This is a genomic window from Pseudonocardia hispaniensis, assembly GCF_042658695.1.
GTDB lineage: Bacteria > Actinomycetota > Actinomycetes > Mycobacteriales > Pseudonocardiaceae > Pseudonocardia > Pseudonocardia hispaniensis.
Map to the genome: position 1 here is coordinate 23479 of NZ_JBHSQW010000018.1, position 53007 is coordinate 76485.

Here is a 53007-nt window from a genome sequence, read left to right on the forward strand (position 1 = left end):
TTCCGAGGGTCGCGGCAGCCTCAGCCGCTTGAGCAGCAGGGCGTTGACCGCCACCAGGAAGCTGGATCCCGACATCGACAGGGCCGCGATCTCCGGCCGCAGCACCAGCCCGAAGGCCGGGGCGAACACACCCGCGGCGATGGGCAGGGCGATCGCGTTGTACCCCACGGCCCAGGCGAGGTTCTGGCGCATCTTGCGGACGGTGCCACGGCCGATCGTCAGCGCGGTGGCCACGTCGAGCGGGTCGGAGCGCATCAGCACCAGGTCCGCGGTCTCGATCGCGACGTCCGTGCCTGCTCCGATCGCGATTCCCACGTCGGCCTGGGCCAGCGCCGGGGCGTCGTTCACCCCGTCCCCGACCATCGCCACCCGCTTGCCGGCCCGCTGCAGCTCGGCGATCGTGGCGGCCTTCTCCCCCGGCAGCACCTCGGCGATCACATGATCGATCCCCAGTTGCCCCGCGATCCGGCGGGCCGTGGCCTCGTTGTCCCCGCTGAGCATGACGACCTCGACGCCGGCCGCGCGCAGCCGGGCGACCGCCGGGGCGGCCGTCTCCCGGGGGGCGTCGGCCAGGGCGACCACCCCGGCCGCGCGCCCGTCCACCGCGACCAGCACCGCGGTGCGTCCGGCTGCGGCGAACTCGTCGCGGCGCGACAGGAGCGCGTCGAACGCGACATCCTCTGCCGCCATCAGCGCGCGGTTGCCCACGACGACGCGGCGACCGTGCACCTGCGCGGACGCGCCGCGGCCGGGGACGGCGCGAAAACCGCTCGGGGTCAGCTCCGGCACGTCGCGTTCGGCGGCGTAGCGGACGATCGCCGCGGCAAGCGGGTGCTCGGACTCCCGTTCCACCGCCGCGACCAGCGCCAGGAACTCGTCCTCGGCCATCCCGTCGACCACCACGTCGGTGACCTCGGGCTCGCCCTTGGTCAGGGTGCCGGTCTTGTCCATCACGACGGTGTCGATCCGCGCCGAGGCCTCCAGCGCGGCGGCGTTCTTGAACAGCACGCCCCGCTTGGCGCCCAGCCCGGTGCCCACCATGACCGCGGTCGGGGTGGCCAGCCCGAGCGCGTCCGGGCAGGTGATCACCACGACCGTGATCGCGAACAGCAGCGCCACGGTGATCGGTTCGGCGGAGAACAGGGCCCATCCGGCGAACGTGGCGGCACCGCCCAGCAGCGCGACCAGCACCAGCCAGAACGCGGCGCGGTCGGCCAGCCGCTGCCCGGGAGCCTTGGAGTTCTGCGCCTGCTGCACCATCGCCACGATCTGGGCGAGCGCGGTGTCCGAGCCGACCTTGGTGGCCCGCGCCCGCAGCGTCCCGCTCGCGTTGAGGGAAGCCCCGATCACCTCCGATCCGGGCGACTTCGTCACCGGAAGACTCTCCCCGGTCACCATGGACTCGTCGACCTCGGACTCGCCGTCGGTCACCACGCCGTCGACCGGGACCTTCGCGCCCGGCCGGATCAGCAGCAGGTCCCCCACCTGCACCGCCGCGGTCGGCACCTCGACCTCCTGACCGTCGCGCAGCAGCACCGCCTTCGGCGGCGCCAACTCCAGCAAGGTCCGGATGGCCTCGTTCGCCCCGCCCCGCGCGCGCATCTCGAACCAGTGCCCGAGCAGGACGAACGCGCTCAGCACCACCGCGGCCTCGTAGAACACCTCGCCGCCGCCGGTGAGCGTGACCCCGAGGCTGTACAACCAGCCGGCCCCGATCGCCACCGCCACCAGCACCATCATGTCCAGCGTGCGGGCCCGCAGCGCCCGATACGCGCCGTCGAAGAAGATCCACGACGAGTAGCCGATGACCGGCAGGCTCAGCAGCAGCGAGAACACGTCGTCACGCAGGCCGAACGGCGCCGCGGCGGTGAACCCCAGTACCTCGCGCCCGATCGGTGACCACAGCAGGATCGGCACGGCCAGCACCGCGGCCACCAGGAATCGGTTGCGCATGTCGCGGACCATCGCGTCCATCGACATGCCGGCGTGATGGCCGCCGTGCCCCATCTCCTCGTGGGGCTGCAGCGCGGGATCGCACACGTGCTCCGGGACCGACCGGCCCACGCAGTGGTAGCCGCAGTCGCGGACCCACCCGGAGAGGTCGGCCACCGAGGTCCGCGCGGGGACGTAGGTGACGGTGGCGGTCTGAGCGACCGGGTTCATCTCGACCGCCACGACGCCGGGCCGGCGCGCCAGCGCGGCCTCCACGGCGCCCTTCGAGGAGCTTCGAAGCATGCCGGAGACCTCGATGACAGTGGTCGCGGTGATCGCATTCACTGTGCCCTCCCTGCGCTCGCCGAAGGCACAGATACTATACCCTCCCACGGTATAGGCAACCCCGGATCGGGCCGCGCCGTGACGGCACGGGTCGGCTCAGAGCCAGCGCGGGGCGACGGGAAGCGGACCGGGATCGGCGCTCACGCCCGCGCCGTCGGTGCGCCCGAGAAGCCAGCCGAGCAGGTCGGCCGCGGTCCCGCGCAGCACGGCGCCCCCGCCCTGCCCCAGCGTCCAGGCACGATCCCGGTCGGCCGCGTCCAGCCGCACCGACAGCGTGTCCTCGCGCGCCGACATGGTGCCCGTCGCATCGTCGAGCAGTGCGTCGACGACCCCGGGCGGCAGGTCGGCGACGGTGGCACCGGCATCCAGGTCGACCCCGTGCAGCCACACCTCGCGCACCCGCATCCACGGGATCTCGGTGGCCGGGATCGGACGGCCGAGGGCGCTGCGCACCTCGGCCTGCCAGGTCGTCTCGTCGAGCGCGTCGAGTGCGGCCTCCAGCGCCGCGGCGGTGGAGTGCAGCTCGCCGCGCAGCGTGCCGGCCGGTGCCTGCGCGGACGCCTCGATCGCGGCGTTGCGCTGCTGCGGGCTCGGGTACATCGGGGTCTGCACGCCCGTGCGCGCCCACCTCGCGAGCCGATGCAACGCCTCGGCGTTGCGGGCGAGGTGCCCGACGACGTGGGCGCGGCTCCATCCGGGCAGCGCACTGGGGGCGCGCAGCTCGTCCTCGGACAGCCTGTCGACGAGCTGCGCGACGAACGCCTCGCCGGCCCGCATCCAGGGGCGGGTGACCGCGAGCTCGCGGCGGTCCGGGCCGCTCATCGACGTGGTGCCGGAACCGGCGCACGCATCAGCACTCCGGCATCGTGCATCGGTCCGACCGACCCGTCCAGCCCGGACTCGGTCAGGACGGACGCTCTCCGGCCACCGGCTCCAGGCAGCCGGGCGGGGGCGCGTCGCCGGGCCGGTGGCCCCAGCTGCTGGGGCTGTTCAGGTGGGTCACCACCCACTGGTCCTCGTCGACGGTGTCCGCACCCCAGCCGTACTCGATCTCGAACCCGCTCGGGGAGCGGAGATAGAAGCTCAACATCCGGTCGTTCGTGTGCCTGCCGAGCGTCATGGAGATCGGAATCTTCCGATCCAGGCACAGGTCGTAGGCCACACCCACGTCGTCGATGGAACCGACCTGCAGCATCAGGTGGTGTAGGCCCCGTATGCCCACCACACCCGCGAGCGCGAGGGTGTGGTGGCGGGGGTTGACGTGGAGGAAGACCAGCCGCTCGCCGCCCATGTCGATCTCGTCGCTGATCCTGAAGCCCAGCACGGTGCGGTAGAACTCCAGGGATTCGGCGAGGTCGGGGACCATGAGCACGATATGGCCAAGGCCCTGGGCGCCGGTGACGAAACCCGACATGGCCCGGCCCGGCCGAAACGACCCGGGCACGACCAGCTGGCCGTAGAACACCTCGTGGGTGAACCCGGCGGGATCGGTGAAGCTGACCAGGTCGCGCACCCGGGCCGCCGCGCACTGCTCGGCGGTCGCTCGGCGGACGGCCACCCCGGCCCGTTCCAGCTCCTCCACGGCCCGGGCGAGCTCGTCCGGGCCGGGCACCTCCCAGCCCACGCACGTGAGCCGGTCGTGGCGCCCCTCGCTGATGACGATCCGGCCGGGCCGGTCGTCGTTGGTCAGCGTGACGATGTCGTCGCGGCCGAGCGGGTCCTGCGAGACCGCCAGCCCGAGCACCTCGGGGCCGAACGTCGCCCACTCCTTCGCCGCCGGGGATTCCAGCCGGAGATATCCCAGTGATGTGATCTTCATGGTCGCTCCGCTCCGATGCGCCGCCACCCGTAGGTCAGAAGAAGTTGGAGAGGTTCTGCGACAGCAGGACCGTCTGCTCGAGCAGGATGTGCCGCCGGGCGATCAGGAACGAGCCCTCGTGCCGGCGCAGCAGGTCGCGGCGTGAGCCGACCCAGGACGTCTCCTCCGACTTCAGCCGGGTCCGGTAGAGGACGAAGTTGGACGACACCTCCAGCTCGTCGCCCCGGTCCTCCTCGATCCGCACGTTGGTGACGAGATGCCGGGTGCGCGACGGCGGGTCCTCCGCCCACGCCGTGCCGGTCGCGATCTTGGCGACCCTGCCGAGCAGGACCTGCTTGGTGTCGTCGAAGAACGCGATCTCCCCCGGCTTGGTGAACTCCTCGTCCAGTTCGCGACGCAGCCGGGTGCGCCGGACCGGCATGAAGTAGTGCGTGTCGTCGCTGAACAGTTGCACCCACTCGTGGTAGCGGTGGGCGTCGAGCAGGGCCGCCTCGTCGGTGTAGAAGCGCTCCACCTCGAACTGCCGCAGCGCGGCCGCGAGCGTGTCGGTGTCGGCTCGGATGCTGTGGTCGACGGTCATGATCGTCCTGTTCTCGCTCGGGTCGGCGGTCAGATCACATCGGGCGGGGTGGTGCGCTCGCGCAGCTCGTCCCAGCCGCAGCCGGACAGCCACGCCGCCCACGAGGCGAACGTCCACAGCTGCCCGTGCTCGTTGATGCCGCACCGGATGTAGGGCGGGTCCTGGCCGTCGTCATCGACGATCTTGCCGCGACCGAGGTTCATCTTGAGCGCGTGCGGGATCGCACGGCTGGCCTGGCCACGGGCCTGCATGGTGCCCTGCGCCCAGTTCTCGCCGTCCTCCTGCTCCAGCGCCCCGGCCGGCCCGAAGACGTGGATGGCGGCCTGGATCGTCATGGCCCGCTCCTGTGGGCCGGCCTCGCGCGGCACGAACGTGAACCACCAGATCTCGGTCAGCTCCGGCCCCCGGGGCACCCGCAGCGAGACCTGCCGGATCTCGGGGGCGATCCACAACGTCGGGAAGATGTTGGTGTGGCCGACCGCCCGCCGCGCCATCGGCCCCAGCGCCTCGCGCGCCCGCGGGGAGTCGCGCCAGGAGTGGTCGACCGCCCCGTCGAGGTCTCCCATCGCCTCCACGGTCGGCCCGGCGAGGGCGTGGCCGAAGGCGTCGAGGAACACGATCTGGTCGGGGTCGTCCTCGTTCGCCACGCCGCCCATCAGTTCCAGCTCGGAACCGTCAGGGCCCGCGACGCCGGTGGCCGACATCTGCCTACCCCGCGGATCGGTCGGCGCCGGGACGAGCCCGGCCTGCAGGGCGGACAGATGTGTGATCTGCGGGTGGTACCAGTCGAACAGGTTGTCGACGGCGAACTTCCAGTTGCACGGGATGACGAACTTCTGGATCCCCGGGACCACCTCCATCTCGCCCTGGCCCGCGATCATCTCGAGCCCGGCGCGTCCGGTGCGGCCGAGGAAGTCCGCGAGTGGCGGAGCGTCCGGATCCGCGGTCGCGAAGACGAAGCCGCGGTAGATGTCCAGCTGCGCGACCTCGCGCAGCCCGTTGGCCGCGAGGTCGAGTTCGTTGTGGTACAGCTCCTGCAGGCCCGGGACCCCGATCAGCTTCCCCGCAAGGTCGTAGGTCCAGCCGTGGTAGGTGCACATGAAGTTCTTGACGTTGCCCTCTTCGGCCCGGCAGACCGCGTTTCCGCGGTGCGCGCAGGTGTTGAGCAGCCCCTTGATACCGCCGTCCTTCTGGCGCACCACCAGAACGTTGTCGCGACCCATCGGGGCCTCGAAGAAGTCGCCCGCCTCGGGGATCTGGCTTTCATGGCACAGGAACAACCAGCCGCGACCGAAGATCGATGTGATCTCCTGTTCGAAGATCTCCGAGTCGCTGAAAATACTGCGATCGATCTCGCCTCGGTCGAGAGAGACGAGTTGCTGCAACTTCTCGGCCGCGATGGCCATGGTTTCCTCCTGATCTGGCTCGCGACGCCGGCGCAGGCCCAAAATATGATCGCCACGCCCGCCCGACCGAGTGACTCGTTCCATCGTGCGGAACCGATCTGCCGCCGCAAATCGGTTCCGGCTCGTGGAACGAGCCCGTACCGATGGCTGCGTCGAATGGGCTTTGCTGCCGGTCATGGAGGCCCTGACGCTGTCGAAGACGGTCGTGTGCAAGCCGCTCACCGAGTGGAAGTCGGTCGCGACCGAGCTGCTCGGCACCCAGACCAGATTCGTCCAGGGGAAACGCTGGCGACATCGTGTCATCGAATGCGGCGACGGCGAGCCGCTGATCTTGATCCACGGTATCGGCGGTCACGCCGAGACGTACGCCCGCAACCTGCACAACCTTGCCGCCAACGGCTTCCACGTCTACGCGGTCGACGCCCTGTACCACGGCTTCACCGACAAACAGCCCTACAGCGACGAGCGGCGGTGGGACCTCCAGGTCGACGCCCTCGCGGATCTGATCGAAGGACTGGGGTATTCGTGGGCCCATATCGAGGGTGAGTCGATGGGCGCGATGATCACCTTCGAGTTCGGCATGAGGTACCCGCAGATGTGCGGGAAGCTCATCATGAACACCGGCTTCGGGGCGGTGGACCTCAAGAAGACGGACTTTCGCACCCAACCGGGTGGCGGCGTCGCGCTGCAGGAACTGTCGGTCCAGTCGGTGGTGAACCCGACGTTCGAGACCGTCCGGAAACGCATGGAATGGCTGGTCGCAAGCCCGGACCGGATGACCGACGAAATGGTGGAGATTCGGCTTCGCCTCTACTCCTTCCCCGAGATCTACAGATCGATGCAGAACGTGTACTGGATCGGCAAGCAGTGGCGGTGGACACCACGGTGGGAGGAGGAGGACGTCGCGAAGTTCCAGCCCGAGGCGCTGGTGTTCTGGACCGAGCACAACCCCGGCCAGGGCCCGGACTACGGCGAGTACGTCGCCGGACTCATCCCGGGCGCCAAGTTCTACACCATGGCCGACGCTGCGCACTGGCCGCAGTGGGAGAAGCCCGAGGAGCACGACCAGGTTTTGATCGACTTCATCCAGGGAGGCCGGTGATGGCGTGGGTGCGGGCCTGCGGAGTCTCGGAGATCAAACCGGGTGAGGCGGTCAGGATCGACGCGGAGCCGCCGGTGGCGGTGTTCAACATCGACGGTGAGTTCTTCGCCACCGCGGACACCTGCACACACGAGGAGGCGTCGCTGGCCGACGGCTACGTCGACGGCGCGCAGGTCGAATGCGCCTGGCACTTCGCGAAGTTCTGTCTGCGCACCGGCCGGGCGCTGAGCCTGCCGGCCACCGAGGACCTGGCCACCTACCGGGTGCGGGTGGCCGACGACGCCGTCTTCATCGACATCTAGGGAGAAGCCATGGGTTGGTTGGACGGCGAGGTCGCCCTGCTCACCGGCGGAGGTTCGGGGCTGGGCCGCTGTATCGTCGATCGCTTCCTCGCCGAGGGGGCGCGGGTCGCCGTGCTGGAGATTGACCCCGCCAAGGCGACGGCGCTCGCCGCGCACGTCGACGAGCGGGTTGTCGTGATCGAGGGTGACGCGACGAGTCTCGCCGACAACGAACGGGCCGTCGCCGCGACACTCGCCGAGTTCGGCCGGCTCGACACCTTCATCGGCAACGCCGGCCTCTGGGACTTCAACACCCCGCTCGAGGCGCTGCCGGGCGAGACGCTCCCGGCCGCCTTCGACCAGATCTTCGGGCTCAACGTCAAGGGCTATCTGCTCGGCGCCAGGGCCGCGCTGCCCGCACTGCGCGAGAGCAAGGGCAGCATGATCTTCACCGTGTCGAACGCGGGGTTCTGGCCGGGTGGCGGCGGCCCGCTGTACACCGCGTCGAAACACGCGGTGGTGGGTCTGATCAAGCAACTGGCCTACGAGCTGTGCCCGGACGTGCGGGTCAACGGGGTCGCGCCCGGCGCGATGCCGACCGATCTGCGCGGCCCGCGCGCCCTCGGCCTGCAGGACACGTCGTTCGGGGCGATGCCCGTCGAGGAGATGACCGAGCGGTTCTCGCCCCTGGAGATCCGGATCATGCCGTCGGACTACACGGGCCACTACGTGCTGCTGGCGTCCCGGAGCAACGCGCGGACCGCGACGGGATCGGTGCACAACTGCGACGGAGGCGTCGGGGTCAGCGGGCGTCGGGCGATGGAGGCGGCGATGGCGAGCCTGCGGGCGTGATGCAGGCCTGCAACGCGGCGCCCAACAGCCTGACGATCTCCTCGGCCTCGACCTCGGGTGCCGCCGGGAGTCGCGTATCGGGTTCGAGCAGCGTGCCGAAGGCGAACAGGCCGAACCCGATCGCCTGCGCGGCCACGAGCCGAGCCCGCAGCCATGCGTCGGGACCGGGCAGGGTGGCCGCCAACGGATCGACCAGCCGCCGGTTCACCTCCTCGACGAACAGCGTCTTGGCCTCCTCGACGTCCAGGGACCGCACCAGCGCGATCGCCGGGAAGCTGATGCCCGGGTCCAGCCAGTACGCCACGATCTGGCGCGCCAGGCGCGCACCCAGCGTCTCCAGTGGCCCCGCGAGATCGGCCGCGTCGATATCGGGACCGCCCTCGATCCTCGCCACTTCACGGAACAGGTTGTGCTTGGAGCCGAAGTAGCGAACGACGAGTGGGGCGGTCACCCCGACATCGTCCGCGATGTCCTTGAGCGTGACGGCGGCGTATCCGGCTCGGGCGAACCGGCGTCCGGCCGCGACGAGGATATCCCGCCGGGTGTGCTCGGCAGACTTTTTGCGACGCGGACGGGCAGTCTTGTCCTCAGCCTCCACATCATCGGCGAGGGTTTGCGCCATCCGAACGCCGTCCATTATTCACCTCATTCACCACCCGGCTCGTCAATCCCATTCTCGCCGACCGAGGCCGCCAGGACCCGGATACCGTACCGGCTCGTGGAACCGACTTCACGCCACACCGCCACGGCAGCCTTCTCCCAGGAAACGTTATGGAGCCATCATGTCGGTGGCGGCGAGCGCACGGACACATTATGGAGCCATGACGCTGGTAGCGGCGGGCGTGATGGGCGCTCGAACGGGGGGTCACGAGCAGGCACGCGAAAGCACGTCGGCCACCTTGCCGAGCCGAGCCGCGAGGCGCCGCTTGTCGAACCGGGCGATCGGTGCACTGATCGACAGCGCGGCCAACGCCTCACCGGTCCGGCGATCGACGATCGGCGCCGCGACGCAGGCCAGCCCCATCCGGCATTCCTCGAGGTCGACCGCGACCCCCTCGTCCCGCGCCAGGGACAGGTTCCGACGGAGCAGGTCGGGATGGGTCGTGGTGTGCGGGGTGCGGCGGGCCAGCCCATGCGCCACAACGTGTTCGACGGTTTCGGGGGCCGACCGGGACAGAATCGCCTTCCCCAGCGCCGTGCAGTGCGCGGGATTGCGGCCACCGACGGTGGTCGGGCAGGGCGGGGCGCGGTGCCCGAAGACCTTCTCCAGGTAGAGCACCTCCCGGTCGTGCAGGATAGCAAGGTGGACGGTTTCGAGGGTCGCGTGGTGTAGTTCGGCCATGAACGGAACGGCCTGCTCGCGCAGCCCACGAGGCCGGAGTGCGCGCGACCCGAGCTCGAAGACGTGTTCGCCCAGCCGGTATCGGTTACCGTCTCGTTTCACGTATCCGTGGTCGATCAGCACACCGAGTAGTCGGTGGGCGGTCGATTTCGGCATGCTGGCGCGTGAGGCCAGCTCGCTCACGCCGAACACGGACCGGGATCCATCGAAAGCACTCAACAGTGCCAGAGTGCGACTCGCCGCATTAGTGGGAGCTGGATTTTCCAGAAGCTGTTGAGGACGCCGGCACTCCGACTGGACGACGCTTCCCTCACCCATGGCGACCTCGATCGCTGTGATGTAAATCGTTATTTACATGCTACGGGTGAGCATCTCACCTGTCAACGGACGCGGTGACGGAGCCGCCGCGTGCGGCGCTCCACCTTCAGTGACACGACGGCACCGTCGATCGCCGCGTTCAGGGGGTGCCGGCGTGCGGAACGTCGACCGTGGTGGCGACCAACCTGCCCAATCGGGTGCTCGACCGCTCCTTCTCGTCGAAGTTCGGCGCGACACACAGGAAGAGGGTCCGTCCGTCCTCCCCGCCGAGCATGCAGGCGAACACCCCCTCCTCCCCCGTGCTGATCTCCTCCAGAATCTCCCCACCTTCAGCAACCCGCACCACACGCCGGTTGAGCGCGTCGGCGACCCAGAGCGCGCCCTCGGAGTCGAGGCAGTTGCCATCGGGGCCGATCGATGCGGCGGCAACGAGTTCGTCGACGCTGTCGGTGTCGGGGAGGGACCCGAAGTTCGCCCAGTCCCGCCGCGGACCGAGCGAGCCGTCGGAGCGGATGTCGAAGGCCGAGATGCGGTTGCCGAACGTCTCATCGACGATCAGCGTCCGGCCATCGGGGGTGATCACCGACCCGTTCGGGAACATGAGGCCATCGGCGGCCACGGCCGTGGTCCCGTCCGCATCCACGCGCACGACCGTCGTGGACCGGTACGGGGCACCGGCCATCAGGTCGAAGCCGAAGTTCCCGACGTACGCTCGGCCCTGGGCGTCGACGACCATGTCGTTGATGTGTCCGCCGGTGAGCGCGGACACATCGGCGTGCTCGACGAGCCGCCCCGACTCCAGCCGCAGCAGCTTGCGGTCCTTCATCGACACGATGAGCAACGTGCCGTCGGGCAGCCAGCCGAGGCCGGACGGCTGCTGCGGGACGGTCGCGATCTCCTCGACCTTTCCCTCGGGAGTCACGGCGATCACCGTGTGGGAGTAGAAGTCCGAGACCCATAAGCGACCGTCATACCAGCGTGGTCCCTCCAGGTAGGTGTATCCATCGACGATCGGCACGAGCCTTCGGGCGGTCATCATCTGCACCTTTCCGCATCGGATGGCGGGTGAGGCCGCGAATTCTCGGCGACGGCCCACCGCGGCAGCTGTCCGAAATCGCGACACGGGATCGAGGGGCCTGGTGTCGCGAATTGGGACGGTTCATTCGCCGCCGGATTGGCAGCCTCGGTATCCCGCGACGTAGGCCGATGGAGGCGACATTCGGTATGGACGGCCTGATGATGGATCAGCCGCTGCTCGTCAAGCGGCTGCTGTGGCGTGCCGAACACGTTTTCGGCACCGCAGAGGTCGTCACGCGGGTGCCGGACGGCTACGACCACTGCACCTATGCCGGCGTCGCCCATCGGGTCCGCAGGCTCGCCGGCGCGCTGCGCGGGCTGGGCGTCGCACCGGGTGACCGGGTGGCAACGCTGGCCTGGAACACCCGCCACCACCTGGAGGCCTACTTCGCGGTCCCGGGGATCGGTGCCGTGCTGCACACCGCGAACCACCGTCTCTCACCCCCGCAACTGGCCTACACGATCAACCATGCGGGCGACCGCGCCGTGCTGGTCGACCCCGACCTGGTGCCGCTCTTGGAGGCGATCTCGGACGAACTGACCACGGTGCGTGACGTCATCGTGCTCGGCCCCCTCCCCGCGGGGACCACGTTGCGCTCGGTGCACAGCTACGAGGAACTGCTCGCGGCCGCGGAACCGATCGACGAACTGCCGGAGTTCGACGAGACCACGGCCGCGGCGCTGTGCTACACATCGGGCACGACGGGTGACCCCAAGGGGGTCGTCTACAGCCACCGCAGCACGGTGCTGCATGCGCTGGTGCTGTGCGCCAAGGACTCCGTCGAGGTATCGGTCCACGAGCGGTTCCTGCTCGCCACCCCGATGTCGCACGTCAACGCGTGGGGCATGCCGTACGCCTGCGTCCTGCAGGGCGCGACGCTGCTGCTGCCCGGAGTTCATCCGACCCCCGACGACCTGGTGCAGATCGTGCACGACCAGCGGCCGACGACCGCGGTGGGAGCGGTCACCGTCGGCAGCCTGATGCGCGAAGCCTGGCAGCGGTCGGGGGGTGCGCGCCGGCTGGACTCGCTGCGCAGGTTGTGGCTCGGCGGTCAGGCCCCACCAGCGGCGGAGACGGCCTGGTGGGCGCGCACCAACGCAACGATCGTCGTCAACGGCTGGGGGATGACCGAGCTGTCCCCGCTGGGCACGTTCTGCTCCGTCGCGACCACCCCCGAGGAGTTGGCCGACCCCGCGATCCTGGAACGCCAGTCCCGGCAGGGCCCCCCGTTGCCGCTGGTGGAAATGCGCATCGTCGACGAGACCGGCACCGAGCTGCCCTGGGATGGGGAGAGCGTCGGGGAGCTGGAGGTCCGCGCCCCCTGGGCCGCGTCAGGGTATTTCCGCGACCCCCGCACCGTCGGCAGCCACCGGGACGGTTGGTTGCGCACCGGGGATGTCAGCGTGTTCCACCCGGACGGCTCGATGCACGTGAAGGACCGCTGCAAGGATCTGATCAAGAGCGGCGGGGAGTGGATCTCCTCGGTCGAGCTGGAGAACGCCCTGATGGCGCACCCCTCGGTGCGCGAGGCGGTCGTGGTGGCCGTGCCCGATCCCACCTGGGTCGAGCGGCCGCTGGCGTGCGTCGAAACCCACGTCGACGTCCCCGCCGAGGAGCTGCTGGCCCATCTCGCGGCGCGCTTTCCTCGCTTCTGGGTGCCGGACCGGGTCGTGTTCGTCCGGCAGATCCCGAAGACCTCCGTCGGCAAGTTCGACAAGAAGCGGATCAGGGCCGAGCTCGCCGCCGGCGCGCTCGACTCGCACTGACTCCTGCGGGCACGACCCCACTCGCACCGCCGTCGTCGGGTACGGGCCGCTCGACGGCCAGTCACACATCGAGAAGCACGGATCCCAGGAAGGTAATCAGCGATGAAGTCGATTTTGTTCTACCTGCCCGTCGTGGGCAGCTATGCCCAGATCACCAAGGGCATGGCGGGAATCAACGACCAGAACTACCAGAACATGCTCTACCAGCTGACCAAGCAGTCGCAGCTGGCCGATGATCTCGGCTACTGGGGTGTGGCGTTCACCGAGCACCACTTCCACATCGAGGGGTTCGAGGAGTCGAACAACCCCATTCTGCTCGACCTCTACGTCGCCATGCAGACCACGAACATCAAGGTCGGGCAGATGGCGAATGTGCTGCCGTTCCAGAACCCGATCCGGCTCGCCGAGGACATCGCGATGCTCGACCACATGTCGCGTGGCCGGGCCTTCGTCGGAATCGCGCGCGGGTACCAGAAACGGTGGGCCGACGTGCTCGGCCAGACCTACAACGTCGGGGCGACCTTCTCCGACCGCTCCGAGCGCGATCTGGCCAACCGGCAGCGGTTCAACGAGCACTGGGAGTTGCTCAAGGAGCTGTGGACCTCCGAGACCGTGAGCACCAGCACCGAGCACTGGCAGGTCCCCCCACCCGGGATCGAGTTCAACCACGCGGCGGTCGACGAGTACGGCCGCGGCCAGGACCAGAACGGTGTGATCACCGAGATCGGCATTGCGCCCAAGCCGCTGCAGAAGCCCTACCCACAGGTGTTCCAGCCGTTCAGCTTCAGCGAGGAGTCGTTCCGGTTCTGTGCGCGAGAGGGCATCGTCCCGATCGTCATGAACACCGACGACGAGATCATCTCGCGGCTGCTCGACGTCTACCAGGAGGAAGCCGAGGCCTCGGGACACGGCCAGCTCAAGCGTGGCCAGCGGATCGGCATCTTCCGCGACGTGCTCGTCTCCCGCGACGCCGAGGAGGCGCACTACTGGGCTCGGCGGGGTAACGGGTTCGTCTTCCCGAAGTGGTTCGGCCCGATGGGCTTCGGCGAGGTGCTCCGGCGCAAGGGCGAGGAGGGCGCGGTGGGCTCCGACTACGAGACGCTCAACGAGCGCGGCTTCGAGTTCGTCGGCACCCCCGACCAGATCAACCGCCAGGTCGAGGCTCTGGTGGCCAACCACAACCCCGAGTACCTGCTGCAGTGGCAGTACTCCGGTCCGGTGCCGCACGACGTGCAGATGCGCAGCATGGAGCTGTGGCAGACCGAGGTCGCCCCGAACTGGCTCTGAGCAGTGGGCGGCGGCCGAGCAGCGTCGGCCGCCGCCTCGGGGGCCCGATCGGACCAGCCGTGTTCTAGATTGGGACACCGCAGATGTGACACAACTCTCTAACCTGCCGGTCGGCGTGCGGAAGTCCTTCATCAACGGCGAGGTGGACAGTGGGACGAGCGGGTGGATCCGCACGAAAGTTGCGCGACGAGCGCGATCGGGTGCTCAGCGATCCCCGGCTCCTCGACGCCGTCGCGGAGAACCCTCTCGACCTTCGCGAGGAGATCATCTCTTCGTGGCGCCGTTGTCAGCTCGTCGGCGTCGCCCCGACCGGCGACGACGTCCCCTTCCGACCGGAGTTCGACCGCCCCAGCCGGCTCATGCGCGCCGCGGCGCCGGTGATCGACCGGCTCTCCGGCCAACTCGACGGCGGAAACGCGACCATCGTCCTGGCAGATTCCGAGGCGCAGATCATCGACCGCCGCGCGGGCGGCCGGAAACTGCTGAAGGCGCTGGACAAGGCGATGGTGTGTCCCGGTTTCCGCTACGCCGAGGAGTTCACCGGGACGAATGGGATCGGCAGCGCGCTGGAGGAGCGGCGGCCGTTCCTGGTATCCGGCGCCGAACACTTCCGGGAGAACCTGCGCGAGTTCACGTGCATCGGCTCGCCACTGCGCCATCCCATCACCGGCGCCGTCGAAGGCGTCCTCGACGTCACCTGCCGCGTCGATGACACCAACGTGCTGATGAAGCCGCTGGTGCTCGCCGCCGTGCGAGAGATCGAGTCACGGATCTACACCGACGCGTCGCTGCGCGAGCAGATGCTGCTGGAGCATTTCCTGCGAGCCAGCCGCCGCAGCACCGCGGCGGTGGTGTCGATCAACCAGGACGTGTTCATCGCCAACACCGCCGCCTCGGGGCTCCTCGACGCCTCGGACCAGGTCCTGCTGTGGGACTGGGCGTGTCAGATGCTGGGCGGGCGCGACGAATGCAGCGGGGAGATCCGACTGGCCCGGGACGTGGTGGTCCAGGCGAAGGCGACGAAGGTCGGCGACGTGAGCCGGATGGCCGGCGTACTGGTCGAGATGCGCGTCCGCCCCGCTGCTCGGCTCACCGGTGCCGCACTCCCCCACCACGGTCCGCAACCGGCGGGTCGCCGCCCGCCGGCCGGAACGGGCGACACGCTGCCCGGCCGCAGCGTCGCCGCCGACCGCCTGCGTCGCGACGTCGCGGCGGCGGGAGACACCGACCTTCCCGTGCTGATCTGTGGGGAACCGGGCACGGGAAAGCTGTTCGTCGCACGGCACCTGCACCGGCGCCACGGCCGGGGCGAGCCGTTCACCGTGTTCGACGCGTTCACCGCCCACGACGACCCGGACGACTGGATCGCCACGCTGGGCGACCGGCTGGCGCAGCCGGGAACGGTCGTGCTGCGCCATCTCGACGAGCTGCCATCGGAACTCACCGGGCGGGTGGCGGCCCTGGTCGACGGCGGCGGTCCGGCCCGCATCATCGGCACCGCGCGGGCCCGGGGCGAGCACGGTGCCGGTGGCCGGGTACTCGACCATCTGCCCGTCTCGGTGACCGTGCCGCCGCTGCGCTATCGCGCCGAGGACATCGCCGACATCGCGCCGCTCCTGCTGGCCGTCCGCACCACCCGTCGTCCGGTGCCCCGGCTGCTGCCGGGCACGCTGTGCACGTTGATGGGGCTGGACTGGCCGGGGAACGTCCGCGAACTCGAGGTCACGTTGACCACAGCCGTCGTCCGCTCGCTGGGTTCGGACATCGCCCAGGAACACCTGCCCCCCGAGTACCGCAGCGCGGGTGGGCGTTCCGGGACCTCGTCGCTGCAGCGGGCCGAACGCGACATCGTGCTCGAGGCGCTCGCCGAAACCCGCGGAAACAAACTCGCGGCGGCGGAACGGCTCGGAATCGCGCGCTCGACGCTCTATCGAAAGATTCGAGTTCTGGGTATCGACGAGAATCGGCTTCCGACAGGAACGTCCCCCCGTTAGTTCAGGCCGTGGTGTAGCGAAGACGGACACACGCCCCGGCCCTGTCCACATATGTTTCGGCCATGCACGATCTGCACCGGGATTCGGCCCCCCGCTTCCCCGATCCCGCCGACTTCCTCGGCCTCGACGCCGAACTCACCGATACCGAGCGCGACATCCGGGATGCCGTACACGACTTCGCGCAGCGGCGGCTCGCGCCGCATGTGGCGCAGTGGTACGAGGAGGGTGCGCTCCCGGCCCGGGAGCTCGCGCGCGAGTTCGGCACACTGGGCGTGTTCGGCATGCATCTGGACGGCTACGGCTGTGCCGGTGCCAACGCCACTGCCTACGGCATCGCCTGCCGCGAACTGGAGGCGGTCGACTCCGGACTGCGCAGCTACGTCTCGGTGCAGGGTTCGCTCGCGATGGCCGCCATTCACCGGTGGGGTACCGAGGAGCAGCGGCGGCAGTGGTTGCCGGGGATGGCGTCGGGCGAGTTGCTGGGCTGCTTCGGGCTGACCGAGCCCGACGCCGGGAGCGATCCCGGCGCGATGCGCACCCGGGCCCGCCGGGACGGTCCCGACTGGGTGCTCGACGGCACCAAGATGTGGATCACGAACGGGACGGTGGCGGACGTGGCCATCGTCTGGGCCCGCACCGACGACGGCATCCGCGGTTTCCTCGTGCCCACCGACACCCGCGGGTTCGCGGCCTACGAGATCCGGCACAAGCTCTCGCTGCGCGCCTCGGTGACCGCCGAACTGGTCCTCGATGGTGTCCGACTCCCCGGCGACGCGGCGTTCCCCGAGGTCCGAGGCCTTCGGGGGCCGTTGGCCTGCCTCAACGAGGCACGCTTCGGCATCCTGGCCGGAGTGGTCGGCGCCGCCCGCACCTGCTACCTGACCGCCCGCGACTACTCGCTGTCCCGCGAGCAGTTCGGCAAGCCCCTGGCGGCCTTCCAACTCACCCAGCGCAGGCTCGCCGACCTCGTGGTCGAGGTCAACAGGGCCGGGCTGGTGGCGCTGCGGATCAGCAGGCTCAAGGACGCCGGCGCCCTGCACCACCACCAGGTCAGCTTCGGCAAGCTGGCCAACGTGCGCGCCGCGCTGGAGGTCGCGCGCACCGCCCGAGCGATGCTCGGCGGCAATGGCATCTCCCTGGAATACCCGGTCATGCGGCATATGGCCAACCTCGAGACCGTGCTCACCTACGAGGGGACCGAGGAGATGCACGCACTGTCCCTCGGCCAGTCGGTGACCGGGATCCCGGCCTTCCGCTGACACCCACCCGTCCCAGGACGTCAGCCCGGCCGCGCCGGGCAGGAGAGAGGACTCGATGGTCAAGGCTGCTGTGCTGCTCGAGCACGGACGACCGCTACAGGTGTGCGAGATCGTCCTGCCCGAGCCCGGTCCGGGGCAGGTGCGGGTGCGCCTGGCCGCGGCCGGGGTCTGTCACTCCGACCTGTCGCTGGCCGAAGGCCGGCTGCGCCAGCCGGTACCCGCCGTGCTCGGGCATGAGGGGACGGGCGTGGTGGTCTCGGTCGGGGACGGTGTCTGCCGGGTCTCGGTCGGCGACATGGTCCTGCTGAACTGGTCGCCGTCCTGCGGTCGGTGCTGGTTCTGCGGTCAGGGCGAGCCGTACCTGTGCGAACGCGGAGGTGAGGCCGCCGACGAGCCCTACGCCGCGCTGGCCGACGGCACTCCCCTCTACCCGGGTCTCGGCACCGGTGCCTTCGCGGAGGAAACCGTGGTCGACGAGCGGGCGGTGGTCCCGCTGCCCGCGGGCGTCGATCCCGAGCAGGTGGCAGTGGTCGGCTGTGCCGTGCTCACCGGGGCGGGCGCGGTCTTCCGCACCGCCGACGTCCACGCCGGGCAGTCGGTGGCGGTGATCGGACTCGGCGGGATCGGGCTGTCGGTCGTGCAGGCCGCCCGCATCCGCGGGGCACACCCGATCATCGGTGTCGACACGTCGGCGGCCAAGGAGGACCTCGCCCGTGCCCACGGGGTCACCGAGTTCCTCGTCGCGGACGACGCAACGGCCGCGGCGATCCGTCAGCGCACCGGCGGGCGCGGCGCCGACCACACCTTCGACTGCGTCGGTGGTGCGGTCACCACCCGCACCGCGTGGTCGGCGGCCCGCCGCGGTGGACACGTCACCGTCGTGGGGGTCGGTGGCCGCGACAGCACGGTGGAGTTCTCGGCGCTGGAGTTGTTCTGGTTCGGTCGGACACTGCACGGCTGCGTGTACGGATCGAGCGACCCCGATGTCGACGTACCGCAGCTGCTCACGTTGGCCCGCGACGGGCGGCTCGATCTCGCGGCCCTCGCGACCTCCACAACCGACCTTTCGGGCATCAACGACGCCTTCGAGGACATGCGGCACGGGCGAGGTGCCCGCACCCTGGTGCGGCTGGGGAGCCCGCAGGCATGAGCGGCATCGACGTACCCGACACCTCCGGGCTCTACCTCGACGGGATGTGGCGCCCGGCATCGGGCGACGACCGGATCGCGGTGCGCAACCCGGCCACCGAACAGGTCATCGCCGAGATCCCGGTGGCGACCGCCGCCGACGTCGATGCCGCCTGCCGCGCCGCCGCCACGGCGCTTCCGGGCTGGGCGGCGGTCCCGCCTGCCGAGCGGGCCCGGGTCTGCCGGGCGATCTCCGAAGCTCTGGCCGGGCGGGCCGCCGAGCTCGGCGACCTCGTGGCGGCTGATCTCGGGATGCCGCGCACCCTGGCCCGCAACGTCCAGATCGGGCTCGGGGTCGCCGACTTCGCGAACCTCGCCGACACCGCCGAGCGGCACGTCTTCGAGCACACGGTCGGCAACTCGGTGGTACGCGAGGTGCCGGTCGGCGTGGTCGGCGCGATCACCCCGTGGAACTTCCCGCTGCACCAGATCGCGGCCAAGGTCGGCGGGGCGCTCGCGGCGGGCGCCACCGTGGTACTCAAGCCGAGCGAGGTCACCCCCCTCGTCGCCTTCGCCCTCGCCGGGATCATCGCCGAGCTCGATCTGCCCGCCGGGGTGTTCAACATGGTCACCGGGGACGGGCCCGGGGTAGGTGAAGCGCTGGTGCGCCACCCGGCGGTCGACATGGTCTCGTTCACCGGCTCGACCCGGGCGGGAGCCCGGGTCGCGGCGCTGGCCGGGGAACGGGTCCGGCCCGTCGCGCTGGAGCTGGGCGGCAAGTCCCCCGTGGTGCTGCTCGACGACCTCGACGACGCGACGTTCGAGACGGCCCTTCGCCGGGGCATGGCGGGCGCGTTCCTGAACTCAGGACAGGCGTGCAACGCCTTCACCCGGGTCGTCGTTCCGGCCGGCCGGCTGGCCCGCGCCGAGGAGGTCCTCGCCGACGCAGCTGCGGGCTTTCCGCCGGGCGATCCGTTCGATCCGGCGACCCGGCTCGGTCCCCTCGTCTCCGCCGTCCAACGCGACCGGGTGCGGGACCATATCGAGCAGGGGATCGCGCAGGGCGCCCGGCTGGTCTGCGGCGGCCCGAAGGCCCCGGAGGGCCTCGATACCGGCTACTTCGTGCGACCGACCGTGTTCTCCGACGTCACCCGCGACATGCGGATCGCCCGCGAAGAGATCTTCGGTCCGGTGCTCGTGCTGCAGGCCTACCGGGACGTAGCGGACGCGGTCGCGATCGCCAATGACACCGCCTACGGCCTCGCCGCCGGGGTATGGGGGCAGGACCCGCAGCGAGCCGAGTCGGTGGCCTGGCGCATCCGAGCCGGACAGGTCGACCTCAACGGGGCGCGGTACAACCCGCTCGCGCCCTTCGGCGGGTTCGGCGACTCCGGCCACGGCCGCGAGTTCGGCCGCTGGGGACTCGCCGAGTTCCTCACCACACGGTCGCTGCAGCGTTGAGACCGCGAACGGCGTCCACGGACGGGCCTCGCTGCGCCGCTCCGCGAGGTGCGACCCCAGCCGTTCGGGGAGCCGAGAACTGAGCCCGGTGCTGTCGCGTCCCGGTTCGAAAGGGGACCTCCGGCCCTGTCGAGCGGGGGACCGGCCCGCGACCATGCAGACGAGGTGAGAGAGGACCGGAGGCAACGACTTGTCCACATCAGCCAGGGACACCGAGCTCGTCGAGATCGGCCCCGACGACTGCCTCCGCCTCTTGGCCGGCGGAGCGGTCGGCCGTGTCGTGTTCACCGATTTCGCGCTGCCCGCGGCCCACCCCGTCAACTACCTGCTGGACGGCGCGGAGGTCGTCTTTCGCACCGGAGCAGGGAGCAAGCTCGCGGCGGCGACCCGCAACGCCGTCGTCGCCTTCCAGGTCGACGAGATCGACAGGCGAACCCGCACCGGATGGAGCGTCCTGGGGATCGGTGTGGCCTATGAGGTGACCGACCCGGTCAGGCTCGTCGGCCTTGCCGACCGCATGCCGATCCCCTGGGCTCCCGGCCGCATCGCGCACACCATCGCGATCCCGCTGCAGCAGCTCCGCGGGCGCAGGCTCACGGTGACCAGCGCGGTGAGCACGACCTGAGGACCTATCCGGCGGGGCCCACCTGCAGCAGGACCTGTGGGATCAGCCCCGGGCCCGCGCCGGGCAGCTCCCGGCGACGGCGGGCGAGCTCCCTCGGCCCGGCGAGCACGTCGCCGACCAGGCCGAACGCCGCCGCGCAGAGCAGGAGCCGGCGCACCGCAAGGCCCGCCCGCAGGTCGGCCGCCGGCAGGTCGTGATGGCTGCCGACCACGAGGAGCTGCGCGTCCGGCGAGGCGTCGCCGCCGACCTCCGCCAGCATCGCCTCCATCCGGGCACGGTCAGCCGGATCCAGCGAACTGCGCAGCCACGCGCCCTCGGTGTCCACGGCCCGCCGCAGCAGCGGGACGGCGGCCGCGGCGGCCATCCGGGCAGGTGCCGCCGCCGGCCGGACGAGCGCGCCGAAGAGGGCTCGTTCCGTCGGGGTCGGCTCGCCGAGGGCGCCGAGGCGCAGTACGGCGAGCAGCCCGGGCCGCCGATGATCGGGAAGCACCGTCGTGAAGGGCCGGTACCCCGCGACCGCGACCGCGAGCCGCGCCGCGAGCAGCCCCGACCCCGCCGCGACGCGGGTCGGGCGCTGCACCGATGCCGGGACCGTCCCGCTGAGCGCCGCCCGCAGCTCGATGCCTCCTTTCGTACCGGCGACCCACCAGCGGACCGCGCCGGCAAAGATCGGCACGGAGACCGCGGTGAGTGCCCTGGTCAGGGTCGCCGTCAGCGGGGGTGCTCCGGTGAACGGTTGGGTGTGGCTGAGCTGCTGAGCGGTCACGCTCCCCAGCCTGCGGGCGCGGGTCGCGCGGCTCGACGGCCGGAGGTCCCGGGGCCCCGCGCCGTCCGTCAGCTCGTCCCGGGCCGGCCCGATGACCTCCGCCCGCATCACAGGGCCATCCGCCTCTGCCGTCCCGGACGCGAAGGCCCCACGCTGGTCCGGCCGACCAGCTCGGTGGGCGCCGCCGGGTCGTGCCGGGCGACCGGGGGTGCCGAAAGTCCCTATCCAGGCCGTGAATGCCGGGTCATCCGCCCCTATCGACGCGGGGTCGGCCTGATCCAGACTGGCCCCTTGTGACCAACCCCGACTCGGATACCGCAGCACCCGCCGTCGAGCTCGTGCCGCTCGACCGTGCCGAATGCCTGAGTCTGCTGCTCAAGAGTGGGGTCGGCCGCGTCGTGTTCACCGACGCCGCGATGCCCGCCGCGCATCCGGTCAACTACGTGCTCGACGGCGAGGAGATCTTGTTCCGCACCGCCGAGGGGCGGACGCTGACCGCGACGAACCAGGCCGTCGTCGCGTTCGAGATCGACCAGCTCGACCCGGTGACGCGCACCGGGTGGAGCGTGCTGGGCGTCGGGCAGGCCTACGAGGTGACCGATCTCGACAGGCTGGCCGCACTCGACGGACGTGCGCCGGTTGCCTGGGCCCCGGCCCGCACCCCGCACCTCATCGCCGTCCCCCTGCAACGCCTGACCGGCCGCAGGCTGCGCCCGATCGCCGACGCGGAGCCGCGCCGATGAGACCCCCTGCGACCATCGCGCCGAGCAGCCCTGACGATCGCGTGGAGGAGACCACCGTGCCCATCTCTGTCTTTCTGCTCGACGACCACGAGATCGTCCGCCGCGGAATCGCCCAGCTCCTGGAGAGCGAAGAGGACATCACGGTCATCGGTGAGGCCGGGACCGCCGCGCAGGCACTGGCTCGTATCCCTGCGTTGCGTCCGGACGTCGCCATCCTCGACGTGCGACTCCCGGACGGCGAGGGAGTCTCGGTCTGCCGCGACATCCGCGCCGCGTTGGACCCGCCACCCGCCTGCCTCATGCTCACCTCGTACTCCGACGACGAGGCCCTGTTCGGTGCGATCATGGCGGGAGCGGCGGGCTACCTGCTCAAGCAGGTCGGCGGGAGCGATCTCGTCGGCGCCGTCCGGACCGTGGCCGCGGGCGGTTCCCTGCTGGATCCCAAGGCCACGGCCGTGGTGCTCGAGCGGCTGCGCAAGGGTGATGAGCCGGAGGACCCGCGTTACGCCTCGCTGAGTCCCCAGGAGCGGCGCATCCTCGGCCTCGTCGCCGACGGGCTGACCAACCGGCAGATCGGCGCCGAGCTGTTCCTGGCCGAGAAGACCGTCAAGAACTACGTGTCCTCGCTGCTGCACAAACTCGGCTTCTCCCGGCGCACCGAGGCCGCCGTGTATGCCGCGGAGCGACGCCGCTCCGGTGGCTCGGCCGGATAGCACCGCGGGTGCTTCGGGGGCGTTCGACCCCCGCAACGGATGCCGCACGACCGTGGGAACGCCTCGGCACCGCACCGACGATGGCGGCGACCAGCAACGCCGGAAAACGGAGTGGATCATGCTTGTCCGGGTGGGCATCAACGGGATGGGCCGGATCGGTCGGGGCGTCCTGCGCAGCGTCGTCGAACGCGACGACACGGGCTTCGAGGTCGTGGCCGTCAACGACGTGGCACCGGTGCAGACCGTCGCGCATCTGCTGCGCCACGACTCGGCCTACGGCCCGTGGCACCGCCGCGTCAGCGAAGGGGGCGGCTATCTCGCGGTGGACGAGCGGCAGATTCGCGCCTTCCAGCAGCCCGACCCCGCCCTGCTGGACTGGGGCGGGCTCGGCGTGGACGTGGTCGTCGAGGCCACCGGCCGATTCCGCACCCGCGACCAGGCCGCCGCTCATCTGGCCGCCGGAGCGCGGAAGGTGGTGATCACCGCACCCGGCGAGGGCGTCGATGCGACGGTGGTGATGGGCGTCAGCGACGACAGGTACGAGGCGCTGCGTCACGACGTCGTCTCCACCGGCTCGTGCACCACGAACTGCGCGGCGCCCATGGCGCAGGTGCTGCATCACGCATTCGGGATCGAGGAGGGCCTGCTGACCACCGTGCACAGCTACACCGCGGACCAGAACCTGATCGACGGGCCGCACCGCGACCTGCGCCGGGCCCGCTCGGCCGCGGTGAACATCATCCCAACCAGCACGGACGCGGCCGGCGCGATCGGGACCGTGCTGCCCGAGCTGGCGGGCCGCCTCGATGGCGTTGCGGTGCACGTGCCGGTCGTGAACGTCTCCCTCGTCGACCTGACGGTACGGCTGACCGAACCGGTGACGGTCGGTCAGGTCAACCGTGCGTTCGCGACGGCGGCCGAGGGAACACTCAAGGGCATCCTGCGCTGCACCAGCCGGCCCGTCGTCTCGACCGACGTGATCGGCGAGCCCGCGTCGTGCCTGGTGGACACGGCGCTCACCCGGACCGTGGGGCACACGGTCAAGGCCTTCGGCTGGTACGACAACGAGTGGGGCTTCGCTCAGCGGACGGTCGACCTGGTCGACCTGATCGCCCACACCCTCCCGGCGGACCCGCGCTGAGCCGTCACCGCAGCGGCACACGCCACCGCAGCCGGGTGCCGCCGCCGGGTTCCGGCCGCACCGTGAGCTCGCCGTCGCACTCCCGTGCCCGCTCGGCCAGGTTGCGCAGCCCGCTGCGGGCGGTTCCGGGCTCGATGCCGATCCCGTCGTCGACCACCTCGATCAGCAGGTTCTCCCCCGCCTCGACGGTGAGCATCACCTGGCCCGCGTCCGCGTGGCGCACCGCGTTGCTGATCGCCTCCCGCACGACGGCGACCGCGTGCACCCCCACCTGCGGCGGCACGAGCGTGTCGACCGGTCCCGAGATCCGCACCGAAGGGGACAGTTCTCGACCCTGCGTCACCTCGGCCGCGGCATCCAGCAGCTGGCGCCGCAGCCCGCCGCGGGTGTGGGCGGTCGAGGTGTGCAAGTCGAAGATCGAGGTGCGGACCTCCCGCACGGCCTCGTCGAGTTCGTCGACGGCCCGCTGGATCCTGCGCTGCAGGACCGGGTCATCGGTGCGACGCGCCGTGCTCTGCAGCTGCAGGCCGGTGGCGAACAGCCGCTGGATGACGTGGTCGTGCAGGTCGCGGGCGATGCGGTCGCGGTCGCTGAAGATGTCACGTTGACGCTGCGCCCGGTTCTTCCCGCCCAGTTCCAGCGCGAGCGCCGCCTGCTCGGCGAACGAGGTGAGCAGTGGCACCTCGGCGGGCTGGAAGCGATGCGGTGCGCGTCGGCGCACCGCGACCAGGACACCGATCACCCGCTCCTTGGACGTGAGCGGCACCGCGATCGTCGGGCCGTCGAGTGTCTCGTGCGGGTCGTCGAACAGACCGCCGGACGGGGCGGCGGCGACCGCGGTCCGGCGATCCACCACGCGGTGCAGCAGCGAGTCGCATCCGTCGATCCTGCGGCCCACCGTGTTCGGCTCGGCCAGTCCGCACTGCGCGGCGACCGTGAAGTGCCCATCGGCCGGATCCGGTCCGAGCACGATGAACGTCGCGTCCGACCCGGTGAGCTCGAGCGTGCGCAGCGCGATCAGGGCGAGCGCGTCCTGCTCGGTCGCCCCGGAGAGCAGCTCGCCTCGGATCTCCCCCGCCGCCTCCAGCCAGGACTCTCGCAGCCGGGCCTGTTCGAGGAGGTCCGCGTTGTGGATCGCGGTTCCCGCGGCCGCGGCGAGAGCCTGCAGCATCACCTCGTCGGCGGCGGTGAACTCGCCGCCGCCGGCCTTCTCCGTGAGGTAGAGAGTGCCGAACACGCCACCGCGGACCCGCACCGGAACGCCCAGGAAGCTGCGCATCGGCGGGTGGTTCGGGGGAAACCCGACCGACGCCTCGTGCGTGCTCAGGTCCGCGAGCCGCAGCGGCCGCGGGTCGAGGATCAGCTGCCCGAGCAGCCCCTTGCCCTCCGGAAGCGGACCCATCCGCGCGCGCGTGGCGTCGTCGAGTCCGATATGGATGAATTGGCAGATGCCCCCTTCGGGCGCCAGCACGGCGAGTGCCCCGTATCGTGCGTCGACGAGCTGCGCAGCGGACTGCACGATCCGCCGCAGCATGGCGTCCAGCTCGAGGTCCGACGCGACGACCAGGATGGCGTCCAGCAGGCCCTGCATCCAGTCGAGGGTCTCGACGACCCCGTCGTCGAGCCGCTCCCGCACGCCGCAGAGCAGCATGTCGAGCCGGAGCCCGTCCAGCACGTTCGGCTGGGGGCGCCCCAGGGCCGAAGCGGGAAAGTCGCTCGGCATCGGATCCCCCTGTCCTCGCACGGATCCGGCGCACGGGTGGAGCCCTCCCGCAAACGTGGCACGGACGCTGTGCGAAGGCAATCACCCCGATATCCCAGTCCGTTGGTCGTGCCGGTTCGGCCGGATGCGATCCGACGGCGCCGTCGGGTCACGTCGCGGATCAGGCACGCGGCCGGCCGACAACGCACGACTGCGCCTCGAGCCGCGCGCACTGACCGACCTGAATCGCTCCCCGGCCTCGGTTTCGGAGTGAGGCTGAAGCCGGACAGTGGGCGAGACCCCACCGTGCGGCAGCACCAGGGGTGTCCGGCGCCCACGTCGCGATAGGCGAGGTGACCGCCCGGGACCCCGACGAGGCTGCCGGCAGCGGGCCCGACACACCGGTCGGGCCAACAGCGCAGCCACGACAGGACGGCCACTCGGTCCGGGCTGCGTCAGTTCCGCCCCATCGCGGAGATGGTCTTGGTGATCCGGCGGCTCACCATGCCCAGCAGCCCGGCATATTTCTCGACGTCGGCGCGGAAGACCGGCGCGGTCACCGACAGTGCGGCCATGGTGGTGCCGGTGGCACCGGCGAGCGGGATGGCCACACTCAGGTATCCGACCCTCGTCTGCTCGCGCTCAACGGCGTAGCCCACCTCACGGGCCTTGGCGAGCTCCTGCAGCAGCAGGCCCGGGGCGCCAACGGTGTACGGGGTGACCCGTTGGAAGGGCATGGCCATGACCTCGTCGACGAGCGCGCGCGACCCGAACGCGAGCAGCACCTTGCCGGTCGCGGTGCAGTGCAACGGCATTCGGCCCGCCACTCGTGACGGGCGGGTGATCTGGCCATGCCCCGAGATCTTCTCCAGATAGAGCACCTCATGTCCATCAAGGACCGCGAGATGGATGGTCTCCTTCGTCGCCTGGTAGAGGTCCTCCATGTACGGCCGTGCCGCCTCGCGGAGAATCCGCTGCCGCGGGACGCGCTGGCCAATCTCGAACAGCCGCATCCCGAGCCAGTAGGCGGATCCGCGGCGCTCGAGCACGCCCCACTGGAGGAGTTCCTGGGCGAGGCGGTGTACGGAGGCCTTGGCCACTCCCGAGCGGCGGGCGATCTCGGTGAGGCTGAGGTGTTCATCATCGGGTCCGAACGCTTCGAGGATCAGCTGGACCTTCCCCAGCACGCTGTTCGCATCCACGACGGCCCGATGGGGCGGGTCCGCGAGCTGTGTCACCATACCCGAAGGCTCGGCCAGTGGATCAAGTTCGGTCAACGGAGCCGGTCCGCTGACCGGAACTCGGCCGGCTGACCGGACTATCCGGGGGTCAGCACACCCGGCCGCGAACCCGGCCCGCCCGCAGTTCGTCGAGCAGCCACCAAGCCGGGGCGAGCCTCACCGGTCTCGCATCAGGCCGCGGTCTTCTGCAGGAATGCCAGGCTGATCGGGTTGTAACGGGAGGCCTGCTCGTGTTGCGGCCAATGCCCGCACTCGTCGAACAGCTCCAGCTGAGAGCCCGGGATCGCTTCGTGCATGGCGGCGGCCTCGGGTACCTCACCGAACGGGTTCTGCCGGCCCCACACGATCAGGGTCGGGTGGGTGATCCGGGCCAGCTGCTCGGGGCGCAGCAGGTTGCGCTGGCGGCGCTGCATGTCCTGCAGGGACAGCAGATTGTCCACGTTGGCGACGAAATCGGGCTGGTGGTAGATCGCATGCCGGATCTCGACGAGCTCCTCGGTGGCGTCGGCGGCGTCGGCCATGAGCAGCCGCAACCGGTTGCGGGTGAGGTCGAGATCATCGGTCATGACGGCCTTCTTCGTGCTGGTGCGGATGCGCTCCATGACCTCGGGGTTGGCCACGGTGCCACCGGCGCACAGCAGCTGCAGGCTGAGCACACGCTCGGGGTGTTCGATCGCGGTTCGCGCGCCCACCCAGCCGCCGAGGGACTCCCCGATGATGTGTGCACGCTCGACGCCGACCTCGTCCAGGTAGTCGAGTAGGTGCGCCACATAGTCGGAGATCTCATACGGCCGGTCGGGCTTGCCGGTGTAGCCGTGGCCGAGCATGTCGATGGCGTGTAGGTCGTAGGCGGCGTGCGCGACGATGTTGCGGGCAAACGCCTCGAGATGCCCGCTCGTGCCGTGCAGGAAGATCACGGCCTGCGCGTCGGGGTCGCCTGCGCGCAGCGTGCGGGTGGGCACGCCGTTCGCGTCGACGTACTCGACCCTGTGGGCGATCGAGCTCAGTTCAGTCCAGATGCTCACGGTACGGCTCCGGTTCCTCGGGGTTGATCATGTCTGGTTGATGCGGTGCACCTGGGTATGGCTGCGCGCCGCGAGCCGGGGCAGCACGACTGCGATTGCGCCCAGCACGGACAGCGTGATCAGCAGCTTGCTCGTGGCTTTCTTCGGCATGGTCATGACTGGGCGGCCTCGGCGGGTGTGAGTGAGGTGGCGGTGTCGAGCGAGTTCAGGAAGCCGCTGACCACGCTGTAGTAGGCGTGCGGGCGTTCCTCCTGCAGATGGTGGGAGGCGTGGTCCATCACATGCAGATTTCCGTTGGGCACCATCCGGGCCAGCATCAGCGGGTAGTCGGGGGTGAGGAACGCATCCTGCATGCCCCAGAGGAACAGGGTGGGCGCCTGGATCTGCGCCAGCTGCTCGGTGAGATCCTGCCAGTCGCCCCGCGGCGAGTCCGACATCGCGGCGAGCTCGCGCTCCCCGGGATCGAGACTCTGCTCGTAGCGCAGGTCCAGGGTCTGTTCGGGCAGCTTGTCGCCGTCGTACCACTCCAGCCGGGTGATCAGCTCACGCATCTTCTCCCGGGTCGGACCCTCGTCGCCGTAGTAGACGTCGCGGGCGTTGCGGCCGCGGCGGCCGCCCTCGGGCAGCGGGGCCAGCGGCCCGTAGAACACCGGCATGCTGCCGGTCACCACGAGCGACCGGACCCGGTCGGGGTACTTCGCGGCGAGGTTGAGCGCGATCGTGCCGCCCCAGGAGTTGCAGATGAAATCGGCCCGGTCCACCCCGAGCGTGTCGAGCAGCGCGGTCGTCTTGGCCGCATGGTGGTCCCACATCGGCCCGGTGATCCGGGACTTCTCGGACTTCCCGTACTGGTGGATATCCACGAGCAGGCAGCGCCGATCGGCCGCGAACAGCGGTGCGACCGGCCCGAAGTCACTCCACGCGGTGCAGCCGGGACCGCCGCCGTGCAGAAACACGGTGTCCGACCCGCTGCCCAGGTCGTGGTAGTGATAGCGGATGCCGCCCCCGTCGGCGTAGTGACTTTCGGGTGCTGCGGTCATGTCAGTCCTTCCGTGGTCGAGATCGCGATCCGGGCCAGCACCTCGCAGAGGCGCCGCATGGCGCGGACGTCGACGGTGTTCATGCCGCGGGCGAAGTCGACGTCGAACTCGTCCGAGGTCACCTTCGGCATGCCGATGCGGACCGTGGGGATCCCCCGGGCGCGCAGGATGTTCGAGTCGGTAGCGCCGCTGTTGTCCGGCACCGGCTCGTGGGTCCGCCCCGCGGTGCGCTCCCAGGCGTCGATCGCGGCACGCACGATCGGGGCCTCGGGCGGGGTGTGGCTACCCGGAATCGCCAGGACGAGCTCAAGCCCGAGCTCGACGTCCAGCTCGCGTGACAGCCGCGCCACGAACGCCGCAAGTTCCCGCTTGGCCGCCAGCGGTGTCGTGCCCGGGGTGATGCGCAGGTCGAGCCGGATCCGGCAGGTCGCGGGCGTGACGGCGAGCATGCGCTCCCAGCCGCCCGCGATCGAGCCGATGACCCCCTGCGGCGCCGCGGTGGCGGTGCGGTGCCGGGCGGGGTAGTCGGCCAGCCACGCCTCGAGCCGGGTCACGACCTCGGCCGCGGTGACGATCGGGTTGCGGTAGGGCAGCCGGTGGCGACTGCCGACGTAGGTGTGGACGCCCGGGACGGTGATCTCGAACCAGGCGAGGCCCACCTCCTCGTGCGCGACGAAGTCACCGGGCTTGGCGATCACGGCGTGGTCGGTGTACCAGCCGCGTTCGAGGAGGAACGAGCACCCCACCCCGTGGCCGGTGTTGGCCCGGGCCGGGTAGCCGGGCGCCTCGATGGCGTTGGTCGGCATGCCGCCGGCCCCGAACGCGACCACGATGTCGCCGGCCAGGTCCGGCCGGACCGCGCCGAGGGCCTCGGCGAGCACCAGGATGCACGCCGCGTGCCCCTTCGGGTTGCTGGCGCCCAGACCCGAAACGAACGGTCCCTCGTCGCGCGCCTCGGGCCGCATGTCCGCCCGTAGCCGCTCCCCGATCCACGGCAGGTCGAGCTCCTCCTCGCCGGTGGTCAGGGTGTCGATCGGTGCATACAGCATCAGGTCCTCGCCACCGCCGCGGCCGCGCAGCCGACCGACCGCGTTGGCCTGGTCCTCGTCGAGGTGTTGGGCGGTCGCGGCGAATCCGGCGGCGGCGAGCCGGGCGGCCAGCAGATGCGCCAGCGGCGCCTCCCGGCCGGTCGGGCTCGGGACGGCCGCGACGGCGCGGGCCGCCTCCCGCAGCCGCTCCTCGGTGATGTGGCCGAGCACCCGCGCGATCGCCGCGTCGGTGCGCCGGTTCGCAGGCCGCGTTCCCGGTGCGGTCACGGCGTCGCCGCCGGATCGATGACCGCGACGCCCATGCCGGTGAGCCACTCCGGCATCGGCGCGTAGGCCAGGGTCCGGCCCGGCGCAAAGCTCAACGCCGCGGCCATGACCAGCCACGCCCGAAGCTCCTGTCCCCCGTTGCCGGCCATCGCCTCGATGTCCTGCGACGACATCGAGGCGTAGCGCCCGAGCGCGCCGCCCTCCAGGTCGCCGAGGAAAGCGCGATCGAACTCCTCGAAGATCGTCGGCTGCGCGGCAAGGATGATCTGGCGCCTGCGCTTGTCGTAGTGCTCCCACTCGCCGCGGCCGTTGAGCCACGCCTGCACCAGGAACTCCTCGTCATCACCCTGCGGATCGCGCCAGTCAGGGGGCCAGGGCAGCTGATGCGAGAGTCCACCGGAGGCGATGACCGCGACACGGAGATCCGCCGGCATCGCCTCGACGGCAGCGGCGATGTTGCGGCCCAGCTGCACACAGCGGTCGAGCCGCGGCAGCGGGGCCGCAAACACGTTGATCACCAGCGGTACGACCGGGACGTCCAGGCCGTGCATGAGGTACTGGATGGCATGGGTCTGGCCGTGGTCGATCTGCAGCCGGGCGGAGATCGCGACCTCGGTGCCGGCCTCGACGAGGTGCTGCGCGAGGACCTGGGCGAAGGCCGGATCGACCCGTTGTGGACCGGACGGTGTCCCGGCCTCCCCGGACGCGATGACCTCACCGACCCCGAGCGTGAACGCCGGAATCAGGTCCAGCCAGAACCCGCGGAAGTGATTCGACCCCACGATGATCGCCACATCGGGGCGGGCGGCCACGATCGCCTCCCGGGCGTCAGCCAAGGCATCCCGAAATAGCTGCGCACGGTCGGTGTGCCCGACCTGATCCCAGTGGGTGTTCATCAGCGTGGAGTGGGACGCCCCCACCCCGAGCACGACGCGCGCCATCGGTCCTTGCTCCCCTCGCCGTGTCAACGTCTCGGCGTTCGCTCGCGGTCAGTTGTCGGTCGGTCGGCCGACCGACTCGAGGCCCTCAGCCCTCAGGCGCTTGGCCCGCTCCTCGGAGACGTCCTCGGCGAGCTTGCGCCACTTGAGCAGCGAGTCATCCGGGCGATACAGCCGCTCCGGCGGCGCGTCGGTGACCTCGACCATCCAGCGGTCCTGCCCGGAGAACTGGCCGTGGAACAGCCACCGAACGAAGCCGAGATACTTTGCGTAGAAGGGCCAGGTCTTGACGCCCTTCCCGAAGCTCGCCATGACTCCTACGTAGAGATGCCGGTCCGCGTCAACGGGCACATAGAACTCGTAATGGATGAACGTTGGGTAGACGATGCGCAGCACACCGGGCATGCTGACCGACGCGAATCCGGGGAACTCCTGGGCCGCGATCACCGGGTTCACCTTCCGGTGTGTCGTGGTGTTGCCGATATTGCCGACCTCGGTCGGCGGCTTCATCTTGTACCAGGCCTGGTTGCTCCACTTTCCCAGGCCCGGGAAATCGGCGTCCCAATATTGTTTTTCCTGCACCCGGTAGATCCATCGGCCCCGCCGGACGATGCGGGTCTCGTTCCACACCGGCATCGCCTTGAACAGCCGCCACAATGCGGTGCGGTGCAGGTACTTGGCGTGACCCTCGTCATAGCCGTTCTCGCAGGCGAAACGCCAGTTCCCCGCGCGCGGCTGCATCCGCGAGCCCACGACCGCGGCATTGCCGACGAGCTCCTCGGGCAGCTGGGAGTCGATCGGCGGGGCGTCCTCGCCGTCACCGACGAAGACCCAGACCATGCCGAGCCGCTCGGTCACCTCGTAGGTCGGCTGGGTGACCTTGCCGCAGATCGGCGAGGCCGGGCCGTCGGTGATAGCCGCCTTCAACTCGCCGGTCGCGAGGTCGAACGTCCAACCGTGATAGGGGCAGGAAATGGTGCCCGGGAACTGCTGGTTGCCCTCGCTGAGCGGCACCCCCCGATGCGGACACCGGTCCTTCAACGCGAAAACCGTGCCGTTATCGCGGATCAGCACGATCTTCTCGCCGAGCAGCGTGACCTGCCGGGGTTTCGTCGTGATCTGCGAGGAGTACGTGACCGGGTACCAGTAACCGCGAAATCCCGTGGCAGCGGCCTGGTAGTGGGGCCAGCTCGACCAGTCCTGCCGGCCGGGCAGTTTTCCCGCCCGCGAGTGGCGCCGACGCGGGGTGGAATCCCCGCTCTCTTCACCCATGACACGCTCCATTCACCTCATCGATGGCCGCTGCGCAACCCGAACGTGCCAGAATTCCAGCATCAGGTTCCACCGGGTCCAAGGCGATCGGTCCGTTGATCGAACCGCGATCCACAACTCGCGGGATGTTCCGGTGAGCAGTCCGGAATACACGGCACGTCGGTGCCAATGCCCATAACGTTGGCTCGCACACCTTCTGGGCCACATCTGCCCACTTCCCACATTGACCGACGGAGGTCGGCGTGTCCGCATGCACCACCACCGACATCCTCATCGTCGGGGCCGGCCCGACCGGACTCTACGGCGCCTTTTGCGCCGGGTTCCGCGGTCTGCGCACGGTCGTCACTGATGCGCTACCTCAGCCCGGCGGTCAGATCGCCGCGTTGTACCCGGAGAAGGAGATCCGCGACGTCGCGGGCCTCCCGGGTGTGATCGGGCGCGACTTCGTGGCCGCGCTCCTCGGGCAGGCCGCGACCTACGAACCGCAATATCTGCTGGGCCTGCAAGCTGTGGCACTGGACTACTCCGAGGCGGGTCGGCCCCGGGTAACGCTCGCCGACGGGCACGTCGTCGATGCCGGCGCGGTGATCCTGGCCGCCGGCATCGGCGCCTTCACCCGCGCGCTACCGGCTGGCGAGGAGTTCCTCGGCCGGGGCCTGAGCTACTTCGTCCCGGACCCCGCGGCCCACGCCGGCCACGACGTGCTGATCGTCGGCGGCGGGGACAGCGCCGTGGACTGGGCGCTCGCCTTGCAGCCGGTCGCGCGCTCGGTGACGCTGGTGCATCGCCGGGCCACCTTCCGAGCCCACGCCGCGAGCGTCACCGCACTTACTGGGAGCGGCGCGCGGATCATCACCGATGCCGTGGTCGAAGCCCTCTCGGGCAACGGCACCGTCCAGCGGGCTCACGTCCGGGTGCGCGGTGAGCCGGACCTGCGGGTGTTTCCGGTCGACAGCGTCGTGGCCGCGCTCGGCTTCGCCAGCAACCTCGGCCCCCTCGCCGAATGGGGGCTGCGGCTGCGGCGCCGCTCGGCCGTCGTGGACAGCCGCATGCGCACCAACCTCGACCGCGTCTACGCCGCCGGGGACATCACCGACTACGAGGGCAAGGTCCGTCTGATGTCGGTCGGCTTCGGCGAGGTAGCGACTGCGGTCAACAACGCCGCGGTCATGCTCGACCCCGAACTGTCCCTCTCCCCCGGCCACTCCACCGACACCGTTTGAGCAACCCCCTGGAGGTACCGCCATGGCCTACGTCATCGGCGCCAACTGCATCGATGTCACCGATCGCGCCTGTCTGGACGTCTGCCCTGTCGACTGCATCTACGTCGGTGCGCGCAAGAGCTATATCAACGCCAACGAGTGCATCGACTGCGGCGCATGCGAACCGGAGTGCCCGGTCGACGCGATCTTCGCCGACCGCGCGGCTCGCGCCGACGAGCGCAAAGCCGTGTTCGTCAGCGACTCGATCAGCTTCTTCACCGAGCCACTGCCCGGGCGCGACGCGCCCCTCGGTGATCCGGGCGGGGCCAGCGCCGTCGGTGAACTGGGTGTCGACACCCCCCTGGTGAGCGCCTATTGACCGCTCAGGGATATCGGTCCCGCCACCTCCAAGTCGGCACCGCTCGGTCCCGCTGTTAACTGGCCCGGACGACTCCTTGACCGAGCACCAGCGCGCCCCCCGCATCGGGGCAGCTCACCTCGAAGAGGTGAGCTTCGTCCTGACGCCATACCCGCGCGGCCAGGGATTGTCCAGGAAGGACAGGATGGCGGAACCTCGCGGACACCCCGCCTAGCCGCGCGGCCTCTCCGTCGAAGATGTGCTCCACCACGCCTCGGGCGAGCATCCCGAAGGACGCCAATCCATGCAGAATCGGCCGTTCGAAACCAGCCTCCGCCGCGAACTCCGCATCCGCGTGGAGCGGGTTCATATCGCCGTTGAGGCGGTAGAGCAGTGCCTGCTGCTGCTGCGTCTGGATGGAGAACTCCACGTTCGGAGCGCGGTCGGGCCGTCGCCACGTCACCTCGGGTCCGGGGTCTCCACCGAAACCGCCGGCCCCGGCGACCCAGAGCTGAGTCTCCGCGGTCCACAACAGTTCGTCCGAACCATCATGGGCGTTCTCGGTGAGGACGACGAGGGCCGCCTTGCCCTTGTCGTAGATCTGCGTGACCGAGGATGTGAGCCATGCCTCGCCCACCGGTGGGATGGGCTGACTCACGCGCAGGTCCTGACCCGCGTGCAGGATCCGGTGTGGGTCCAGTCGCAGGCCAGCCAGTTTGTCCTCGAACCGCGGTACGGCGGGCGCAGAGACCCCCTGACCGGCCACGAGAGCGAAGGTCGGGAGCACCTGCAACTGGTGCTCCAACGTATATCGCGGCTCGGGATCGGTGGCGGCTTGGCTGCCCGCGCCCAGGGACAGGTGATAGAGCAGGACATCTCGCACGGTCCATCGCAGGTGCTGCCGCAACGGCTCGGCGGCAAGCGCTGCTCGGGGGTCGATCGACATCGTGGGCTCCTTCCAGATGAGGCGTCGCGTGAGCCACAGACCTTCCAGGCGGGAACTCCGCGGCGTTCATCAGAGCGAGCAGCTCATCCGCTGAGAATCCAAGTAGTCCAACACGTCAATGGAGCAACACCAATGACGGAACAGCATGTGGTGTTAGTCGGCCGAAAGGAACTCGGTGACGATCTGGGCGAACTCGGCGGCGGTGTGCTCAAGCGGGATCTCCCCCTCGTGGATCACCCGGACCTGGGCGTCAGCCAGCGCACCGGCCAGACGATCCTGACCGCCGAAGGCGAACCGGTCGCGCGCGTGACCGACGCACAGGACCGGCCGGCGGACCCGGTCCAGACGTTTCTCCATCTCGTAGCGCGCCACCACGCGATGCCCGTCCTCGGGGTCCTCGGTACACAGCGCGTCCCTCAGGAAGCGCTTCAGCAGCCGGTTGTTCTGCGGGTAGTACTTGGCTCGCCGCTGCCAGAGCTCGGCTAGATGGCTTCCGTCGTCGCGTTCTTCCACCTCGTCGATGCCACGTCGACCGGTGCGGATGGCCCGGGCCCCGACGTTGAGCAGGTCGGTGGAGGACAGAACCAACCGACGTACGCGGTCAGGAGCCTGGGCCGCGAGCTCGAATGCGATGTACCCGCCGGTGTGATGGCCGACCACGTCGACCCGGTCCAGACCCTCGATCTCCAGCAAGTGCGCCATCGCCGCGGCCCAGCCTTCGATCGTGGGCGGCTGCGGCAGCGGGTCGGAGGAGCCCATGCCCGGTGTGTCGACGGCGATCGCCCGGAACCGCCGACCCAGAATGGTCAGCACCTCTCGGTACTCGTCCCAGCTCCGTGGGGTTTGGTGGAAGAGGAGCACCGCCGGACCGGAACCGGCCTCCGCTAGATGCAGCTGGCCCCAGGCGCAGTCGATGTAGCGGCGACGAATGCGGACCTCACTCATGGCCGCGGCTCCTTGGGCAGGCCCAGGACGCGTTCCCCGACGATGTTCCGCATCACTTCCGAGGTCCCACCACCGATGGAATCCCCGCGGGCGAACAGGTAGTGCCGCTGGATCTCGAACTCGTCCGGCACGTGATCCTCCGGACGATGGAACGCATAGCTGCCGAACAGAAGCGCCGTACTGCCGAGGGCGTCCATGCCGAACTCGTATACGCTCTGTTTGAGCTGGGAGTAGATCAGCTTCGCGAGCGACCCCTCTGGACCTGGATTGTCGACCGCCAGGTTGCGGGCCGCCTCCTGGTTCAGCAGGTCGGCAGCACGTGTCTTGATCGCCAACTGCACGAGTCGATCGCGCATCACCGGGTCCCGGTCTTCTCGACGGCACCACACCTCGACGACCTCCGCCAGGGCTTGGGAGCCTTCTCCGGCCGACCCGCCTCCGATGGAGACCCGTTCGTTCATCATGATGGTGATGGCGACCTGCCAGCCCTGGTCCGGCGCACCGACGAGATCTCCGGCGGGAACCCTGAGGTCGTCGAAGTAGACCTCGTTCAGGTGGGCAGAACCGTCGATCTGGCGCAGTGGACGCACGTCCACGTGAGGGTCGCGCATGTCGATGACGAACGCGGCCAACCCCCGATGGCGACCTCCCGGTTCACCGGTGCGGGCCATCAGCAAGCCGCGGTCGGCGCGGTGCGCGGCGGTGGTCCAGATCTTCTGACCATTGATCACCCAGGCGTCGCCGTCGAGGACCGCGCGGGTCCGCAATGCCGCCAGATCCGAGCCGGCTCCGGGTTCGCTGAACAGCTGGCACCAGATCTCTTCTCCGCAGAACATCGGGCGCAGGTACGCGTCCCACTGATCGGGTCGCCCATGCGCCACCAGCGCCGGTGCGATCATGGCCACGCCCAGCGCATTGCCAAGATAGTGGTCCATGGTCGGCGCACCGGCCGCGGACAGCAACTCGTGGACGGTCACCTGCAGGTTTCGGGGCAGGTCCAACCCACCTCGCCCGACCGGGAAGTGGACCCACGCCAGCCCGCGATCGAACTGTTCCTTCAGGAACGCGGTCCGGCCGGTGGTAGCCGGCGGAAACTCCCGCAGCAGTTCCTCGACCAGGGTCACCACTCGGCTCGTCTGCGGGTCGGACGTCGCCGTATTCACCGTCGCCACTTTCTCTCCTCGGTCGCTTCCATCAGTAGTCCAGCAACTCGGCCAGTCGCAGCCGGTGATCGAGCGGCGAACCGAACAGAACCGCCGCAGCCGTGGCTCGCTTGTAGTAGCGATGGGCCTCGAACTCCCAGGAAAATCCCATGGCACCGTGGATCTGGATGTTCTCGGCGGCCAGATGATGGAACATCTCCGAGCAGAACGACTTCGCCATGGCCGTCGCGATGTGACGATCCGGAGAGTGGTGCAGCACCTGCTCAAGGGCCGCACGCTGCAATGCCCGACCGGACTCGAGCTCGACCAACATGTCGGCGCACTTGTGCTTGATCGCCTGGAATGAGCCGATCGGCCTGCCGAACTGGATGCGTTCGCGGGCGTGTCCCACCGACATCTCCAGGCACCGTTCGCCGCCCCCGACCTGCTCAGCGGCCAGGCAGACCAGTGCCGTGTCGACGGCGTGCTGCTGGCTCCTCGGAGCTTCCTCCGGCGCGGCGACCAGTACCGCCGGCACCGCATCCAACTCGACGCGGGCAAGAGATCGCGACCGGTCCAGGGCCGGCCGATCGATCACTTGGACACCCGGCTGACGAGGATCCACGGCGAGCAGCACCCGTCCCTCGGCGGAGTCGGCGACCACGAGCATCAAGTCCGCCTCCGTGCCGTCGAGAACGTAGTCCTTGACCCCGTTGACCTGCCAACCGTCCGCTTCTGCGACCGCGGTGGTGTCGTAGGACGTAGGGTCCCATCGGCCCACCGGTTCCACGAAGGCCAGCGTCGCGACGCAGGAACCGTCGGCGATGCTGGGGAGGTAGCGCTTCATCGCGACCTCGTTACCCGAGGCCAGGAGCGCCGGGGTAGCCAGTCCGATCGTCGACAGCAGCGGGAACGGGTGCAGCGCCCGCCCAGCCTCCTCGAACACGAGGCCGACTTCGGCAAGCGTCGCTCCGGCACCTCCCCATTGCTCGGGGATGAGCAGGCCCTGCACACCGAGCTCCCCCGCCATCCGCAGCCACTGGGCCCGATCCAGCGCCGGTGTGTGCTCGGTCGGCGGCTCACTCGGTTGACACTCGTCGAAGAATGCCCGCAGCACCTGCCGAAGCTCGTCGTACTCACTCTGGTCGAGTCTGGCGCCGTCGACTGTCATCGATTCCTTCTCATCTCACTGTTGCTGTCGCCTCGCCGGTCGACGATGGCGACGGCGATGCCGTGTACGGCCGCTTCGGGCGAGTCGAAGCAGGGCACGCCGACGGCACTCACCTCGGCGATCACCTTCGGCACGTCGAGCAGAAAGGCCGTGGTGGGCACGCCGGTCCTGCGCACCGCGTCCGCGACCGCCGCGCCGAACTCTGTGATGTCCAGACCGCAGTTGATGACCACGACGCCGTCGACCTCCCTGGACTCGTAGACCGCGAGCACCGCGTCGACCATCGCCTCTGGTCGGCACTGGGGCGTCAGGTCGATCGGATTACCGATCGCGGCGAACTCCGGGACGAGCCAACGCAGCCTGTCCTGAGTCTGCTGCGTCAAGGTCGGCAGGGTGAGACCCGACCGATCCGCGGCGTCCGCGGCCAGCACCCCCGGGCCTCCGGAAACGGTGACCACCGCCACCCTGCCCGCAGTCAGACCACGCCTGACGACCGACAACGACCGCAGAGTGTCGAAGAACTGTACGGAGGAGTCCACCTGGAGGACTCCGGCCCGACGGAAGGCAGCCTCGTAGATTCTGTGGTCGCCGGCCAAGGATCCGGTATGGCCCGCCGCAGCCCGGGCCCCGGCCTGGCTGCGCCCCCCCTTGAGGATCACGACCGGTTTCCGGGAGGTGACATCACCGGCTACCTCGACGAAAGCCCGTCCGTTGGGTATCCCCTCGGCGAAGACACCAATGACCTCGGTCCGGTCGTCGTCACCGAGCCACCGCAGCGCATCGGTGACGGTGACGTCCGGGGCATTCCCGAGACTCACGAAACGCGCCAGCCCAAGATTCTTTGCCCCGAGGAATGAGAGGAACATCCCACCGAAAGCGCCGCTTTGACTCACGAAGCTGAGGCGACCGGGACCCGTCGGTACTTCCCAGAAATAAGAGGCATTCAAGCACCGGTCACCGGACAGCTGGCTCACCACACCCATGCAGTTCGGCCCGATCAAGGGGACCTCGTGCTGACGGGCGATATCGACGATGCGTTCCTGCACCGCACGGCCTTCCAGGCCTGCTTCAGCAAATCCGGAGGACAGCACGACGAGGGCCCGCGCACCGGCGGTGACCGCGTCCAGCACGGCCGACTCTGCGGCGCGGGCGGGGACCGAGATCAACGCTAGATCGACTGGGCTCTTGAGCGTCGCGGTCGCGGGGAACCCGTCGATTGATTCGGCGGTGGGATGGACACAACGAACGTCGGGGAGACTGACCGCCACGTTGCTGAGCAAGGTGTTTCCCAGCTTTCGCGATGGCCCGGACGATGCGCCGTACACAGCCGCGGATTCCGGCTGGAAAAGCGGGGTGAGGTCACCCATGCAAAACCCTGTCCTGTCATCGATGATACGGATATCGGACTTTCATTGACGGCGTCGCGCGCGGCGACCATCGGGCTTCGCTGCACAAAACACCCGTGGCTCATCTCCGGTTCGCCCGCCACGACAGATGGATGTCGCACGGTCGCGCTCGCTCAGGCCCCTGACAGGATCACGAGTGCGTCCAGTACCACTGGACGGCCGTCGATGATCGCGACCGGATTGAGATCCACCCCCATGACGTCGGGGTCCGCCACCAGCACGTCAAGCAGGTGAGAACCGAGTTCGTACAGTCGCTCCAGGTCTGCACCGGGCCGGCCCCGCTGCCCGTGCAGCAGTCGAGCGCAGCGCAACTCTTCGAGACCCCGGCCGAAGTCGTCCCGGTCCAGAGGGTGCAGGAAGCAGACCACGTCGTCGATGGACTCAGTCATCACCCCGCCCTGTCCCACGGTCAGAACCGGGCCGAACTGCTCGTCACGGGTCGCACCGATCAGGAGTTCATATTCAGGGCGGACGAAGTCGGCGACCAGCACGCTGCCGTCACCCGCTGCGGCCAACTCTTCCCATTGCGCCAGCACGTACTCGGCGGGCAGCCCCACGCGGACCAGGTTGCCTTCGGTCTTGTGGGCCACGCCGGATGCCTTGGCCACGAAAACTCCGTTCCCACCCGCCATGAAGTCGGCGGCCTCTGCCGGCGAGCGGGTGAGTCGCTCCCGGCAGGCCGGCAACCAGTCCCCCAGCCGCTGCTTGCTCTCCGCTTCGCTCAATGCCCTCATCGGGACGAGACCCCTTCCGCCAGGCCTGCCCGCAGAGTCCGGCGAGCCCAGCCGTAGTCGGCCTTGCCGGCAGGCGAACGCCGGATCTCATCGACCACCACCATGCGCTTGGGCAACTTGTAGGAGGCCAGGAGACCGCGACCGAAGCCGCGCAATTCGTCGAGGGTGACCTGGTTGCCGGGCCGGAACTGCACCACCGCCGAGACGCATTCCCCCAGCAGGTCGTCCGGACTGCCCGCGACCAGGACGTCGTACACGGCAGGGTGCGAGAGCAGGACCTGCTCAACCTCTTCGACGTAGACCTTCTCGCCGCCGGAGTTGACACACATCGAGTCGCGACCCAGGACCTCGATCCGCCCGCCGGTCGTCCACCGGCCGCGGTCACCGGGGATGGCGTAACGCGTCCCGTCGATGATGGGAAAGGTGGACTCGGTCTTGTCACGATCATTGAGATATCCCCTGGGCAGTCGTCCGCGGCGCGCCACCCACCCGATCTCCGTATCGGTGGGCTGGATCTCCATGCTCAGGTCCTCCGCCAGGAGCGTCGTCCCCAGGACCGGGGTGAACGTGCGCTGAGGCGATTCCTGCGTTCTCGTTGTCAACCCGACCAGGTGCCCCCCGCCTTCGCTGGAACCGAACATGTCGGAGATGAGCACATCCGGGGTGTGCCGGAACCATTCCCTCTTCAGCTCGGGCAGCAAGCCCGCCCCGCCGGTGTGAATATCGGTCAGGGAGCTCACGTCGTACACCTGCTCGTCGAGGGCTTCGAGGAGCGGACGAGCAAAGGCAGTACCGGCGATCACCAGGGTGTCGACCTGTTCTCGCTCGATGGTCTGCATCGCATCGATCGGGTCGAAGGATCGGGTGTTGCGCTGGATCACCAGGGTGTGACCGCCAGTGATGGCGTAGAAGGCGAGCCACAGACCGCCGCCGTGCATGAAAGGGGGCAACGGAAGGAACCGTTTACCACCACCTCGAGCGCGGTCGATGATCTCCGCGACGCTCTCGAACTCGGAGAAGTCGTCGCGGCGGCCGCCCATCGCCGCGACGAAGATGTCCGCCTGGCGCCAGAGCACCCCCTTGGGCATCCCGGTGGTGCCGCCGGTGTAGATCAGATAGCCGTCGTCGGGGGAGGGGACGGTGGGAACCGGCGCGGCCGAACCCTCGGCAAGCAGATCATGAAACCAGTGCGCACTCTCCATCAGGCCCACGCCGCTGTCGTCATCGATCTGAATCAACAGGGGACACTTCCCCAGGACGGCGAGTGTCTCCCGCAGCGTCTCCGCGAAGCAGGACTGAAAGAAGATCACCGCAGGATCGGCGTCGGCAAACAGTACCTGAAGTTCCGTCGACGTATATCGATAGTTCACGTTGAACGGGATCAGGCGAGCTTTGAAGCTACCGAGCACCGCTTCGATGTACTCGGGACGATTGCGCATATAGACTGCCGCGTGCTGCTGGTGGCTGAGCCAGCCTTCTACTCGAGGACTTTCCAGCTTTCCCAGACCCTGGTCGAGAAGGGCGTTGGCGATACGCCGGGTCCTGAGGTTGGTTTCCTGCCACGTGAACCGCTGCTCGCCCCAGACGATCGACTCTCGATCCGGGATCGCCGCGGCGATCCGCTCCTGCAGGTCGACCAGGTTGACATCGACTCCCCGCTTGGTTTCGCTCATTGGTGCTCCTCGCCGCGTCGCGCTGCTGCCAGGATGTTCGCGCTGACGTCGGCCAGGCTCTTGGGGACCGTGTAGCCCTTCTCGTCCACGATCACCGAGAGTGCCGACGCGATATCCTCGGGTGTGGCGGACAGGTCGAACAGTCCCGGGGTTTCGGCCAGGAAGGTTCGAGAGATACGTCCGCCACCGCTGGAGATGACCTCGCCGTTGAGCGGATTGGACTCATGGCAGAGGAAGGCGACTGTAGGTGCCACCAAATCTGGAGAGGAATGCCGGGCCAACTCTCCGAGCAGTCCGTCGGTGAGTTGAGTCAGGGCCATCGGCGCCACGGCATTGACACGGATGTCACGCTCCCCGACCTCCAGGGCCAAGGCACGGGTGAACCCGACGACGCCAGCCTTGGCGGCCGCGTAGGCCGTCTGCCCAAAGTTGCCGAAGAGTCCAGATGCCGAGGTGGTGTTGACGACTCGGCCATAACCGTGCTGGCGCATCCACCGCCACGCGGGCCGGGTCACATGAAAGCACCCCATTAAATGCACGTCGAACAGGGCAGCGCTCTCGGCTGGCTCCAGATTGTGGAACGCCCGATCGCGTACGATCCCCGCATTGTTGACCACGATGTCCAGCCGCCCGAAAGTCTCGAGAGCCGCGCTAACCATCGCCTCTCCGCCCTCGGCTGTACCGACGGAGTCACGATTGGCGACCGCGACCCCTCCGGCGTCGCGAATCTCCTGGGCGACCACCTCCGCGCGACTGGTCTCAATGCCGTCCTCGATGCTGGTCGCCACGTCATTGACGATCACGATGGTCCCGCGTGCCGCCAGGAGGTGGGCGTAACTGCGTCCGAGGCCGCCACCCGCTCCGGTGACCAAGGCAACCCGGCCATCGAAACGCAGGGCGTCCAACTGCTCTTTCATCGTGCTGACCTCTGCTTCCGTTGCGCTACTTCGAGGTGCCCAGCACCGAGACGAAGGACATCAGTTCACCGGGCGCGCCACCGAGGTTGTGGACCAATGCCGCACCGCGTTGCGTGATCGTGATCTGGCGCTCGACCGGGGCCTCCCCGCGCAGTTGGAGCCAGCATTCGAACAGCATGCGCAGTCCGCTGGCGCCGACCGGGTGCCCGAACGACTTCAGGCCGCCGTCCGGGTTCACCGGTAGTTCACCGGCCAGGTCGAAGACACCGGCGAGAACGTCGCGCCATGCCTCACCACGCCGCGACAGGCCCAGGTCCTCCATGAGGATGAGCTCAGTCGGGGTGAAGCAATCGTGGACTTCAGCCAGGAGCAGTTCCGATCGCGGGTCGCGGATCCCCGCCTGGCGATATGCCTCACATGCCGAGGCGGCGACCTCCGGCAGACTGACGTAGTCGTACCCGGGATCGCGGGGGCCGGTGCCGGGGCCGGCTGTGAACGACATGCCCTTCACGTAGAGCGCCTCGCGGTTCCGGGCAAGGTCGGACTCGGCGTGCACCAGTACAGCAGCCGCGGCGCCGTCGCTCATGCCCGAGCAATCGAGAACGCCCAGTTGTCCGGCCACCACCGGCGCGCAATTCACCTGTTCGGAGGACACCGGTCTGCGGAACTGGGCCCGGCTGTTCAGCGCACCGTTTGCGTGATTCTTCTGAGCGATATGTGTCAGGGTCTCCCGCATGGTGTCCACGCTGACCCCGTACCGCTCACAGTACGCCGGGACCAGCAGGCTGAAGCGGGCTGGAGGTGTGAGGCTGCTCAGAGTGCCGTCGTTGGGCGGTTCGTTGTCCACCAACCCGGCATAACCGCTGTCCTTGAGCTTCTCGACACCGATGGCCATCACTGTGTCATACGCACCAGCAGCGACCGCGTAGGCCGCGTTACGAAAGACATCGGACCCGGTGACGCAGAAATTGGCCACGCGAGTGACGGGCTTGTTGTCCAGTTTAAGAGCACGGGAGAGATCTAGTCCGCTCTGCGCAGAATTGGTCGACCCGAACCAGAAGGCGTCGACATCGACGAGCTCAACACCTGCCGACTCGCACGCCTGCAGTGCAGCGTCCACCGCCAGGTCCTCGATACCGGTGTCCCATAGGTCACCGAACGCGGTACAGGAGGAACCGATCACCGCGACCTGATTCGCGATGCCACGCACCGCCATGTCAATTCACCTCTTCCTGCAAGGGACGGACCTTCCAGAAATAGTTGTGCAGCCCGTCGCTGGTCGAGATGCGGCGGAAGGTGGGGATCACCCGTTGACCGGGAGCCAATCGTTCCCCGTGCGCGTCGGCCACCTCGCACGAAAGGCGTCCCCCTCCGTCCAGGTCCACCACCGCGGCGATCACCTTGTCCCCCTTCGAGTAGGCCAGGTGATCCACGGTCCAGCTCCGGATGGTTCCAGGAGTGTCCTGGAGCGGGACGGGGCGCATCGGGGCGGGTCGGCGGCAATGGCCGCAGATCCGTTGCGCCGGGACGTTCCGGGCCTGGCACCGACCGCAGTCGGCGCCCACCAGCGCGTACTTCCAGCGCCGGTTCCGCAGGGCTGCGGGCGCCGACACCCGGTCCGGCTCGGGACGTCGGGGCGGATCCTCGGCCAGGTCGCCTCTCCAGCGCAGATACGTCGGATATGCGAGCGGGCGCTGCCGATCGACCTGAGCCTTCAGCGACTGCCCGGACCGTGACTCTACGCCCTCGGCGATCTCCCACAGGTGGGCACTCGCTCCGTCGGCCACGGTCAGCACGAGGATCTGGCTCCCCGGTGCGGCGACATCGAAGGCAGCGGCCATGACCAGCAGCGGATCGGCAGCACCGGCGTAGCCCAGATCGTCCGTCAGGCCGCCGAGGTATGCCCAGCCCAGCTTGCGTCCCCGTCGTATCACGTCGGCACGGAGCCGGCGGTTGCTCGCCGAGACGACGAACTGGACCCGCGCCGGATCGCCGTACCGCGCCAGGACCTCCTCGGCCAGATTCATCGTCTCCGGAATCAGCGCGTGAGCGGCGAAACGACCGTCCCAAGACTTCGGCACGTCCTCGGTCGACATCCAGGTGTCGCCCACCGGCAGAGTCGTCGCGGCTCCACCCAGATGGCGCGCTACCGCCGGCGCGGTGCCCTCGGGTGCCAGAGCCACCGCCGCGGCGGCATCGCATCCGAACCATTCGAACTCACTGCCCGGCAGACCACCGCGCACATCCGCAGCGACCACGACCACCGGCTCCTCCGCACGCAGTGCGTGCCTCAGCATGGCGACCGTGGTTTGGGAGGTACCAATGGCGTCGTGCGCCGGCGCACGGGCCGACAGATCCAGCGCGGCGTGGATGATCGAACTGTTGGAACGTTCCAGATAGACGGGAGAACTCGTCACATAGGTGAGCAGCGCGGGTTCGGCCACAGCCGCTCCTCGCGCGTTGCGCAGCGCTTCGACCGCCATCGTGATCGAGTCTTCGTCGTGACTGGCCGTCGTACGCTGCCCGCTGAGCGTCCCGCGCCCCAGCGTGGCACTCATATCCGCCCTGGACACCCGGCTACTGGGCAGATAAGAGCCGTAGGACGTCACCACTAGACCTGACATAAGGATCCTTCATAGCTGAATACAGGACAGGGAGTTCGCAGGAAGGACGACAACCCACAGGCGCATCCACACTCGAGGCGAGAAATATCCCGCTAGTGCAGCCGATCGCTCGACATGAGGTTCCACGTACTAGGGAGCCTCGACCAGCTCAAGTTGTTCGACTCGGCGTGCTAGTGAAGCCGGGCTGGCAGCGTCTGATCTCCCACATGAGTCCGATTCCGGCATACCGTCCATTCATCCACCTCTCGCGGAAACGTCCTGAGTCCAGCCACGATAACGCCCTCCTCGGTTTACAGAATCAAAGCTTGCTGGGAAGTCTCCGGCCACCGGAGGAAGCTCGGCGAACTCGGAACCGATTCCGTCCGTTCCGCTGACTGAGTCGCCTGGCGATGCTGGCCAACCCTCCCGGAAGCAGCAGAAGCACGACGACCAGGGAGATCCCGTAGACCACACCGGCCAAGGAGTCACTGATACGGCCGGTGTAGAGAGGAACGAACTGGACATAGGCTGCGCCGAGAAGTGCTCCCCAAGGACTGCGTGCACCACCCACAACCAAGCCAGCAAGAAAGGCAACAGAAAGCAAAAGCGGGAACGATTCCGGCGAGACAAATCCGACCACGACGACATAACCCGCTCCAGCCAGGCCGGCAACGGCCCCTGCCCAGGCGAAGGCGATGGCACGGGTCAGTGGAACATTGATCCCCATTGCGGCAGCCGCAAGGGGGTCGTCCTGACAGGCATACAGCGCCCGGCCGGGTCGCCTGCTGAGAACCCCCTGGGTCAGCAACCAGGCAAGAATGAGCATGGACAGGGCGAACAGGTAGTGAAGCTGGTCATCGGCCAGCGGCCAACCCTCGGGAACGCGTGGTTGGGGAATCAATAGCCCGCTCGCGCCGCCGGTCTCCTCGGGAAAGCGCTTGATGACTGGCGCGAAGATGATGGCCAAGGCCAAGGTGAGCAGTGCCAGGTACAGACCGTTGAGACGTGATGCCAGCAGACCTATGGCGAAGCCCATGACGGTGGTCGAGCCGACCGCGACGAGCACTCCCACCCACAACGGCATCCCAAGCTTCACCACCGCGATCGCCACTACATAGGCCCCCACACCGACGAACGTTCCCTGAGCCAGTGAGATCTGGCCCGACGCCCCCGTCAGCATGGTGAGACCCAGGATCGCCGTTCCATAAATGAACATGAGCGAGAAGTCATAGTTCCGGTACGGCGGCAGGAGGAATGGCAGAACTAGTGCGACAGCGACGAGTGTAAACCCGACGACCTGGGCGCGGCCGGGCCAGTTCTTCTGCTGCAGCACCTTGCTCACACCCGAATCCTTTCCGGAGTGCCGAACAGCCCCGTCGGCCGCACAAGGAGCACGAGCACGACCACTGTGAGCGGCACAACGGCCTTGAGGTCGGGCCCTAGGAACGGTACATAAGTGCCGACCAGATTCTCCAGAATCCCGATGATCAAGCCGCCGACGACAGCGCCGAACACGCTGGTCAACCCTCCCAGCACAATCGCGGCGAAGGCGTACAGAAGCACACCGGACATCATATTCGGTTCCAAGAACGTCCGTGAAGCGATGAGAATTCCACCAATCGCTCCGAAGCCGCCGGCGAGGCCCCAACCCAGCATCAGCATCCGCTGAACATCGATCCCGACCAGGGCCGCCGATTCCGGATTGGCTGCCGAGGCTCGCATCCACAGCCCAATCCTGGTTCGCTGCAGGAGGACGTAGATCCCAACCGACTCCACCATGAGCACCGCGAGCATAAATATCACATCTGAGGAAAAATATATCCCGAACACCTGCCATGTATGGGCAGCAACCAGCGAGGGAAAGCGCTGACTTGTCGAATGCCAGATGACCGCTGCAGTTTGGTTGAAGATCAGGAATAGTCCGAAGGTGAGAATGACGGCGTTGAGATGAGGTCCCGTCTCTACCCTACGCACCACGAAACGCTCGGTAAAGACCCCTAAGGCGACTCCAAAGACTACGCCACTCAGCGCGGCTATGACCAATGGAAGACCCCATACACTCAACTGCCAAGCAATGTATGTGGAGACCATCGCCATCTCACCTTGCGCAAAGTTGGCAATGCCGGTGGATCGGAAGATCAGAACCAGGGCGATTCCGATGGAGGCGTAGATGGCTCCTGCGGCAATTCCTGAAAGTATCTGCTGTAGAAGGACCGTCATGTGAGAGTCCCTCCGAGGTATGCGTCCCGAAGTGCGGGATTGTTGCTGATGTCCGCGGGGGTACCCTCCAGGACGATTCGCCCGCTCTCCAGCACGGCAGCCCGATCCGCGATCGCCATGGAGAGATGCGCGTTCTGTTCCACGACCAGCATAGAGATCTGGCTATCTTCCTTGAGGGAACGCAGAGTCTGGAATACCTCCGCGGTCACCTGGGGGGCCAGACCCAGGGAGGGTTCGTCCAACAGCAAGAGCTTGGGGCGGCTCATCAGGGCTCGTGCGATGGCGAGCATCTGCTGCTCACCACCGCTCATCGTCGATGCCTGCTGGTGCTGTCGGTCCGCCAGCCGTGGAAACAGCTCGAAGATCTGATCGAGACGAGCAGGGATCCCGTCGCGCAGGGAACCTCGCAGGCTGGCCGCCCCTAGCAGGAGATTCTCGTGAGTGGTGAACTGGTGGAATGTCCCCCTGCCCTGCGGAACATGCGCCACACCCATCCGGACCAGGGCCTGGGTTGACATATTGGTGATCCGCCGTTTCTCGAACTCCACCTCGCCAGCTAGCGGAAGCATTCCGGAGATGGCACGTAACAACGTGGTCTTGCCCGCACCGTTGGCACCCAGGATCATGAGCACCTCACCGGGGGTGACCTTCAGGTCGATGCCATGCAACACCTGGGCGCCCTGATATCCGCATCTGAGATCACGACACACAAGCATGTTGTTCATCCGCCCAGGTAGGCTTCCACGACATTGCGGTCCTCCTGTACTTCTTGCGGAGTTCCCATGGCTAGAACTAGTCCGTGGTCCAACACCACAATCCGGTGGCATACCGTCATGACCATGCCCATGTGGTGTTCGACGAGTATCACCGTGATGCCGAACTCTTCATTGATCCGGCGGATCTCTCCGGCGAGTGCGTCCACCTCCCCATGGGGGAGACCTGCAGCGGGCTCATCCAGCATGAGCAGCCTGGGACGGCCCATCAGCGCCCGGGCCAACTCGACCCGCTTGCGGGTGCCGTACGGCAACGTGGTGACGTCGTCGTGTGCCACGGACTCCAGGCTCAGGTCTGCTAGGATCTCGAGCGCTTCCTGCCGCATCTGACGTTCCGCACGGATCGACCCGGGGAGATGGAATCCGGCTCGAAGGAAACCGACCCTGCCGCGCGAATGCCCTCCCACAAGTACGTTATCCACCACGTTGAGGTGCTCGAACAGGGCAACGTTCTGGAACGTCCGGGAGATCCCCAGTCCGCTCCTGGCGCTCACCCGTGATCCGAGGATATCGCGCCCGGCGAACCGAATCCGCCCCGTGTCCGGCCGGTAGATTCCACTGACACAGTTGAACAGTGTGCTCTTCCCGGCACCATTCGATCCGATCAATCCTGCAATAGTGCCTTCGCCGACGGCAAAACTGACGTCGGTGAGCGCCTGTACGCCGCCAAACGACATGCTGACGCCTTCGACGTGAAGCAACGGTTCTTCGTCCCATTGCTGTTCTGCTGGCGCCCCCGTCTCGGTTAGTTCGACACTGTTCATGGGCGGACCTGTACCACCGGGCCTCGGCCGATCAGCCACCGCCGGGATTCGGCATGCTCGATGATCCAGCTCGCATAACCGGGCGCCTCAGCGTGGTAGCGATACAGATCCACCAGGCGGCGTACCAGTGGTCCGTCCAATCGGGCGGCCGATCGGGCGAACTCCAGCGCGGTGTCCAGGACTGCCTCGGGCTCGACTACGTACTCCACCAGCCCCAGTCGCAATGCCTCCGCAGCGTCGACCTCGCGGCCGGTGAGACTAATCGCAAGTCCCGCGGCCGGCCCGGCCCTGCGTGAGAGCCCTACGGACATTCCCGCCCCGGGGAGAAGGCCGATCTGGGCATGGGTGTCCCGGAAGCGAGCTGTAGTCGAGGCAACGATGAAGGAGCAGCCCAACGCCAGTTCCCATCCACCTGTGATGGCAGGCCCATTCACGGCGGCGATCACCGGCACGCCCAGGTCTGGCACCAACGGCACCCGTTGTGGCTCATCGACGTCGGCCCGCAGCACCCCGCCGTGGGTAGTGATCTCGTTCAGGTCGAGCCCTGCGCAGAAGGAGTTGCCTGCGCCGGTCACGACCACGGCCGTTACCGTCCGGTCCTGGATGAGCCGATCGAACTCTTCGCGCAGTCGGTTCCGCAGCTCGAGGCTCAGCGCGTTGTGCACGGCGGGACGGTTCAGCGTAAGGACCGCGATTCCGTCGTCGGTGTCGGTGCGCAGCAGGCAGTCCCGAGCATCCGGGTAACCCGGCGTCACCACGCGTTCCATGCGACAACCTTCTCCACTCGTTCTCGGCGTGCAGGTTTGAATCGGGTGCCGATGGTCCAGGCTACTGGTAGCAAGCCGGCTTGGGTCACCTCCGAGGGGATACCGAGAATTCGTGCAACGCGTTCCTCCTGTGCCAGATGGATCTGAGTCCAGGCACTGCCCATGCCTTTCGCCCGCAGAGCCAACATGAAACTCCACATCGCCGGCAATACCGAACCCCAGAAACTTGCAGTTCTGACTCGATTGCTTCCCTGCGGTGGACAGCCCTGGATGGTGGGAATGACCAACATCGGCACCTGTCCCATGACCTGCTGCAATCGGCGCGCGCCGGGGACCATTGGGTCGTCGGCCGGCAATCGCCGCAGATACTCCTCCGCACACTCGCCCCATATCGCGCCCACCGATTGCTTGGTGGCTGCATCGTCGATGACCAGCCACCGCAAGCCACCCTTGTTGCCGCCCCGGGGAGCCTGGAGAGCGATCTCGATCGCCCGTTCCACGTCGGCTCGAGCAACCGGTCGTTCCAGGTCCAGGCGGCGACGCACCGTTCGGGTTGTTGTCAGCAGCTCTTCAGTCGTCAGGCTGAGCAACGGGGTGGACGAGTGCGAGGCGGATTCTGCGCCAGCCATGGCTCATTCCCCCACGAAGCTGGCGGACTCACCTTCGAGGGAGATCGGCTGGTCCCCCACGAAACGGTAGTGCTCACCGTTGAACTCCTGAATCCACAGCGACTCGAGCCCGAACCCATCCGATTCCGAGGTGTGGAACTCGATCCCGGGAAGTAGCATTTCAGAAGTTTGCCCGTTCAGTTTTCCGACGGCCTCGCGGAGCGCTTCACGAGACGGCTCGGTGGTCGCCAGCATCTTGACGAAGGAATCGGCAACGGCCCAGCCGGCAACGGCGAAGGCATCGTCGGCATTAGCCCGCGGTTCGTACTTCTTCATCGCCTCACGGAACGTTCGCATCGACTCATCGTCCGCCCACGTCGGGTCAGTTGGATCCTTGAACCAACCGACGGTGATCGCGCCCTTGGCGTTGTTCAACCCGGCAGGCTCCAAGACCGCCTTCACCGAGCTGGCTTGGGACGGCAGCAGGATCATCGGTTTCCAGCCGAGCTCAGGCGCCCGTGAAATCGCCAGGGCGGCGAACTTCGGCGTGCCAAAATTGGCGAACACGTCGGCTCCGCTGGAGGCTAGGATAGAGATCTGCGAGTCGATGGAGGCATCGGTGGTCGCGTAGGACTGCTCCTCCACCACCTCCGCATTACTGCCCTTCAGCGCCTTCTTGAACGCGCCGACGTAGGCTTGACCGCCTTCGTCGTTGGCGCGCAGGATGCCGATCTTGGCGGTGGGTCGTTCCGTGATCGCATGCTTCGCGAGCACGGCGGCCTCAACCACTGACGAAGGCGATCCGGTCATGGAGTACGGGTACGTGTCCCGCTCGAGGTTGAATTTCGGGTTGGTCGACTGGACGAAGATCTGGGGGACCTTGTGGTCATTGAGATACTGGCGGGTAGCCAGGGTCGGATCTGTCCCGAACGGCTGCACGAGTGCGGCCACCCCGTCTTGCTCAACGAGCCGCTTGACGACACCCGACGCACGCGCCGGGTCGTAGCCGTCATCGTGCACGATGTAGGTGATCGTCCTCTTCTTCCCGTCCGCCATCGTGACACCACCCTGGGTGTCGTTGAGATAGCTGAAGTACGCTCGGGCGCCGTAGTTGACTGCCGCGAAGCCAGATGCCGGTCCCGAGAGTGGGGCGTTGGCGCCAAGGACAATCGTCTCGTCGGTGAAGCCCTGAGTGGCGCTCTCGGCATCAGATGCCCGGCCACACGCGGCCAGGAGGCTCAGAGCTAAGACAGCGATCGTCAGCCTGAGCCGAATCGTTCTGGTTGGCACGGTTCCTCCTGCGACTGGCCGGGCCGCTCGGTCGTTGGAGGACCTGCGCGGCAGTGCGGGAACAGACGCTCGCATGCGGCCCCAAGAAGTGCAATGTGCCAGGTTCACTGAACGGACCACTACTGTGTCGTAGATCTCAGCACCCGAGTTGCACGGCTGGAGCGAATCAGCTAACGACACTGAGCTCAGTGGTACTTGTTACAATGATTGAGCGCAAGTTCGTTTCAACTCGGAAATCCTGTAGCGGGGGGAAGGCTACTGACGAGGTCATGACGACAACACGATGATCTGGAATTTTGAAACGCAGGGGGTCGGATTGCGAATACTCTCGAACCATCTTTGATCATGAAATCGAATGTCGTGCCCCGGTCTGCATCATCTCCGATCTGTGCGACCGCCGATCATCTGACCGCCTTTGAGCACGTCGGACCCGGTCACCACCGGTCCACCGATGTGAGGGTCCGGGTCGTGGTGGCCGAGCCATCACCGCGGCGCGAGATGCACGGGTTTTCGCGGGTGCTCGCGTCGGTGGTGTGCGCGGTCGCGCGATCGCCGGCATGGTCACCAACCTGCCTGCCGAGACCGCTACCTAATACTCCAGCCGTAGATCGTTATCCGGTCTCGGTTCGGGCTCGGTAGTGGCTGGTGTGGGCGCGGTATTGGTGGCGTCGTCGCCAGTAAGCCCAGGTCAGGGGGTCGGTGAGGCGGCGGGCGGGGTCGATGAGCAGCCGGTTGAGCAGGCGGTGGATCTCGTTGCAGGTCAGCGTGATCAGCCCGGGCGGGGCCGGGTAGTGGGCCCGCTCGCTCGCGGCGAGCACGGCCAGGAGCGCGTGGGCGAGCATCGCGATCAGCGTCCAGCGTCGCCACGAGGTCCAGCGGCGGACCTGGTGCTCATCCGGGCCGGACGCTCTGATGGTGTGTCAAGCCGCGCGGGTGGCTGAGGTGGGTGGGTTCTCGAGCTGGCGGTAGAGCTGGCGGGCGATGTAGCGCTTGAGGCAGCGTTTGATCTCCCGGTC

At 68.3% G+C, this 53007-nt stretch carries 49 protein-coding genes and 1 pseudogene; 15 read left to right on the forward strand and 35 right to left on the reverse strand.

The features are described from left to right. From ACFQE5_RS08990 to ACFQE5_RS09010, 5 genes are all read right to left on the reverse strand, one after another. On the reverse strand, nt 1-2277 hold a 2277-nt coding region (locus ACFQE5_RS08990), incomplete at its 3' end, for a heavy metal translocating P-type ATPase (protein ID WP_379584374.1). Between the two features lie 96 nt (nt 2278-2373). Then, nucleotides 2374-3099, reverse strand: coding sequence for a maleylpyruvate isomerase family mycothiol-dependent enzyme (locus ACFQE5_RS08995; RefSeq protein ID WP_379584375.1), 726 nt, complete (start codon nt 3097-3099; stop codon nt 2374-2376). Between the two features lie 82 nt (nt 3100-3181). Then, nucleotides 3182-4096, reverse strand: coding sequence for a VOC family protein (locus ACFQE5_RS09000; RefSeq protein WP_379584376.1), 915 nt, complete (start codon nt 4094-4096; stop codon nt 3182-3184). Between the two features lie 34 nt (nt 4097-4130). Then, the gene (locus ACFQE5_RS09005) at nt 4131-4676 is read right to left on the reverse strand and encodes a 3-phenylpropionate/cinnamic acid dioxygenase subunit beta (protein WP_379584377.1); all 546 of its coding nucleotides are present in this window, start codon (nt 4674-4676) and stop codon (nt 4131-4133) included. Nucleotides 4677-4705: 29 nt separating this feature from the next. Then, nucleotides 4706-6082, reverse strand: a complete 1377-nt coding sequence (locus ACFQE5_RS09010; protein ID WP_379584378.1) for an aromatic ring-hydroxylating oxygenase subunit alpha — start codon at nt 6080-6082, stop codon at nt 4706-4708. A gap of 175 nt (nt 6083-6257) precedes the next feature. On the opposite strand from ACFQE5_RS09010, the gene ACFQE5_RS09015 reads away from it, so the two are divergent. From ACFQE5_RS09015 to hcaB, 3 genes are read left to right on the forward strand one after another with little or no spacing between them, the layout of a single operon-like run. After that, nucleotides 6258-7184, forward strand: coding sequence for an alpha/beta fold hydrolase (locus ACFQE5_RS09015; RefSeq protein WP_379584379.1), 927 nt, complete (start codon nt 6258-6260; stop codon nt 7182-7184). Then, on the forward strand, nt 7184-7486 hold the full coding sequence (locus tag ACFQE5_RS09020) for a bifunctional 3-phenylpropionate/cinnamic acid dioxygenase ferredoxin subunit (protein ID WP_379584380.1): 303 nt from the start codon (nt 7184-7186) through the stop codon (nt 7484-7486). Before ACFQE5_RS09015 ends, ACFQE5_RS09020 begins: the two co-directional genes overlap by 1 nt. A 9-nt stretch (nt 7487-7495) precedes the next feature. Further along, the gene (gene hcaB, locus ACFQE5_RS09025; RefSeq protein ID WP_379584381.1) at nt 7496-8317 is read left to right on the forward strand and encodes a 3-(cis-5,6-dihydroxycyclohexa-1,3-dien-1-yl)propanoate dehydrogenase; all 822 of its coding nucleotides are present in this window, start codon (nt 7496-7498) and stop codon (nt 8315-8317) included. Here the strand turns inward: hcaB and ACFQE5_RS09030 are convergent. From ACFQE5_RS09030 to ACFQE5_RS09040, 3 genes are all read right to left on the reverse strand, one after another. After that, the gene (locus ACFQE5_RS09030) at nt 8268-8954 is read right to left on the reverse strand and encodes a TetR/AcrR family transcriptional regulator (protein ID WP_379584382.1); all 687 of its coding nucleotides are present in this window, start codon (nt 8952-8954) and stop codon (nt 8268-8270) included. The genes hcaB and ACFQE5_RS09030 overlap by 50 nt on opposite strands. Nucleotides 8955-9182: 228 nt before the next feature. Further along, nucleotides 9183-9977, reverse strand: coding sequence for an IclR family transcriptional regulator (locus ACFQE5_RS09035; RefSeq protein WP_379584383.1), 795 nt, complete (start codon nt 9975-9977; stop codon nt 9183-9185). A gap of 139 nt (nt 9978-10116) precedes the next feature. Next, entirely contained in the window at nt 10117-11013 is an 897-nt protein-coding gene (locus ACFQE5_RS09040; protein WP_379584384.1) for an SMP-30/gluconolactonase/LRE family protein, read from the reverse strand. 170 nt (nt 11014-11183) lie between these two features. Here ACFQE5_RS09040 and ACFQE5_RS09045 point away from each other — a divergent pair, with 170 nt between their 5' ends. The 7 genes from ACFQE5_RS09045 to ACFQE5_RS09075 all read left to right on the forward strand — a co-directional run bounded on the left by ACFQE5_RS09045 (nt 11184) and on the right by ACFQE5_RS09075 (nt 20575). After that, nucleotides 11184-12821, forward strand: coding sequence for a long-chain fatty acid--CoA ligase (locus tag ACFQE5_RS09045; RefSeq protein WP_379584385.1), 1638 nt, complete (start codon nt 11184-11186; stop codon nt 12819-12821). 102 nt (nt 12822-12923) lie between these two features. Further along, nucleotides 12924-14108 carry an LLM class flavin-dependent oxidoreductase gene (locus ACFQE5_RS09050; RefSeq protein WP_379584386.1) on the forward strand — a complete coding sequence of 395 codons (1185 nt, stop codon included), beginning with the start codon at nt 12924-12926 and terminating at the stop codon, nt 14106-14108. A gap of 200 nt (nt 14109-14308) precedes the next feature. Continuing rightward, on the forward strand, nt 14309-16102 hold the full coding sequence (locus ACFQE5_RS09055) for a sigma-54-dependent Fis family transcriptional regulator (RefSeq protein ID WP_379584387.1): 1794 nt from the start codon (nt 14309-14311) through the stop codon (nt 16100-16102). Nucleotides 16103-16164: 62 nt separating this feature from the next. After that, nucleotides 16165-17361 (forward strand): acyl-CoA dehydrogenase family protein, encoded by a 1197-nt coding sequence (locus tag ACFQE5_RS09060; RefSeq protein WP_379584388.1) that lies wholly within the window; start codon nt 16165-16167, stop codon nt 17359-17361. Nucleotides 17362-17416: 55 nt separating this feature from the next. Further along, nucleotides 17417-18511 (forward strand): alcohol dehydrogenase catalytic domain-containing protein, encoded by a 1095-nt coding sequence (locus ACFQE5_RS09065; RefSeq protein ID WP_379584389.1) that lies wholly within the window; start codon nt 17417-17419, stop codon nt 18509-18511. Further along, the gene (locus ACFQE5_RS09070; protein WP_379584390.1) at nt 18508-19950 is read left to right on the forward strand and encodes an aldehyde dehydrogenase family protein; all 1443 of its coding nucleotides are present in this window, start codon (nt 18508-18510) and stop codon (nt 19948-19950) included. Before ACFQE5_RS09065 ends, ACFQE5_RS09070 begins: the two co-directional genes overlap by 4 nt. A gap of 190 nt (nt 19951-20140) precedes the next feature. Continuing rightward, nucleotides 20141-20575 (forward strand): pyridoxamine 5'-phosphate oxidase family protein, encoded by a 435-nt coding sequence (locus ACFQE5_RS09075; RefSeq protein WP_379584391.1) that lies wholly within the window; start codon nt 20141-20143, stop codon nt 20573-20575. 4 nt (nt 20576-20579) lie between these two features. Here the strand turns inward: ACFQE5_RS09075 and ACFQE5_RS09080 are convergent, their stop codons facing one another. Continuing rightward, nucleotides 20580-21341, reverse strand: a complete 762-nt coding sequence (locus ACFQE5_RS09080) for a hypothetical protein (RefSeq protein ID WP_379584392.1) — start codon at nt 21339-21341, stop codon at nt 20580-20582. A 293-nt stretch (nt 21342-21634) separates the two neighbouring features. On the opposite strand from ACFQE5_RS09080, the gene ACFQE5_RS09085 reads away from it, so the two are divergent. The 3 genes from ACFQE5_RS09085 to gap all read left to right on the forward strand — a co-directional run bounded on the left by ACFQE5_RS09085 (nt 21635) and on the right by gap (nt 23938). Next, nucleotides 21635-22084, forward strand: a complete 450-nt coding sequence (locus ACFQE5_RS09085; protein WP_379584393.1) for a pyridoxamine 5'-phosphate oxidase family protein — start codon at nt 21635-21637, stop codon at nt 22082-22084. Nucleotides 22085-22140: 56 nt separating this feature from the next. Then, nucleotides 22141-22797 (forward strand): response regulator, encoded by a 657-nt coding sequence (locus ACFQE5_RS09090; RefSeq protein ID WP_379584394.1) that lies wholly within the window; start codon nt 22141-22143, stop codon nt 22795-22797. A 118-nt stretch (nt 22798-22915) separates the two neighbouring features. Continuing rightward, a complete protein-coding gene (gene gap / locus ACFQE5_RS09095; protein WP_379584395.1) occupies nt 22916-23938 on the forward strand; it encodes a type I glyceraldehyde-3-phosphate dehydrogenase in 1023 nt (340 codons plus the stop codon). A 4-nt stretch (nt 23939-23942) separates the two neighbouring features. Here the strand turns inward: gap and ACFQE5_RS09100 are convergent, their stop codons facing one another. From ACFQE5_RS09100 to ACFQE5_RS09135, 8 genes are all read right to left on the reverse strand, one after another. After that, nucleotides 23943-25661 carry a GAF domain-containing sensor histidine kinase gene (locus tag ACFQE5_RS09100; RefSeq protein ID WP_379584396.1) on the reverse strand — a complete coding sequence of 573 codons (1719 nt, stop codon included), beginning with the start codon at nt 25659-25661 and terminating at the stop codon, nt 23943-23945. Nucleotides 25662-26095: 434 nt separating this feature from the next. Continuing rightward, the gene (locus tag ACFQE5_RS09105; protein ID WP_379584397.1) at nt 26096-26881 is read right to left on the reverse strand and encodes an IclR family transcriptional regulator; all 786 of its coding nucleotides are present in this window, start codon (nt 26879-26881) and stop codon (nt 26096-26098) included. 170 nt (nt 26882-27051) lie between these two features. Then, complete coding sequence (locus tag ACFQE5_RS09110; protein ID WP_379584398.1) at nt 27052-27906, reverse strand: alpha/beta fold hydrolase; 855 nt, start codon at nt 27904-27906, stop codon at nt 27052-27054. Between the two features lie 27 nt (nt 27907-27933). Further along, on the reverse strand, nt 27934-28062 hold the full coding sequence (locus tag ACFQE5_RS09115; RefSeq protein ID WP_379584399.1) for a hypothetical protein: 129 nt from the start codon (nt 28060-28062) through the stop codon (nt 27934-27936). Further along, complete coding sequence (locus tag ACFQE5_RS09120) at nt 28059-28946, reverse strand: alpha/beta fold hydrolase (RefSeq protein ID WP_379584400.1); 888 nt, start codon at nt 28944-28946, stop codon at nt 28059-28061. Before ACFQE5_RS09120 ends, ACFQE5_RS09115 begins: the two co-directional genes overlap by 4 nt. Then, on the reverse strand, nt 28943-30262 hold the full coding sequence (locus ACFQE5_RS09125) for a peptidase dimerization domain-containing protein (protein WP_379584401.1): 1320 nt from the start codon (nt 30260-30262) through the stop codon (nt 28943-28945). Before ACFQE5_RS09125 ends, ACFQE5_RS09120 begins: the two co-directional genes overlap by 4 nt. Continuing rightward, on the reverse strand, nt 30259-31203 hold the full coding sequence (locus tag ACFQE5_RS09130) for a DODA-type extradiol aromatic ring-opening family dioxygenase (RefSeq protein WP_379584402.1): 945 nt from the start codon (nt 31201-31203) through the stop codon (nt 30259-30261). The genes ACFQE5_RS09125 and ACFQE5_RS09130 overlap by 4 nt, the downstream gene beginning before the upstream one ends. 48 nt (nt 31204-31251) lie before the next feature. Further along, nucleotides 31252-32472: a Rieske 2Fe-2S domain-containing protein gene (locus ACFQE5_RS09135; protein WP_379584403.1), complete on the reverse strand. Its 1221-nt coding sequence runs from the start codon at nt 32470-32472 to the stop codon at nt 31252-31254. A 242-nt stretch (nt 32473-32714) separates the two neighbouring features. On the opposite strand from ACFQE5_RS09135, the gene ACFQE5_RS09140 reads away from it, so the two are divergent. Then, nucleotides 32715-33695, forward strand: coding sequence for an NAD(P)/FAD-dependent oxidoreductase (locus ACFQE5_RS09140; RefSeq protein WP_379584404.1), 981 nt, complete (start codon nt 32715-32717; stop codon nt 33693-33695). Nucleotides 33696-33717: 22 nt separating this feature from the next. Then, nucleotides 33718-34053, forward strand: a complete 336-nt coding sequence (locus tag ACFQE5_RS09145) for an indolepyruvate ferredoxin oxidoreductase subunit alpha (protein ID WP_379584405.1) — start codon at nt 33718-33720, stop codon at nt 34051-34053. 55 nt (nt 34054-34108) lie between these two features. Here the strand turns inward: ACFQE5_RS09145 and ACFQE5_RS09150 are convergent, their stop codons facing one another. From ACFQE5_RS09150 to ACFQE5_RS09235, 18 genes and pseudogenes are all read right to left on the reverse strand, one after another. Continuing rightward, on the reverse strand, nt 34109-34978 hold the full coding sequence (locus tag ACFQE5_RS09150; protein WP_379584406.1) for a MaoC/PaaZ C-terminal domain-containing protein: 870 nt from the start codon (nt 34976-34978) through the stop codon (nt 34109-34111). A gap of 153 nt (nt 34979-35131) precedes the next feature. Next, complete coding sequence (locus tag ACFQE5_RS09155) at nt 35132-35923, reverse strand: alpha/beta fold hydrolase (RefSeq protein WP_379584407.1); 792 nt, start codon at nt 35921-35923, stop codon at nt 35132-35134. Further along, nucleotides 35920-36900, reverse strand: a complete 981-nt coding sequence (locus ACFQE5_RS09160; RefSeq protein WP_379584408.1) for an acyl-CoA dehydrogenase family protein — start codon at nt 36898-36900, stop codon at nt 35920-35922. Before ACFQE5_RS09160 ends, ACFQE5_RS09155 begins: the two co-directional genes overlap by 4 nt. A 217-nt stretch (nt 36901-37117) precedes the next feature. Continuing rightward, nucleotides 37118-38236, reverse strand: coding sequence for an acyl-CoA dehydrogenase family protein (locus ACFQE5_RS09165; RefSeq protein WP_379584409.1), 1119 nt, complete (start codon nt 38234-38236; stop codon nt 37118-37120). Further along, nucleotides 38233-39603: an acetate--CoA ligase family protein gene (locus ACFQE5_RS09170; RefSeq protein ID WP_379584410.1), complete on the reverse strand. Its 1371-nt coding sequence runs from the start codon at nt 39601-39603 to the stop codon at nt 38233-38235. The genes ACFQE5_RS09165 and ACFQE5_RS09170 overlap by 4 nt, the downstream gene beginning before the upstream one ends. 152 nt (nt 39604-39755) lie before the next feature. Further along, nucleotides 39756-40376 (reverse strand): acetate--CoA ligase family protein, encoded by a 621-nt coding sequence (locus ACFQE5_RS09175; RefSeq protein ID WP_379584411.1) that lies wholly within the window; start codon nt 40374-40376, stop codon nt 39756-39758. Continuing rightward, entirely contained in the window at nt 40373-42049 is a 1677-nt protein-coding gene (locus ACFQE5_RS09180) for an AMP-binding protein (RefSeq protein ID WP_379584412.1), read from the reverse strand. Before ACFQE5_RS09180 ends, ACFQE5_RS09175 begins: the two co-directional genes overlap by 4 nt. Continuing rightward, nucleotides 42046-42966, reverse strand: coding sequence for an SDR family NAD(P)-dependent oxidoreductase (locus ACFQE5_RS09185; RefSeq protein WP_379584413.1), 921 nt, complete (start codon nt 42964-42966; stop codon nt 42046-42048). The genes ACFQE5_RS09180 and ACFQE5_RS09185 overlap by 4 nt, the downstream gene beginning before the upstream one ends. Before the next feature lie 25 nt (nt 42967-42991). Continuing rightward, the gene (locus tag ACFQE5_RS09190; RefSeq protein ID WP_379584414.1) at nt 42992-44182 is read right to left on the reverse strand and encodes an acetyl-CoA acetyltransferase; all 1191 of its coding nucleotides are present in this window, start codon (nt 44180-44182) and stop codon (nt 42992-42994) included. A 1-nt stretch (nt 44183) separates the two neighbouring features. Continuing rightward, nucleotides 44184-45410, reverse strand: coding sequence for an OB-fold domain-containing protein (locus ACFQE5_RS09195; protein WP_379584415.1), 1227 nt, complete (start codon nt 45408-45410; stop codon nt 44184-44186). 478 nt (nt 45411-45888) lie between these two features. Beyond that, entirely contained in the window at nt 45889-46911 is a 1023-nt protein-coding gene (locus ACFQE5_RS09200; RefSeq protein WP_379584416.1) for a branched-chain amino acid ABC transporter permease, read from the reverse strand. After that, the gene (locus tag ACFQE5_RS09205; protein ID WP_379584417.1) at nt 46908-47789 is read right to left on the reverse strand and encodes a branched-chain amino acid ABC transporter permease; all 882 of its coding nucleotides are present in this window, start codon (nt 47787-47789) and stop codon (nt 46908-46910) included. Before ACFQE5_RS09205 ends, ACFQE5_RS09200 begins: the two co-directional genes overlap by 4 nt. Then, nucleotides 47786-48514 (reverse strand): ABC transporter ATP-binding protein, encoded by a 729-nt coding sequence (locus tag ACFQE5_RS09210; protein WP_379584418.1) that lies wholly within the window; start codon nt 48512-48514, stop codon nt 47786-47788. Before ACFQE5_RS09210 ends, ACFQE5_RS09205 begins: the two co-directional genes overlap by 4 nt. Next, a complete protein-coding gene (locus tag ACFQE5_RS09215; protein WP_379584419.1) occupies nt 48511-49326 on the reverse strand; it encodes an ABC transporter ATP-binding protein in 816 nt (271 codons plus the stop codon). The genes ACFQE5_RS09210 and ACFQE5_RS09215 overlap by 4 nt, the downstream gene beginning before the upstream one ends. Beyond that, nucleotides 49323-50093: an enoyl-CoA hydratase-related protein gene (locus tag ACFQE5_RS09220; RefSeq protein ID WP_379584420.1), complete on the reverse strand. Its 771-nt coding sequence runs from the start codon at nt 50091-50093 to the stop codon at nt 49323-49325. The genes ACFQE5_RS09215 and ACFQE5_RS09220 overlap by 4 nt, the downstream gene beginning before the upstream one ends. Then, complete coding sequence (locus ACFQE5_RS09225; protein WP_379584421.1) at nt 50078-50722, reverse strand: nitroreductase family protein; 645 nt, start codon at nt 50720-50722, stop codon at nt 50078-50080. Before ACFQE5_RS09225 ends, ACFQE5_RS09220 begins: the two co-directional genes overlap by 16 nt. Before the next feature lie 3 nt (nt 50723-50725). Continuing rightward, on the reverse strand, nt 50726-51991 hold the full coding sequence (locus ACFQE5_RS09230) for an ABC transporter substrate-binding protein (RefSeq protein WP_379584422.1): 1266 nt from the start codon (nt 51989-51991) through the stop codon (nt 50726-50728). Between the two features lie 611 nt (nt 51992-52602). Next, nucleotides 52603-52887, reverse strand: a pseudogene (locus ACFQE5_RS09235) (IS701 family transposase); the annotation flags it as partial. Nucleotides 52888-53007: the final 120 nt, after the last annotated feature.

Bases quoted from the DNA above. Each gene is read 5' to 3' on its own strand.
- ACFQE5_RS09120 (WP_379584400.1), bottom strand. From the start codon at position 28,946: ATGACCGCAGCACCCGAAAGTCACTACGCCGACGGGGGCGGCATCCGC.
- ACFQE5_RS09045 (WP_379584385.1), top strand. From the start codon at position 11,184: ATGGAGGCGACATTCGGTATGGACGGCCTGATGATGGATCAGCCGCTG.
- ACFQE5_RS09065 (WP_379584389.1), top strand. From the start codon at position 17,417: ATGGTCAAGGCTGCTGTGCTGCTCGAGCACGGACGACCGCTACAGGTG.
- ACFQE5_RS09135 (WP_379584403.1), bottom strand. From the start codon at position 32,472: ATGGGTGAAGAGAGCGGGGATTCCACCCCGCGTCGGCGCCACTCGCGG.
- ACFQE5_RS09015 (WP_379584379.1), top strand. From the start codon at position 6,258: ATGGAGGCCCTGACGCTGTCGAAGACGGTCGTGTGCAAGCCGCTCACC.
- ACFQE5_RS09210 (WP_379584418.1), bottom strand. From the start codon at position 48,514: ATGAACAACATGCTTGTGTGTCGTGATCTCAGATGCGGATATCAGGGC.
- ACFQE5_RS09150 (WP_379584406.1), bottom strand. From the start codon at position 34,978: ATGTCGATCGACCCCCGAGCAGCGCTTGCCGCCGAGCCGTTGCGGCAG.
- ACFQE5_RS09050 (WP_379584386.1), top strand. From the start codon at position 12,924: ATGAAGTCGATTTTGTTCTACCTGCCCGTCGTGGGCAGCTATGCCCAG.
- ACFQE5_RS09115 (WP_379584399.1), bottom strand. From the start codon at position 28,062: ATGACCATGCCGAAGAAAGCCACGAGCAAGCTGCTGATCACGCTGTCC.
- ACFQE5_RS09215 (WP_379584419.1), bottom strand. From the start codon at position 49,326: ATGAACAGTGTCGAACTAACCGAGACGGGGGCGCCAGCAGAACAGCAA.
- ACFQE5_RS09220 (WP_379584420.1), bottom strand. From the start codon at position 50,093: ATGGAACGCGTGGTGACGCCGGGTTACCCGGATGCTCGGGACTGCCTG.
- ACFQE5_RS09170 (WP_379584410.1), bottom strand. From the start codon at position 39,603: ATGGGTGACCTCACCCCGCTTTTCCAGCCGGAATCCGCGGCTGTGTAC.
- ACFQE5_RS09185 (WP_379584413.1), bottom strand. From the start codon at position 42,966: ATGAAAGAGCAGTTGGACGCCCTGCGTTTCGATGGCCGGGTTGCCTTG.
- ACFQE5_RS09030 (WP_379584382.1), bottom strand. From the start codon at position 8,954: ATGGACGGCGTTCGGATGGCGCAAACCCTCGCCGATGATGTGGAGGCT.
- ACFQE5_RS09035 (WP_379584383.1), bottom strand. From the start codon at position 9,977: ATGGGTGAGGGAAGCGTCGTCCAGTCGGAGTGCCGGCGTCCTCAACAG.
- ACFQE5_RS09180 (WP_379584412.1), bottom strand. From the start codon at position 42,049: ATGAGCGAAACCAAGCGGGGAGTCGATGTCAACCTGGTCGACCTGCAG.
- hcaB (WP_379584381.1), top strand. From the start codon at position 7,496: ATGGGTTGGTTGGACGGCGAGGTCGCCCTGCTCACCGGCGGAGGTTCG.
- ACFQE5_RS09100 (WP_379584396.1), bottom strand. From the start codon at position 25,661: ATGCCGAGCGACTTTCCCGCTTCGGCCCTGGGGCGCCCCCAGCCGAAC.
- ACFQE5_RS09175 (WP_379584411.1), bottom strand. From the start codon at position 40,376: ATGAGGGCATTGAGCGAAGCGGAGAGCAAGCAGCGGCTGGGGGACTGG.
- ACFQE5_RS09190 (WP_379584414.1), bottom strand. From the start codon at position 44,182: ATGGCGGTGCGTGGCATCGCGAATCAGGTCGCGGTGATCGGTTCCTCC.
- ACFQE5_RS09005 (WP_379584377.1), bottom strand. From the start codon at position 4,676: ATGACCGTCGACCACAGCATCCGAGCCGACACCGACACGCTCGCGGCC.
- ACFQE5_RS09145 (WP_379584405.1), top strand. From the start codon at position 33,718: ATGGCCTACGTCATCGGCGCCAACTGCATCGATGTCACCGATCGCGCC.
- ACFQE5_RS08995 (WP_379584375.1), bottom strand. From the start codon at position 3,099: ATGAGCGGCCCGGACCGCCGCGAGCTCGCGGTCACCCGCCCCTGGATG.
- ACFQE5_RS09070 (WP_379584390.1), top strand. From the start codon at position 18,508: ATGAGCGGCATCGACGTACCCGACACCTCCGGGCTCTACCTCGACGGG.
- ACFQE5_RS09205 (WP_379584417.1), bottom strand. From the start codon at position 47,789: ATGACGGTCCTTCTACAGCAGATACTTTCAGGAATTGCCGCAGGAGCC.
- ACFQE5_RS09155 (WP_379584407.1), bottom strand. From the start codon at position 35,923: ATGAGTGAGGTCCGCATTCGTCGCCGCTACATCGACTGCGCCTGGGGC.
- ACFQE5_RS09105 (WP_379584397.1), bottom strand. From the start codon at position 26,881: ATGGTGACACAGCTCGCGGACCCGCCCCATCGGGCCGTCGTGGATGCG.
- ACFQE5_RS09010 (WP_379584378.1), bottom strand. From the start codon at position 6,082: ATGGCCATCGCGGCCGAGAAGTTGCAGCAACTCGTCTCTCTCGACCGA.
- ACFQE5_RS09130 (WP_379584402.1), bottom strand. From the start codon at position 31,203: ATGGCGCGCGTCGTGCTCGGGGTGGGGGCGTCCCACTCCACGCTGATG.
- ACFQE5_RS09165 (WP_379584409.1), bottom strand. From the start codon at position 38,236: ATGACAGTCGACGGCGCCAGACTCGACCAGAGTGAGTACGACGAGCTT.
- ACFQE5_RS09020 (WP_379584380.1), top strand. From the start codon at position 7,184: ATGGCGTGGGTGCGGGCCTGCGGAGTCTCGGAGATCAAACCGGGTGAG.
- gap (WP_379584395.1), top strand. From the start codon at position 22,916: ATGCTTGTCCGGGTGGGCATCAACGGGATGGGCCGGATCGGTCGGGGC.
- ACFQE5_RS09060 (WP_379584388.1), top strand. From the start codon at position 16,165: ATGCACGATCTGCACCGGGATTCGGCCCCCCGCTTCCCCGATCCCGCC.
- ACFQE5_RS09000 (WP_379584376.1), bottom strand. From the start codon at position 4,096: ATGAAGATCACATCACTGGGATATCTCCGGCTGGAATCCCCGGCGGCG.
- ACFQE5_RS09040 (WP_379584384.1), bottom strand. From the start codon at position 11,013: ATGACCGCCCGAAGGCTCGTGCCGATCGTCGATGGATACACCTACCTG.
- ACFQE5_RS09225 (WP_379584421.1), bottom strand. From the start codon at position 50,722: ATGGCTGGCGCAGAATCCGCCTCGCACTCGTCCACCCCGTTGCTCAGC.